Consider the following 55731-nt stretch of genomic DNA (forward strand, 5'->3'; position numbering starts at 1 on the left):
TTCTCCTACGCCAACCAGCTTGGCGCGCGGCAGGGGGCGGGCGCCGTCTACCTGAACGCTCACCATCCCGACATCATGCGCTTCCTCGATACCAAGCGCGAAAATGCCGACGAGAAGATCCGCATCAAGACGCTGTCGCTCGGCGTGGTCATTCCGGACATTACCTTCGAGCTCGCGAAGAACAACGAGGATATGTACCTCTTTTCACCCTATGACGTGGAGCGCGTCTATGGCGTGCCGTTTACCGAGATTTCGGTGACGGAGAAGTATCGCGAGATGGTCGCCGACAGCCGCATCCGCAAGAAGAAGATCAAGGCGCGCGAATTTTTCCAGGTGATCGCCGAGATCCAGTTCGAGAGCGGCTATCCCTACATCATGTTCGAAGACACGGTGAACCGCGCCAATCCGGTTGCCGGCCGCATCACTATGAGCAATCTCTGCTCGGAAATTCTGCAGGTCAGCGAAGCCAGTGAGTATAACGACGACCTCTCCTACAAGCGTATGGGCAAGGACATCTCCTGCAATCTCGGTTCTCTGAATATTGCTGCCGCAATGGACAGCCCGGATTTGGGCAAGACGATCGAGATGTCAATCCGGGCGCTGACCGCCGTCTCCGACATGAGCCATATCTCCTCCGTACCCTCGATTGAAAAGGGTAATGACGAAAGCCATGCGATCGGTCTCGGCCAGATGAACCTGCACGGCTATCTCGCCCGCGAGCGCATTTTCTACGGTTCGGAAGAAGGCGTCGACTTCACCAACATCTATTTCTACACGGTGACCTACCACGCCATTCGCGCCTCGAACCTGCTCGCTGTCGAGCGCGGCCAGAGCTTCAAGGGCTTTGAGAATTCGAAATATGCTTCCGGCGAATATTTCGATAAATATACGAACCGGGAATGGAAGCCGGCGACCAAGCGCGTCGCAGAAATCTTCGAAACTGCCAGCATCGCCGTCCCAACGCAGGAAGATTGGCTCGCATTGAAGAAAGCCGTCATGGAAGGCGGGCTCTATAACCAGAACCTGCAGGCCGTGCCGCCGACCGGCTCGATCTCCTACATCAACCACTCGACCTCCTCGATCCACCCGATCGTCTCCAAGATCGAGATTCGCAAGGAAGGCAAGATCGGCCGCGTCTATTATCCAGCCGCCTTCATGACGAACGACAATCTCGACTATTACCAGGACGCCTACGAGATCGGGCCGGAAAAGATCATCGATACCTATGCCGCGGCCACTCAGCATGTCGACCAGGGCCTGTCGCTGACGCTGTTCTTCCGCGACACCGCAACTACGCGCGATATCAACAAGGCGCAGATCTATGCCTGGAAGAAGGGCATCAAGACTATCTACTACATCCGGCTTCGCCAGATGGCGCTCGAAGGCACGCAGGTTCAGGGCTGCGTTTCCTGCACGCTCTGAACCTTTGAGGGACGATGAAAATGAACATGCAATTCAAGCCGTCAAGCCGGGTTCGCGCCATCAACTGGAACCGCATCGAGGACGACAAGGATCTTGAGGTCTGGAACCGCCTGACCGGCAATTTCTGGCTGCCGGAAAAGGTGCCCTTGTCGAACGATATTCAATCCTGGGCGACGCTGAAACCTGAGGAGCAGCAGCTCACCATCCGCGTCTTCACCGGCCTGACGCTGCTCGACACGATCCAGAATGGTGTCGGCGCCGTCAAGCTGATGGCTGATGCCGCCACGCCGCATGAAGAAGCGGTGCTGTCGAACATCTCCTTCATGGAAGCCGTGCACGCACGCTCCTATTCGTCGATCTTTTCGACGCTTTGCCTGACGCCTGACGTCGATGACGCCTATCGCTGGTCGGAGGAGAACGAGTTCCTGCAGAAGAAATCGACGCTGATCATGGAGCAGTATGCCTCCGGCGATCCCTTGAAGAAGAAGGTTGCAAGCGTCTTCCTTGAAAGCTTCCTGTTTTATTCCGGCTTCTATCTGCCGATGTTCTGGTCGAGCCGCGCCAAGCTTACCAATACGGCCGACATGATCCGTCTCATCATCCGTGATGAAGCCGTGCATGGCTATTACATCGGTTACAAGTTCCAGCGCGGGCTCGAGCGGCTTTCGGAAGAGCGCAGGCAAGAGATCAAGGATTTCGCCTTCGATCTTCTGCTGGAGCTTTATGACAACGAAGCCAAGTACACCGAGGCGCTCTATGATGGCGTCGGCCTGACTGAGGACGTCAAGAAGTTCCTGCATTACAACGCTAACAAGGCGCTGATGAATCTTGGTTATGAGGCGCTCTTTCCGGTCGAAGCCTGCAAGGTCAATCCGGCCATCCTCTCGGCACTATCTCCGAATGCGGATGAGAACCACGACTTTTTCTCAGGCTCCGGCTCGTCCTATGTCATCGGCAAGGCCGTCGCCACCGAGGATGAAGACTGGAATTTCTAAGATTGCATCTTCCGCCGCCTGGATAATTTATCCATCGTTTCCGATCGCAGCTATTAGGCTGCGATTGCTGTTCTAAGATGTCGGTGGCAGCGATCGGCATCGCGCTTTGCAGATCTGTCAAAATCCCATGATACGCCTCGTTGAAGACGTGCGATTCTGGGCGATTTGCGCGTATTTCCGCGAGATAAGGGCCTATCATGGACTATGCCGACTATATCGCCGACCCCTCGCGCGATTGTGCGATCGTCGTTCATCGTGGGATCTGGCGCGCCGCGCCGGAAAACAGCCTGCTTGCGATCGAGCGGGCGATTTCAGCCGGCTACGATGTGGTCGAGATCGATGTGCGATGCAGCAGCGATGGCGAGTTCTTTCTTCTGCATGACGATACGCTCGAGCGAACGGCTGGCCTCGCCCGAGAGGCGGAGGGGTTGACGCTGCAGCAATTGTCGAACCTGAACCTGCGCGATCGTGATGGCGGCGAGACGAACCGGATGACCGATGAAAAGCTGCCGAGCCTGAAGGACGTCTTCGATCTCACGCGCGGTCGCATTTTCCTGCATCTCGATGTCAAGCGCAGAGACATGATCCCCGGCGTGATCGCCTGCGCCCGGGCGATGGGCGTCGATCGGCAGGTCGACTTCTGGAGCGATCTGAAAACCTCGGACGATCTCGCCTGGATCCAGAGCAGCGTGTCGCCGGAGATGGTACTCCTCATGGCGAAAACACGCCTCGGTTCTGTGGATGCCGAGAGCCAGCTTGATCTTCTCCGTCAGCTCAAGCCGCTGCTCTGTGAAATCTACTTCGACAGTCTTGACCAGCTCGCGGCGCGCAAGGCGCTTTTTGTGGATGCGGGTATGCGCCTGTGGGTCAATACCCTCGATTCCGTTTCCTGCGCGGGCTTCACGGATACTGCCGCCCTGCAGGATCCTGCTGCGATTTGGGGCAGACTTGTCGATGCCGGCGTCTCTGCCATCCAGACGGATGAGGCTGAGGCGCTGAGGATCTATCTCGATTCGCGTTGACCAGCCCTTCGATGCGATCAGCAAGCGCGGTCGCCTTCGTTTGAAAACGCAAACGGCCGGCTCTAACAAATAGAGCCGGCCGTTGAACTGTGGGATCCTAACGATCCGGATTACTTGTTGAGCGCATCCTTCAGCGCCTTGGCCGGCGTGAAGGCGAGCTTCTTCGATGCTGCAACCTTGATGGTTGCGCCCGTTCCCGGATTGCGTGCTTCGCGCGCCGGCGTATCCTTGACTTTGAACTTGCCAAAGCCCGGGATCGAGGTTTCGGCGCCGGATGTTGCGGCTCCGGTAATGGCTGCAAAGACGGCTTCGACAATCGCCTTGCTCTGGACTTTGGTAAGCTTGTGGTCTGCAGCAATCTTGTCTGCAATTTCATTGGTGGTGGTCATGAGGCTTCCCCCGCATTGATGACGGTGGAATCATTTCCATTGCCGATGTCCATTGTCACCTGGAGTCCGGGCCGGAAAGGCTTAGAATGCCCGTATTTCCACAGGTTCCGACGCATCGAGGCCATTTCGAACGCTTTCCGCAAGCGATTTTCCAGGCAAGGCCTCGGTTAGGCCGGCCGAGAGGAGAGCGGTCAGCGCTATCCGCAGACGCCTGCGAATCTGCGGAAGGACCGGAATCAGAGATCCGGCACCCCTTCACCATACGGATGCGAGCGGTAACGGAGTCATTGAAACTGGCCTTTTGCCCGGCAGGTCTATAGAGGCTTGGCTGTGATCAATAGATGGAACGGACAATGGAACACGAGATCAAGATAGACAACCGCGGTGATTTCGGGCTTTGGGCCATCGAGGTCGCAAAGCAGATCATCAGTGATGAGGGCTTTGAATTGGCAAGAGCCGCACGGGACGGCACGGAGGATGATGTCCGCGCGGCCGGTAACGCACTTGGCCAGGCCATCACCAATGCGATGATGGAAGTCTATGACGGTTTGATCGAAGGAGCGGATGAAGATTAGGATCGTCTTCGAAGGGTGTGGCCAGTCATCCGCATGCTCGCGCGGCTGGCTTGCTCTGGATTGAAATCTGAAACTTGCACCAACTTAAAATCGCAGCCTTACAATCACGAACAGGCATCCCCATATAGGGGCGGGTTAGTCTTTCTGCCCTATGACAGGAGAGCCAATGTTCAGTGCAGTACCGCGTTTCGCCAAGATCGCAGCCATCGTCGTCCTTGCCGCCGCGTCGTCTTTAGCGACCTTTGACGCTGCCGATGCACGCCGAGCTGGATCCAGCGGCTTCGGAAGCCGCGGAACGCGCACCTTTGATACCCCGGCCATAACACGGACGGCGCCTACGCAGGCTGCCCCGATCGACCGGTCGATGACGCAGCGGCCGCAGCAACAAACGACGACGCAGCCGCCGCTCGGCGCGCCGCAGCGTCCAGGTCTTTTCGGCGGCTTCGGTGGGTCGATGATCGCGGGCCTGATTGCCGGCGGTCTTCTGGGCATGATGCTCGGTCACGGTTTCGGCGGCGGCATCGGCTTCCTCGGCATGCTACTGCAGATCGGTCTGATCGTGCTGCTGATCAGTTTTGCCATGCGTTTCTTCGCAAACCGCCAGCGGACACAATATGCAGCACCGGGATCGGGCACGTCCTACAATATGAATCCGATGAACAACGCAGGTGTTTCCCCGCGCCCTTCCTTCTCCATCCCGTCTATCGGCGGTGGAGCGGCGGCCGCGCCGAAGGCGCGCCAAGCCAATGACGAGATCGGGTTGCAGCAGGCCGATCTCGATCGCTTCGAGCACCTTCTGACAGAAATCCAGTCGGCCTATGGTAAGGAAGACTATGCCACGCTGCGCCGGCTGACCACGCCGGAGGCGATGTCCTACCTCGCCGAAGAACTTGGGGAAAACGCGACCAGCGGCGTGCGCAACAGCGTTTCCGACGTCCGGCTGCTGCAAGGCGATATCGCCGAAGCGTGGCGCGAGGACAATGCCGAATATGCGACGCTTGCCATGCGCTATTCGAGCATCGACGCGATGGTCGATCGCGCGACCGGGAAACTCGTCGACGGCGACGATCGTAACCCTTCGGAAACGACGGAACTCTGGACCTTCGTGCGCAAGCCGGGTTCGGACTGGACGCTTTCAGCGATCCAGGGAACGGAGCTGCACTGATCTGCGCAGTTTCCGCAGAGCCCCGCCTCGCGAGGGATCGCGGGCGGCTGGCCATGTCCATAAACTGATTGTTCTCATCCTTTAAACTTGAAGACGTCAAGCGGCTGTCGAAGACGACGCTGCATCCGCCTTGACTCGCCAAATCTGTCCTCTAATGTGCCGATGTGGAAACGTTACCACATCGGGAGGAAATAGATGAAATCCGCGCGGTTCAACCGCCTGTTCGGCGTGTCTGGAAATTGTTTCGACGTCGCCATAGACCATGGCATGTTCAATGAACGGACCTTTCTCGCCGGCATCGAGGATATGCGAACGGCGATCAAGGTCATTGCCGATGCCGCGCCCGATGCCATCCAGCTTCCGCCGGGCACTGCACCCATTCTGCAGGCTATTCCCGGCAAAAGTCGTCCGGCTTTGGTGCTGCGGACCGATATCGCCAATATCTACGGCAATCCGCTGCCATCGGCGCTGTTTTCCGAAATGATCGACCGAGGCGTGGAGCAGGCCGTCGCACTCGACGCCGCCTGTGTGGTCGTCAATCTTTTGATGCTGCCGGACCAGCCGGAAGTTTATCGCGCCTGCGTGCGCAACGTGAACAGCCTGAAGCGCGAATGTGAGATTTACGGTATGCCCCTAATGGTCGAGCCGCTGGTCATGCAGGATAATTCCAAGGGTGCCTACATGGTCGATGGGGCGATCGACAAGATCCTGCCGCTGGTACGTCAGGCTGCCGAACTTGGCGCCGACATCATCAAGGCCGATCCCTGTGACGACGTGCGGGAATATCACCGCGTCATCGAGATTGCTCAGGGCTTGCCCGTACTGGTGCGTGGCGGCGGCCGCGTCTCGGATCAGGAAATCCTTTCACGTACGAAACAGCTGATGGAGCAGGGCGCCCGCGGTATCGTCTATGGCCGCAACGTCATCCAGCACGATAATCCGGCCGGCATGACGCGCGCCCTGATGGCGATCGTCCATGAGGAGGCTTCCGTCGAAGACGCCTCGCGGCATCTCGCCTGACGCATCCCGGGAGGAGGAAACATGAAGAAGGTATTCCGCTTCGGCGTCATCGGCTGCGGCCTGATGGGGCGTGAATTCGCAAGCGCCGCCGCACGCTGGCTGCATCTTGCCGACACGAGGGCACGGCCGGAAATCGTTGCCGTCTGCGACACCAATGAGGCGCTGCTCGACTGGTTCAAGGACAATGCGCCGTCGGTTCGGCAATTCACCAGCGACTATAAGGAGCTGCTCGCCAATCCGGATGTTGACGCGGTCTATTGCGCCGTGCCGCATGTGCTGCATAAACAGTTTTACGTCGATATCCTGAAGGCCGGAAAGCATCTGCTGGGCGAAAAACCGTTCGGCATGGATGCGGCACAGAACCGCGAGATCATGGCGGTGCTTGCCGAGAACCCGAAGCTTCTGGTTCGCTGCTCGTCGGAAATGCCTTTCTTCCCTGGAGCGCAGAAGGTCATCGCGCTCGCCGAAAGCGGTGAGATGGGTGATATCCTCGAAGTCGAGGCCGGTTTCCTGCATTCTTCCGACATCGACAGGCAAAAGCCAATCAACTGGAAGCGCATGGCCGATATCAATGGCGAATACGGCTGCATGGGCGATCTCGGCATGCATGTGCTGCATGTACCGCTGCGGCTCGGCTGGCGTCCGCAGACCCTGCACGCGCAACTGGTCAAGAAGATCATCGAGCGCCCGGACGGCAAGGGCGGCATGGTGCCGTGTACGACCTGGGACAATGCGACGATCAGCAGCCGTGTGCAGACAAAAGATCAGGATTTTCCGATGGTGCTGAAGACCTGGCGCATCGCGCCGGGCGAAGCCAATACCTGGTATATTCGCATCCTCGGCATGAAAAAGAGCGCCTTCTTCACCACCAAAGCGCCGCGGCAGTGGCAATGGATGGATTATACCGGCGGTGCCCAGGTCTGGAGTACCGAGGACCTCGGATACGGCTCATTGTTCCCGGCTATCACCGGCAAGATCTTCGAATTCGGCTTCGCCGATGCCATCCAGCAAATGTGGGCTGCCTTCGTCGATGAATTGGCCGGCGGAAACGCCAACGGCTTCACCTGTGCCACGCCGGAAGAGGCGCAGGCGCATCACGCAGTGCTGACGGCGGCACTGAAATCCGGCCGTGAAAATATCGTCGTGCCGGTCGATTACGAAGGAGCGACCGTCCGATGAAGCGCTCGGAAATCAATGAAGCGCTGCGGCGCGCAAGCAAAATCGTAGACCATTGGCGCTGGTCGCTGCCAGAGTGGGGTTATTGGACCGCGGCGGACTTCGCTGCAAATCCGGAGGCGGCGCGCTATCTGCGTAGTCATCAGCTGGGGTGGGATGTCACTGATTTCGGCTCGAGCCGTTTTGCCGAATGCGGCCTCGTGCTCTTCTGCCTGCGCAACGGCATCGTCGGTGTCGAAGGCGAACGCACCTATGCCGAAAAGCTGCTTTTCGTTGAGGAAGGGCAGGTCACGCCGACCCATCGTCACCAGGCGAAGATGGAAGACATCATTAACAGGGCCGGCGGCGATCTCGTCATTGAATTCGCTGCGACCGATGCCGAGGGCAATGTGCTGCAGGATGATGTGACCGTCCCGGTCGACGGCTTGCCGAAAAAACTTGCGGCATGGGAGCCGTTGGTTCTTTCTCCTGGCCGGAGCGTGACGATCCCCACCGGGCTCTATCATCGCTTCTACGGCCGCAAAGGCGGCGGTCCGGTCTTTGTCGGCGAAGTCAGCCAGGTCAATGACGACAATAGCGACAATTACTTTCTGGAACCGATCGGGCGCTTCGCCGCGATCGAGGAGGACGAGCCGCCGCTCAGGCCTCTATGGAATGAGGCAGGTGGCTGATGCGGACCGGGGAGGAGGTTCGCGACGGCGAAAAGAAGGACCACGGAGGTATCGTCTGCGCGGGAAACTTCATCGTCGACCGTGTCCATACGCTGTCCTACTGGCCCGAGCAGGGTAATCTTGCTTATATTCAGCATCAGGATGTGGGCGTTGGCGGCGGGGCCGCCAATGTCGTCACCGATCTCGCCTCCCTCGGCTTTCCCGGGAAGCTTGCCGCCGCAGGCTGTATCGGGGCGGATATCGATGGCGGGATCGTCAAGGCGCGGCTTCAGAGCGCCGGTATCGATGCAAGCGGTCTGCGGGAGCTTCCCGACCGCGCAACAGCCCATACGCATGTCATGAACGTGCCGGGGCAGAACCGCACTTTCTTCTATCACGGCGGTGCCAATGATGCGGTGACGGACGCGCTCCTCTCGCCCGCGACCTTTGCCAACGCCGGTTACCGGCTGTTCTATCTCGGCTATCTAATGCTCCTGCCTGGTCTCGACATGCTCGATGCGGATGGCCGATCCGGAGCATCGCGCCTGCTAGAGGCCGCGCGCAATGCCGGCCTGATCACTTGCGTCGATTTCGTCTCCAGTGAGGATCCGGAATTCGCGGCAAAGGTTGGCGCTGCGCTGCCCTATTGCGATTATCTTGTCATCAACGAAATCGAAGCAGGGCGGGCAACCGGCGTGACCGTGCGGGACACGAAAGGGGAGTTGAACGAGACTGCACTTCGGACAGTCGGCGAACGGTTGCTGGAGGCAGGTGTCGCCAAGGGCACAATCATTCACGCTCCGGAAATCTGTTTCTGGTTTGCACCGGGTATGAAGCCAATTGTCTCACGCTCCCGGCCAGTCGATCCGGCTGAAATCGTCAGTACCGTCGGCGCCGGCGATGCTTTCTGCGCCGCTGTACTTTACGGTCTGTATGAGGACTGGCCCGTCGAGCGCATCTGCGCCGTTGCACATGCTGCCGCTGCGCGTTGCCTGAGGGGGGCAACCGCGACGGATGGCATTCCTGACATGGCGGCACTTCTGGAGGATATAAAGGAGATGCAGCTCGCCGGTGTCTAGCGCACCGCGGTGGAGCGGCAACGCGCATCATTGAGTGCTATAGTGCCGATGGGAGCGGCGCGATAGCGAGCGAATCAAATTTTACGCTTGGAGGAGGCGAATGAGGGCAGTCCGTTTGGAAGCAATCGGCGATATGGCCATGCATATGGTCGAGAAACCGAGCGCCGGTCCGGGAGAGATTGTCGTGCGGGTGCTGGCCGCCGGCATCTGCGGGTCAGACCGGCACATGTACAAGGGCGAATATCCGACGGCGATCCCCGTGACCTTGGGCCACGAGTTCTGCGGCCTCGTCGAGGAGGTGGGCGAGGGCGTTACCTCATTCGTGGGCGGTGAACTCGTAACCATAGACCCGAATATCGCTTGTGGCACATGCCCCGCCTGTCGGCGCGGGCGGCCAAATCTCTGCGCCAACCTCACGGCTATCGGCGTGACGCGCGATGGTGGCTTTGCCGAATATGTCGTAGTTCCCTGCGAACAGGCGTTCATACTGCCGGCGGATCTCGATCCCGTTCATGGCGCCTTCTGCGAGCCGCTGGCCTGCTGCATCCATGCCATCGACAAGGCACAAATCCGTCCGGGCGACAGCGTCGCCATATTGGGCGGTGGTGTCATTGGCTTGCTCATGGTCCAACTGGCGCGCCTCGCAGGCGCTGACCAGATCATCCTGATCACGAGGCAGCTGTCACGGCGGGAAGCAGCTTTGCGCCTGGGTGCAACACAGGCCCTCGATCCGACGGCGACCGACGCTGTTGCTGCCGTGCGGGATGCGACCGGCGGGGGCGTCGATGTCGTCATAGAATGCGCCGGCGTTCCCGAAACGCTGCAGACCGGCGTCCGGATGATGCGGCGCGGCGGTGCCTTCGTGCTGTTCGGCGTGACGCCTGCGGGCCTCCAAGTGCCCGTTCTGCCGTTCGATCTGCTCGTCAATGAAGTCGAGATCAGGCCAGCCTATCTCAATCCATTCACCCACGCTCGCGCCGCTGCCATGGTGGCAAGCGGGATTCTTGAGCTGGATTCGCTTGTTACGAAGACGATTGGCCTTGAGGATGTTGCAAGCGTGGTCGGCAGCGCTCCGTTGGCTGGCGAAATCAAGGTCATCGTCCGGCCCTGAGCGCTGCTTGCATTCATGTGCGAACGAGGCCGGTGGAGTCGCGCCGGATCAAGGTGACAGGCACTTTGATGAGGCTGTCCATACGCGGCTCGCCATCGACCTGGTCTTCATCGATCAGGGCCTCCAATCGCCGGACCGCCTGCTCGCCGACGCCGCGGATCGGTTGGGCGATGGTCGTCAGCCGCGGAAAGACATAGGCCGCCTCCGGCAAATCGTCGAAACCGATCACCGAATAGTCGCGAGGCACGGAAAAGCCGTGATCTTGAACGGCGTGGATTGCGGCAATCGCCGAAATATCCGTCGTGCCGATGATAGCAGTCAGTTCGGGCCGAGATGCCAGCAACTCCCTTGCGAGTGGATAGGTCGCCGCGAAGCTGTGCTCCTCGGCCATGGCTATTGCGGCGGGAGCCATGCCGTTTCCAGCCATTTCAGCCGTGATACCGAGAAGGCGAAGCTGGACAGGCTGGCTATGGGCGGGAGCGCCGACAATGCCGATTGCGCGATGACCGAGTTCGATCAGGTGACGGGCCATCAATCGCCCGCCCTCCTCGTGATCGGCCATGACGGCCTCGCCGGCTATTCCGGGAAGCTCGCGGTCGATGGCGACGATCGGGATATGGGCCTCACGCAACGCCTCGAAATGCTCCGTGCTGCCGAAGGCGCTTGCAACGATGACGCCGTCGACGCGCTGAGACAGCAGCATGGAAATATAGCGCGCCTCGTGATCCATGTTTTCGGCGGTGCTGCAGATCAACGTCTGATAGCCGCGCCGGAACAATTCCTGCTCGATGGCGTGGGCAAGGATGCCAAAGAAGGGTACGTCGATGGAAGGCAGCATAAGGCCGATCATGCGGCTCGGCGCGCCGCGAAGCATCCTCGCGCCCTTGCTTGGCGTGTAATTGAGCGTGCGAATGGCTGCTTCCACGCGCTCTCGGAGTTCCGGAGAGGCATAGCCACTGTTGTTCAGCACGCGCGAGACCGACGAGACGGACGTTCCCGCAAGTTTGGCGATATGTCTGATGCTGGTCGTCACTTGCGCGCATTTCTTTGGCTTGCGGTCGAATGGTCGGGAGCAAGACTGTCGGAGTGCAGGCCAACTCGCCCTCGGACTTAATCACCGCCAGAATGCCGCATCAAGCGCCATCCATGCGGTCTTAATATCTGGCTATGCCAAATCTTTCTATATTAGATTTTTTGCATATGGAATGATGCAATCATGGAAGGTGATTGAGATCGATGAAGCATCTTAAATGTCCTGTGCGGATCGTTCAGGAAATTCAATAAAATAGCGGCCCCACGCCCGCGGAATATGCCTCCTTCTTCGAGCGAGTTCGGCAATGCAGGCAGGCATCCGCTTCGCGTATGAACATAGTTTTAGACCGTCATCATCCGCCCCGGCATTTATAAGATTTTTATATCTTCCGCTTTTCCGCCGTCTCGAACCTTAATGCGGTTCGGTCGCATATTACGTCTGGAAGATGCTCCCTAAGTGATCTTCCAGGTCGGCAGGAAAAAGAGGCGCTCTGAGCAAGGGCGCTCTCCATCATTTCTGCATTCAACAATAACAATCAAGGAATCGCGATCAATGATGGACATTATTCTTGTCGGGATCGGCGTTTTATTCTTCCTCCTCTGTGTCGCTTATACCAAGGCCTGCGACAGCCTCTAGTCGGAGAGACGGCAATGCTTCTCGATTACATTCTCGGTGGCGGCGTGACGATCTTTCTCACCGTCTACCTGGTCTATGCTCTCATTCGCCCCGAGCGCTTCTGACAGCGCTGGATAGGGAAAGTTACCTCCATGACCTTCAACGGATGGCTTCAGATCCTCATTTATATCGGGATCCTTCTCCTGCTCGTCAAACCGCTCGGCGGTTACATGACGCGTGTCTTTACCGGCGAGCGCACCTTCCTCTCTTTCGTCCTCCGTCCTGTGGAACGGGGGCTTTATCGTTTGGCCGGCACGGATGAACGCGAAGAGCAGCACTGGACGACCTATTCTGTCTCCATGCTGCTGTTCAGCCTCGCGGGTTTCCTCGTTCTTTACGCCCTGCAGCGACTGCAAGGCAGCCTGCCGTATAATCCGGCCGGCATGACCGCAGTCGGCCCGGAACTGTCCTTCAACACGGCAACGAGCTTCGTCACCAATACCAATTGGCAGAATTACGGCGGCGAGAGCACGATGTCTTACCTCGTGCAGATGGCCGGCCTGACGGTGCAGAACTTCGTGTCTGCGGCAACCGGCATTGCCATTGCCATTGCGCTAATCCGTGCTTTCGCACGTGCCTCGGGCAAGGCGATCGGCAACTTCTGGGTCGATATGGTCCGTGCGACGCTCTACGTCCTCTTGCCGATCTGCATCGTGCTGACGATTGCTTTCGTCTATCTCGGTGTGCCGCAGACGCTCGGCCCCTATGTCAATGCCACGACGCTCGAAGGCGCGCAGCAGACGATCGCCGTCGGTCCCGTTGCCTCGCAGCTTGCCATCAAGATGCTCGGCACGAATGGCGGCGGCTTCTTCAATGCCAACTCGGCGCATCCGTTCGAAAACCCCGACGCCATCTCCAACCTCCTGCAGATGCTGGCGATCTTCGCCATCGGCGCGGCGCTGACCAATGTCTTCGGTCGTATGGTCGGCAGCCAGCGTCAGGGCTGGGCGATCCTGGCTGCGATGGGCACGCTGTTCATCGCCGGCGTGATCGTCACCTATTGGGCTGAAGCGGCAGGCAATCCGCTTATTCATGCACTCGGCATCCAGGGTGGCAATATGGAAGGCAAGGAGGTCCGCTTCGGGATTGCTGCCTCCTCGCTCTTCGCGGTCATTACCACCGCCGCATCCTGCGGCGCGGTTAATGGCATGCTCGACAGCTTCACGGCGATCGGCGGCCTGATCCCGCTCATCAACCTGCAGCTTGGCGAAGTCATCGTCGGCGGCGTCGGCGCCGGCTTCTACGGCATCCTGATGTTCGTCGTCATCGCCATCTTCGTTGCGGGCCTGATGGTCGGGCGCACGCCGGAATATCTCGGCAAGAAGATCGAGGCCAAGGAAGTGAAGATGGCAATGCTTGCCGTGCTTTGCCTGCCCTTCGGCATGCTGATCTTCACGTCGATCTCCGTTGTATTGCCCTCTGCCGTTGCCTCGATCGCCAATGCCGGTCCGCACGGCTTCTCGGAAATCCTTTATGCCTATAGCTCGGCAGCGGCAAACAACGGCTCGGCCTTCGGCGGCCTGACGGGCAATACCTCCTGGTATAATATCACGCTCGGTATCGTCATGCTGATCGGCCGTTTCCTGGTCATCGTTCCGGCCCTTGCGATTGCCGGTTCCCTGATCAGCAAGAAGACGGTTCCTGCCTCGGCCGGCACCTTCCCAACGGATGGTCCGCTCTTCGTGGGCCTGCTTGTTGGTACGATCCTGATCGTCGGCGGTTTGACCTTCTTCCCAGCGCTGGCGCTCGGACCGATCGTCGAACATTTGTCGATGATTGCAGGCCAGACCTTCTAAGGAATGACGGCCATGAGCCAACCGCTTCTAGGCAAGCTTAGAAAAGTCATCGATCCACGCCCCTTCGACAGGGGGCGTGGCCCGGCCGGAATGACCTGCGCGTCCGACGCCATTTTGCTGGCGATGGTTGCCCTGTTTCTCGGCCTTGTCGTCTTCGGATTTCTAATCGGCTGATCGGCGGCGTTCCGATCTGACGTTTTCCTCTTCACGCTGGAGCCTCTTATGAGCCAGTTAAAATCAGCGAGTATTCTGGATTCTCGCATCCTCGTTCCGGCGATCGGCGCTTCGTTCAAGAAACTGAACCCGCGTACCCTCGCCAAGAACCCCGTCATGTTCGTGGTCGCCGTCGTTTCGATGCTGACGACCGTCCTCTTCCTGCGCGACCTCGTTACCGGCGGTGGCAATCTCGCCTTCTCGCTGCAGATCAATATCTGGCTCTGGTTCACGGTGCTGTTCGCCAATTTCGCCGAAGCTGTTGCCGAAGGCCGCGGCAAGGCGCAGGCGGATTCGCTGCGCAAGTCGCGCACCGAAACTCAGGCGAAGCTGCTCGTCGGCAACAGCCGCACTGATTACAAGATGGTGCCCGGCACCAGCCTCAAGGTTGGCGATGTCGTTCTGGTCGAAGCGGGCGATATCATCCCTTCGGACGGTGAGGTCATCGAAGGCGTCGCCTCCGTCAACGAAGCCGCGATCACCGGCGAATCCGCGCCGGTCATCCGTGAATCGGGCGGCGACCGCTCGGCTGTGACTGGCGGTACGCAGGTTCTGTCGGATGAGATACGCGTGCGCATCACCGCTGCTGCGGGCTCGACCTTCATCGACCGGATGATCGCGCTGGTCGAAGGTGCCGAACGACAGAAGACGCCCAACGAAATCGCGCTCAACATCCTGCTGGCCGGCATGACGCTGATCTTCGTGCTCGCGACCGTCACCATCCCGAGCTTCGCCGCCTATGCTGGCGGCTCGATCCAGACGGTCGTGCTCGTTGCGCTCTTCGTGACGCTGATCCCGACCACCATCGGCGCATTGCTTTCGGCGATCGGCATTGCCGGCATGGACCGCCTGGTGCGTTTCAACGTGCTTGCCATGTCCGGTCGCGCCGTCGAAGCCGCCGGCGACGTCGATACGCTGCTTCTCGACAAGACTGGCACGATCACCCTCGGCAACCGTCAGGCGACCGCCTTCCGCCCCGTCCGTGGTATCAGCGAGCAAGACCTCGCCGATGCCGCACAGCTTGCCTCCCTTGCCGACGAGACGCCGGAGGGACGCTCGATCGTGGTGCTTGCCAAGGAAAAATATGCGATCCGTGGCCGCGACATGACGAGCCTGAAGGCGACCTTCGTTCCCTTTACCGCCCAGACCCGTATGAGCGGCGTTGATCTCGATGGCTCCTCGATCCGCAAGGGTGCCGTCGATGCCGTCGTCGCCTATGTCGAAGGTGCTGCTAACGGCAGTCACGAAGGTACTGCCGTTATGTCCCGCACGACCAGTGAAACGCTGCGTGAGCTGCAGGTGATCGCCGACGAGATCGCCAAAGCTGGTGGTACGCCGCTTGCCGTTGCTCGTGACGGCCGTCTGCTCGGCGTCATCCATCTCAAGGATATCGTCAAGGGCGGCATCCGTGAGCGTTTTGCGGAGCTGCGCCGCATGGGCATCCGCACCGTGATGATCACGGGCGACAATCCGCTGACGGCTGCCGCCATTGCCGCCGAAGCCGGCGTCGACGACTTCCTCGCACAGGCGACGCCTGAGATGAAGCTGGCGCTGATGCGTCAGGAGCAGGCACAGGGCAAGCTGGTCGCCATGTGCGGCGACGGCACGAACGATGCGCCGGCACTCGCCCAGGCCGATGTCGGCGTTGCCATGAACACCGGTACGGTGGCCGCTCGCGAAGCCGGCAACATGGTCGACCTCGACAGCGACCCGACGAAGCTGATCGAGATCGTCGAGATCGGCAAGCAGCTGCTGATGACGCGCGGTGCGCTGACGACCTTCTCCATCGCCAACGATATCGCCAAGTATTTCGCCATCATCCCGGCCATGTTCATCGCCTTCTACCCGCAGCTGAAAATGCTGAACGTCATGGGACTGGCAACGCCGCAAAGCGCCATTCTCTCGGCCATCATCTTCAACGCGCTCATCATCGTCGCACTGATCCCGCTGTCGCTGAAGGGTGTCCGCTATCGCCCGATCGGCGCCGGTGCGCTGCTCAGCCGCAACCTGCTGATCTACGGCCTCGGCGGCATCATCGTTCCCTTCATCGGCATCAAGGCCATCGATATGGCGATCACCGCCATCGGCCTCGCCTAAGGAGTTTCTCTCGTGTTGAAACAAATCAGACCAGCGATCGTCATGATCGTCGCCACGACCGTCCTGACCGGCCTTGCCTATCCGCTTGCCATGACCGGTGTCGCCCAGGCGCTCTTCCCCCACCAGGCCAATGGCAGCCTGGTGGAGAAGGATGGCAAGGTGATCGGCTCCAGTCTTATCGGCCAGAATTTCACGGCGGATAAGTATTTCCACGGGCGTCCGTCAGCCACGACCGGCGCCGACCCAAACGATCCGACCAAATCGGTTTCCGTACCCTATAATGCCGCCAATTCCGGTGGTTCCAATCTTGGCCCGACCAATTCGAGCCTGATCACGCGTATCAAGGGGGATGCCGCGACATTGCAGGCGCAGAACCCGAATACGCCGGTTCCGATCGATCTGGCCACCACTTCGGGCAGCGGTCTCGACCCGGACATCTCGCCCGAAGCCGCCTATTTCCAGGTGCCGCGCGTCGCCAAGGCCCGCGGCATGGATGAGGCCAAGGTCAAGTCGCTCGTCGAGGCAGCCATAGAGCCGCGAGAGCTCGGCGTTCTCGGGGAACCTGTGGTCAATGTGCTGGCATTGAACCGGGCGCTCGATGCTTCTATGACTCAATAAGTTGAAGGGGTTGAGACGGTTCGTGTCGTCTCAACCTTATCAGGAAAGACAACCAGCGAATGGCAGACGACAGCCGCGATATGTTGAGCAGGCCTTCTCCCGATGCGCTTCTCGAAAAGGCGCGGGCCGAGACGCGCGGTCGGTTGAAGATATTCCTGGGGGCGGCACCCGGCGTCGGCAAGACCTATGAGATGCTGATGTCGGGCAGGGCGAAGATCGCTGATGGCGTTGATGTCGTGGTCGGTGTCGTCGAGACCCATGGCCGCCGTGAGACACAGGCCCTGCTCGAAGGGTTCGAGATCGTTCCGCGCATCAATGTCGACTATAAGGGCAGGGCGCTCGAGGAGATGGATCTCGATGCCATCCTGAAACGCCGCCCCGACCTGGTGCTGGTCGACGAACTCGCCCATACCAATGCGCATGGCAGCCGGCATCCCAAGCGCTACCTCGATGTCAAGGAGTTGCTTGAACGCGGCATCGACGTCTACACGACGTTGAATATCCAGCATGTCGAAAGCCTGAATGACGTCGTTTCGCAGATTACCCGCATCCGTGTGCGTGAGACGGTGCCGGATTCGATCATCGACATGGCCGATGATGTCGAGATCATCGATCTGACTCCTGATGATCTCATCAAGCGGCTGCATGACGGCAAAGTCTACGTGTCGAAAACGGCCGAGCGCGCGCTGACCAACTATTTCACGCCAGGCAACCTGACGGCCTTGCGGGAGCTCGCGCTGCGTCGCACCGCCCAGCGCGTCGACGACCAGCTGCTAACCCATATGCAGGCGCATGCGATCCAGGGACCTTGGGCTGCCGGCGAGCGCGTGCTCGTTTCCATCGATCACCACCCGCGCTCGGCCGCGCTTGTGCGCTATGCCGCGCGCATGGCCGCGCGCTTGCGGGCGCCCTGGGCAGCCGTCTATGTCGAGACCAACCGCTCGATCAGTTTGAGCGAGGCGCAGCGCGACACGATCGCCGCAACGCTGCGGCTCGCTGAGCAGCTTGGTGGTGAAGCAATCACACTTCCGGGGCGGGAGGTGGCGGAGGAGCTGCTGCGCCATTCTGCCAGCAACAACGTGACGCACATCGTCATCGGTTCACCGAAAATCGGTTCCTGGCGTGATTGGTCTCGCCGCTCAGTTTCTTATGATCTCATTCGCAAGGCCGGGGACATCAGCGTCCATGTCATTTCCGGCAGCGAAGCGGATGGCGAGGCTGCAAGGCGTGGCGTCAAAGTGGCGCCCTCATCGCCGCCTTTCCAACTCCGCGGCTATGTTCTGGCAACGCTCTATGTTGCCATCGCGCTGGGCTTCTGCGTCATCCTCGATCAGGTGCTGGATGTCCGCAATCTGGCGCTCGTCTTCCTGATGGCGGTGCTGGTAAGCGCCGTGACCCAGGGTCTGCGTCCGGCACTTTATTCCTGCTTTCTCGGTGCTCTTGCCTTCAACTTCTTCTTCCTGCCGCCGCGCTATACGCTGACGATCAGCGATCCCGAAAGCGTGCTTGCCTTTTTCTTCTTCCTTGGTGTCGCGGTCATTGCGAGTAACCTGACGGCGACGGTGCAGCGCCAGGCGGCGGCGGCGCGGCAACGGGCGCGAACGACGGAAGATCTCTATCTCTTCTCCAAGAAGCTCGCCGGCACAGGCACGCTGGACGACGTTCTATGGGCAACCGCTTTCCAGCTGGCGTCGATGCTGAAACTGCGGGTAGTGCTGCTTCTTCCCGAACATGGCACGATCGCCGTCAAGGCCGGCTATCCGCCTGACGACACGCTCGACGACGCCGATATCGCGGCGGCGCGGTGGGCCTGGGAGCATAATCATGCCGCCGGCCGTGGTGCAGATACGCTACCGGGCGCCAAGCGCCTTTACGTTCCGCTCCGTACAGGTCGAACCGCCGTCGGCGTCATCGGCCTCGATAGCGACCGCCGCGACGGCCCGCTTCTGACGCCGGAGCAACAGCGGCTGCTCGATGCTCTCGCCGATCAGGCAGCTCTTGCCATCGAGCGCGTGCAGCTGGTAGCCGATGTCGACCGCGCAAAGCTGGCGGTGGAGGCCGACCGGCTGCGGTCGGCTCTGTTGACCTCGATTTCGCATGATTTGAAGACGCCGCTCGCTGCCATCCTTGGGGCGGCGGGCACCCTACGCGACTATCTGGAAACCTTGCCACACGAAGATCGCGTCGATCTTCTGTCGACCGTCATCGACGAATCCGAACGCCTCAACCGCTTCATCGCCAATCTGCTTGACATGACCAAGATCGAGTCCGGCGCGATGGAGCCGAATTATGCCCTGCATTATGGCGGCGATATCGTCGGCAGTGCGCTGCGGCGGGCGGAAAAAATCCTGGCACATCACCGCGTCGACGTGCAGATGCCGGTCGATCTGCCGATGGTGAAAGTCGATCCGGTCCTGTTCGAGCAGGTGCTGTTCAATCTGCTCGACAACGCCGCCAAATATGCGCCGGAAGGATCGGCCATTCGCCTGGAGGCCTGGGCCGATATAGACAATATCGTCTTCCGCGTGATGGACGAGGGACCGGGCATTCCGCCCGCCGACCTCGAACGCGTCTTCGATACCTTCTATCGGGTACGCAAGGGCGATCAGGTGCGCGCCGGAACCGGGCTTGGCTTGTCCATCTGCCGCGGTTTCATCGAGGCGATGGGCGGCACGATCGCCGCCGGCAACAGAACGGATCGGCAGGGGGCAGTTTTCACCATCCGCCTGCCGAAACCAACAGATGTCCCGAAGCTGGATGAACTGAAATGAACACCACTGCCGTCAAGATTCTCGTTGTCGATGACGAGCCGCCGATCCGCAAATTGCTGCGCGTGGGCCTCGGTGCCCAGGGCTACGTCGTCAATGAGGCACAGAGCGCCGCGTCAGCCCAGGCGTCGATCGATGAAGACCAGCCCGATCTGATCGTGCTTGATCTCGGTCTGCCGGATAAATCAGGCCAGGATCTGTTGCTCGGTTGGCGCGAGGATGGGGTGCAGATCCCGGTGGTCATCCTGTCAAGCCGGACCGATGAAGCCGGCATCGTCAAGGCGCTCGAAAGTGGCGCCGACGATTATGTCACCAAGCCTTTCGGCGTTAACGAGCTTGCTGCCCGCATCCGTGTGGCGCTGCGCCATCGCCTGCAGCAGCAGGGCGAGAAGGCGATTTTCCAGACCGGCGGTCTTTCCATCGATCTCGTCAAGCGTATCGTCAAGGTCGATGGCAAGGAGATCAAGCTGTCGCCGAAGGAATACGACATCCTGCGCGTGCTCGCCCAGCATGCCGGCAAGGTGCTGACGCACCAATTCCTGCTGAAGCAGATCTGGGGGCCGGCGGCCGATGTGCAGTATCTGCGCGTTTATGTGCGCCAGCTTCGGCAGAAGATCGAAGAGATTCCCGATCAGCCGCACTATATCACCACCGAGACAGGTGTCGGCTACCGGCTGCGCGAGCCGGATTGAGGCGGCGGAAATTTCGAGCCCATCATCGAGGCGATTTGGCCTCGGACTTGTGGCGATGAATGCCATTTCAGAATTTATTGCCGGACCTTGAGTGCGACCATGGACCTTTCCACGATCATTCTTCCCGAACACGTCTTTGTCGGCGTCTCCGCTCCGACGAAATGGCGGGCATTGCAGATGCTGTCGTCGAAGGCAGCCCATTGCTTTGGCCTGGACGAGGCAGTGGTCCTGCGGGCGCTGGAGACGCGCGAAAAATTGGGCACGACGGGGATCGGCAATGGCGTCGCGGTTCCGCATGCCGCCATCGCTGGCATGACGAGGCCTCGGGGACTGATGGTGCATTTTGCACATCCAGTCGATTTCGAAGCCATCGACGACATACCGACGGAATGGGCCTTCGTGCTGTTGTTCGGAGAGGGCGGCCGGGGCGACTATCTGAACGTGCTTGCCGCGATCGCGAGGCGTTTGCGTACGGAAGGCGTTCTGACAGCGATGCGGCAGACGAAGAGCGCCGACGAACTCTATTCCGTCTTTATGTCCGACACCATCCGCTGACGACGCACTCGTTGCACGTCTGGCGTCATTCGGGAATGTGATTTCACTTTTCCGGATTCTATGGGATGCTGTTCTCCGCAGTTACCGAAAACGGAAACTGCCTTCGTTACTTTATACGACCAAGTTGATAGGGTTTAAGGACAAACGAAGGGGGTGCATCCATGCAGACGATTAAGCTTTCTCGGCTTCTCGCCACCGCAATTCTGATCGGCAGTTTCTCGATCGCGGCCGTCGCGCCGACCTGGGCGGCGGACAAGACGCTTCTCAATGTTTCCTATGATCCGACTCGTGAACTCTATAAGGACTTCAACACGGCCTTTGCTGCCAAGTGGAAGAAGGATACGGGCGAAACCATCAATATCAAGGCTTCGCATGGCGGTTCCGGCGCGCAGGCTCGCTCGGTTATTGACGGCCTCGATGCCGACGTCGTGACGCTCGCCCTCGAAGGCGATATCGACGCGATCGCCAAGGCGACGCACAAGATCCCGGCCGACTGGAAGACCAAGTTCCCGAACGATTCGGTTCCCTACACCTCGACCATTGTTTTTCTGGTGCGCAAGGGCAATCCCAAAGGCATCAAGGACTGGCCGGATTTGGTCAAGGACGGCGTCGAAGTCATTACGCCGAACCCGAAGACATCAGGCGGTGCGCGTTGGAACATTCTCGCTGCCTGGGCCTGGGCGAAGCAGGCCAATGGCGGCGACGATGCCAAGGCGCAGGACTATGTCGCGCAGCTCCTGAAGCATGTCCCGGTCCTCGACACCGGCGCGCGCGGCGCGACGACGACTTTCGTCCAGCGCGGTCTTGGTGACGTTCTGCTTGCCTGGGAAAACGAGGCCTATCTCTCGCTCGACGAACTCGGCCCCGATAAATTCGAAATCGTCACGCCGTCCGTTTCGATCCGCGCCGATCCGCCGGTTGCCGTTGTCGATGGCAATGTCGATACCAAAGGTACGCGCAAGGTCGCGGAGGCCTACCTGAACTACCTGTACTCGGATGAAGGTCAGAAGATCGCTGCGAAGCACTATTACCGGCCGATTAAGCCGGAAGCGGCCGATCCGAAGGATGTCGCTCGTTTCCCGTCCCTGAAGCTCGCCACTATTGACGACTTTGGCGGATGGTCTCAAGCTCAGCCGAAATTCTTCGCTGACGGGGGCGTCTTCGATCAGATCTACAAGCCGGGACAATAAGACTGAATGCATTCTATAACCCGCAAACGGTGGCGGTTACGGCAGCCGAGCGTCATTCCGGGATTCGGATTGGCGCTCGGCGTTACCTTGGCTTGGCTCATCTTCATAGTACTCATTCCGCTGTCGGGGCTTCTCTGGAAAAGCAGTGCCCTCGGCTGGCAGAATTTCTGGGCCCTCGCGCTTGACGTGCGCACGCTCTATGCGCTGCGCATGAGCTTCGGCGGCGCCTTCATCGCCGCGCTCGTCAATGCCGTGCTCGGGCTTATTCTTGCCTGGGTGCTGGTGCGCTATCGCTTTCCGGGCAAACGCATCCTGGATGCCATGGTCGATCTGCCGTTCGCCCTGCCGACGGCCGTCGCCGGCATTGCCTTGACGACGCTATACGCGCCGAATGGCTGGATCGGTCAGTTCCTGACGCCGCTCGGCATCAAGATCGCGTTCACTCCGGTCGGCATCGTCATCGCATTGATTTTCGTCGGCCTGCCTTTCGTGGTGCGCACGGCACAGCCGGTCATGGAGGAGATCGACCGCGAAGTCGAAGAGGCTGCGGCGACCCTTGGTGCCTCGCGTTTTCAGACCATAACCCGCGTGCTGCTGCCGGGCCTCGCCCCTGCCGCTCTGACGGGCTTTGCGCTGGCATTCGCACGTGCGGCCGGCGAATACGGATCGGTCATCTTCATCGCCGGCAACAAGCCCTATGTTTCGGAAATCGCGCCGCTGCTCATCGTCATTCGCCTGGAGGAATATAATTATTCCGCAGCGACGGCGATCGCGACGGTGATGCTGTTCATTTCCTTCACCATGCTTTTGATCATCAATCTCATCCAGTCGTGGAGCAGAAGGAGATATGGCTATGGCGCATGATCTTTCTGCATCAGTCGAAACCGGTCATTCGGTCATCACCGAAAGCCGGCTTGCGCGCATCGTCTTCATACTGATCTCGCTCGCGTTCCTGACGCTGATGGTGCTTCTGCCTCTCGCCGCCGTTTTCGTCGAAGCTTTCCGCAAGGGGATCGAGACCTTCTTCGAAGCCTTGGTTGACGAGGAAACCTTCGCGGCGATCCGGCTGACATTGATCGTTGCCGGCATCAGCGTGCCGCTGAACCTCGTCTGCGGCATTGCAGCCGCCTGGGCGATCGCCAAATTCGAATTCAAGGGCAAGGCCTTGCTGACGACGCTGATCGATCTGCCCTTCTCGGTGTCGCCGGTCATATCGGGCCTGGTCTTCGTGCTGTTGTTCAATTCGAACAGCACACTCGGCCCCTGGCTGCAAAGCCATGGCATCCAGATCCTGTTTGCGGTTCCTGGGCTAGTACTGGCGACGATGTTCGTCACCTTTCCCTTCGTCGCGCGTGAATTGATCCCGCTAATGCAGGAACAGGGCAGCGCAGACGAAGAGGCGGCGCTCTCGCTCGGGGCTAATGGGTGGCAGACCTTCTGGCATGTCACGCTGCCGAACATCAAATGGGGCCTGCTTTACGGCGTGCTGCTCTGCAACGCCCGCGCCATGGGTGAGTTCGGAGCCGTTTCGGTCGTTTCGGGTCATATCCGCGGCGAAACCAACACCATGCCCCTGCAGGTCGAAATTCTTTATAACGAATATAATTTTTCGGGGGCATTCGCGGTTGCCACGCTCCTGGCCCTGCTCGCTCTTGTCACATTGATACTGAAGACGCTGCTGGAAATGCGCTATAGCGAAGAGATCGCAGCCAGCCGGCGTCACTGAAGGAATTCTTGATGGAAGTTCGCGTTCAAAACCTGCGTAAGGAATTCGGTCGCTTTCCCGCATTGCATGACGTGTCGCTGGATATCCGCTCGAGCGAATTGATTGCGCTTCTTGGTCCATCGGGCTCCGGCAAGACGACGCTGCTGCGCCTGATTGCCGGTCTCGAAACCCCGACGGAGGGACAGATCTTCTTCGGCGAAGAGGATGCGTCGCGAAAGACGGTGCAGCAGCGCAATATCGGCTTCGTGTTTCAGCACTACGCGCTGTTTCGGCATATGACGGTGCTGGACAATATCTCTTTCGGCCTGAAAGTCCGCTCGGCATCGCGTCGTCCGCCACGCGATGAAATTCGCCGGCGTGCCCTGGAGCTGTTGGAACTGGTGCAGTTGAACGGCCTGGAGAAGCGCTATCCGGCCCAGCTTTCCGGCGGCCAGCGCCAGCGCGTGGCACTGGCGCGCGCCATGGCGGTCGAGCCGAACGTGCTGCTTCTGGACGAGCCCTTCGGCGCTCTCGATGCTCAGGTCCGCAAGGACCTGCGCAAATGGCTGCGGGAAATCCACGACCGGACCGGCCATACCACCGTCTTTGTGACCCATGACCAGGAAGAGGCGCTGGAGCTCGCCGACCGCGTGGTCGTACTCAACAAGGGCGCGATCGAACAGGTCGGAACGCCGGACGAGATCTACGACTCGCCGAATTCTCCCTTCGTCTATGGCTTCATCGGCCAATCCAATCGTCTCAAGGTGCGCATCACCAGCGGCGAGATCTGGTTCGATGACAAACCGCTGGGACTCAGCACGCCGCATGAGCCCGATGGCGAAGCCTATCTCTATTTTCGACCCCACGATATCGAAATCCGTGACGGCGATGGCGGCGCGATCGCGGGTCTGCTCGTTGCCAGCAGGCGCGTGGCAGGCACTCGCCATCTTGAAATCAACATCGGTGCCGAGCACGATCCCATCGAGATCGAACTGCCGCCGAACAAGGCGGATGCCTTGGATCGCAACCGCATCGCCTTCAGACCGACACGCTGGAAGCTCTTTCGCAACGGTGTCTGACGATCAGTCCTCGGGGTGAGCGGCAGAAGCAAAGCCGCCGCCCTGATAGACGATTGCGGGATCATTCGGATCCTCAGCGGGTGTTTTCGACAGAATTTCGGCGCGCCAAGGAGCCGCACTATCGCGCGGCTTCCAGCCAAGAAAGGCAGCGTTGCTGTTGTCCCACCATTGTTCGTCATTGTCCGAGACGCCGTAGACGATCGTATGGCCGAGGCGCGGGGCGTTGAAGGCGCAATCGCAAAGCGAGACGAAATCCCCGATGCTGAACCACGTGGCGAGCATGCGCGTGCTGCGCGGCTCGGGAAAGCACGAGCCGATGCGTACCGAAAGCGTTTCCTGGCCGAACTTGTCGAAGTAGAGGCTCGCAACGGCCTCACCGAACACCTTTGAGACGCCATAGAGCGAATCCGGCCGGGTCGGCACCTTGTTGTCGATCCGCTCATCCCGCCGGTAGAAGCCGATCGTGTGATTGGAGCTCGCAAAGACGATACGCGGCTTGCCGGCGGCGCGCGCGGCCTCATAGAGATTGTAGAGGCCGAGGATATTGCCCTGCAGGATCAGATCGAAGGGTTTTTCCACCGATATCCCCCCGAGATGGATGATACCATCAACACCTTTCACTATCGCATCGACGCCGCTGCGGTCGGCGAGGTCGCAGGCGACGAAACGCTCGTTCGGGCGCAGGTCGCTTATCGGCGCGAGGTCTGACAAAAGGACGTTCTCGGCGATCTGCGACAGAAGCGGCCGGATTGCCTGGCCAACACCGCCGGCGGCGCCGGTCAGCAACAGAGTTTTCAGCATGATTGTCTCCCGGATCGGTCATTTCGGCGGAGAGCCTATAAGATGGTCCTCCGCCCGTCATCACATATATCGGTGGGATCAACATGAAGTATGTCGATAACGTCTAGGCAGTCTGTGAATGCGTCCGAGCGTCGATGTCGAGCACTTCCAGGCTGACCACGGCCTTGATGGGCAGGTGATCGGAAGCCACGCGTGCCAGCGGCGAGTCATGCACTTCGACTGCGGAGATCATGCCGCGGCGGTTTGCCATGATGCGGTCGAGCGCCAGAAGCGGCAGTGTCGAGGGAAAGCTCGGTACGGCAGGCGGTAGCGGTCCGAACGCGTTCTGGATGGTATTGAGAGATGAGCGGTCGCCAAGGCGCCATTCGTTGAGATCGCCCAGCAGGATGGTCGGCGTCTCGCTGCCGTCGTTCATGAGGTCGACGATCAGACGCGTCTGCTGCGCGCGCGAGCGATGCAGCAGGCCGAGATGCGCCGCGATGATCCTGAGGCTTCCGCCACGAGCCAATTCCAGTTCAGCGATCAAGGCGCCGCGCGGTTCAAGCCCTGGCAGATTGATCTGGTCAACGTCGCGAACCGTGCCCTGTTTGAAAAGAACCACATTGCCGTGCCAGCCATGCGCCTTGGTGACGCCGGAAATCGGCACCGGGATGAGGCCTGTCTCGCGTTCGAGCCGGCGCAGATCGAGAATGCCCGTGCGTTCTCCAAAACGCGTATCGGCTTCCTGCAGACCGATGATATCGGCATCGATTTCATGGATGACGCGGCTCGTTCTTTCCGGATCGAAGCGGCGGTCGGCGCCGACGCATTTGTGGACATTGTAGGAAGCGATCAACGTGCCGTCCGGGCGGTCCGGCTTGCTGCCGGCCGGTGTGGGGCGCGATTTCTTTCGGTTCTTCAGGCTTTCCAGAATGCTCGCACGGAGACTTTCTTTCTTTTTTCGCATCTATCCGTCGACCGTTCCTTGATCAGATCATGTCGGGCACGTGGGACAGAGTATAAGAAGCGATTGTTGGCGTTGTCATGTAAAAAGGCTGCGACAAAGGCAGATAGTCTTTCGTTGCAGTCGTCAGAGATAGGGGGAGCCAAGCCACAGCACCTTTTCGATAAGCCGTACGACAAACGGCCGCGCCCTGAGCTTTTCGAGGTCTACCGGATGTGCAGTTTCCAGGATCGCGCCGATATGATCGTCGATCGTGCTCGCAAAGCCGCGATCGAGTACCTCGAGATCCACTTCGAAATTGAGCCGCAGGGAGCGCGGATCGAGATTGGATGAGCCGACATAGGCCCAGATACCGTCGATGGACAAAAGCTTGGAATGGTTGAAGGCGCCTTCGGCGCGCCAGATGCGGCAATAGTTCTTCAGCATCTGGTCGAATTGCGCCGTCATGGCCCGGTCGACGAGTACCAGATTGTTGGCTGTCGGCACGACGATATCGACTTCGACGCCACGCCGGGCCGCCGTCACCAGCGCACTGATCAACTCGCGATCCGGCAGGAAATAGGGCGACATGATTCGGATGGATTTGTGCGCCACCGACAGCGCGCCGATGAGCATCTTGTGATTGGTCTCGACGCTGCGATCCGGGCCGGAGGCAACCACCCGCATGAAAACGGGCGCTCCAGGCTCGTTGGAGGGCGCGGCAATTCGCCATTCCTCGCCATTCAGGACTTCGCCTGTGGTGAAGCGCCAATCCTCGGCTGCCGTATTGAAGAGATCGGCGACTGCAGGTCCCGTCACGCAGAAATGCATGTCGCGAGCGCTGTGCTCGTGCGCGAATTCGCGCGTGAAACCCTGACGGATATTCATGCCGCCGGTAAAGGCAATTCGCCCGTCTATGCTGAGGATCTTTCGGTGGGTACGCAGGTTGGCGTAGGGCAACCGGAGACCGATGATGACGTTGCCATTGAAGACGTCGACCTGCACGCCGCCTTCGCGCAGATAGCCCATGATGCTCGGCACGGAGTAGCGGGCGCCGACAGCATCGATGAGTACACGCGTGCTGACACCGCGTTTGGTCGCAGCAATCAGGGAATCGGCGATGCGGAGGCCGATCGGGTCGCGATCGAAGATGTAGGTTTCCATCAGGATGCTGCGCTCGGCGCCGTCGATTGCAGCCTTCATCGCGGCATAGGCAACGTCGCCGTTCGTCAGCATCTCGATGGTGTTGCCGGTGCTCATCATATAGCGAACGACGCGGTCGCCGAGCGTCTTCATAGAACCGAAACGATCGCCGAACCGCCGGCGCACCTCGCCGCCATCGGCGTCGAAGCTGGAGAGCTCGCCATTCGCATCCTTGCGAAAGAGCGCGTCGCGCTGCGAGCTGAGGGAGGCCCGGCGGATGCGATTGATGCCGGCGACAGCATAGAGGACGGCACCGATGATGGGCGACAGGATGATGACGCCGACCCAGCCGATCGCGGCGCGGACATCTTCTTTGGTCATGGCTGCATGGATTGCAGCGGCCGCCCCCATCACAATGGACAGGACGGCGAGAATTTGGCCCCAATGGGCAGCCACGAGGTCGATCATGATGCAAGTATATCCTTGCCCGCAAAAGCTGCAATGAGTGGGCCGGCGATCGTCAAGATGTCATCAATAGCGGTGCGAAACTTCATCTTATTAGATAATTTTAATTGAACCCTGTTCTGACCAGCATCATACTTAGGTTGCTTCGGCTGCTTCGCTACCGTCCCCCACGGTAACTTCTGTTTCTCGTTCGAAGCGCCACTGCGGTTCGACAGTCGAGATCGAAGAACGCTAGCCATAGCGTCTTGGCTGCTCGGGGGAGGCATCAAAGCCCGCGTTTCAAGAACGGGCATCGTTCATCAAAACCTTGTTCAATGATGCGAACGGAGAACAGCAGATGTTGGAATCTCGGGACGAATGGATCAAGAAGCGCGCATACGCCATATGGGAAGAGGAAGGCCATCCTTCCGGTCGCGACGTCGAGCACTGGGCGCAGGCGAGCAGTGAGCGCATCGCGCTTGAGAAAACGGCAGCAGACGGCGGCGCGATCGACATCAAGCCCAAGGCGAAGCGCAAGACGGCGGTCGCCGCGGCGGCTGTTGCCGAGGAAAAATTGGCTAAGCCAGCAAAGAAGATATCGAAGAAGGGTGTAGCCGCGAAGGTGTAGGACGCGTCAGCTTTAGGAGTGTGGCGGAGATGAGGGCGGCTCGATGGCAACATCGGGCCGTCTCTCTTTTCGAGATGGTAGCTGGCGGAATATTCGCAATAATTTCGGTGATTTGGCTCTCATCCGCGAAATAGTTGTCACACATTGATGCTACAGATTGTGAAGGGAGCTCAGCAATGTGTGGCAGCTATATCGATGATGTGGAAATGACGGTTGCGGCGATTGTCGCAGCGCAGTGGCCTTTGTGGCTTGCCGCTAGATTGGAGCTGGTGGGATGACATCACTCCTCGTGCTCGCTGCGCTGTATCTTCTGACGGCCTTGGTCCTCATTCTGATCATCGATCGCTCGGTCGGCGTCTTTTTCCCTGCCTCTGCCAAGCAGCGTGTCGCTGTGCGGCATGGTCGGCGCTTCTGGATACTCCCGAGCAATCTGCTATCCGGCAATCGCAATTCTTCAGGCCAAATCTCGGAACCTTTTCCCTGACGACGGGTTGCTCTTCCTTCCCAGCAAGGAGAAAGATCATGCCCCGAGGAGATAAATCCGCCTATACCGACAAGCAGAAGCGCAAGGCCGAACATATCGAGGAAGGCTACGAAGACCGCGGCGTTTCGCACGCAGAGGCGGAGCGGCGTGCCTGGGCGACCGTAAACAAGGAAAGCGGCGGCGGTAAGAAGTCAGGCTCCGGTCGCGGCCATTCCGAAAACCACGAATCGTCCGAAAAGGGCGGGAGGATCGGCGGACGCGCCGCTGCAAGCCGACCCGCTGCGGAGCGCTCCGCCTCTGCAAAAAAGGCGGCTGCGACGCGTAAACGCCACGAGCACAACACACATTCCTAGGCCATCGGTGAGAACTGGATGCGATCGTCGAGATCCATTCGGCCGTCGCTATGAAGTTCATAAGGTTTCCGGTGCATATGCCTGCGCCTGTAATCGTCGATTGCCTCTTACCTTTCGCGATGTCGACGCTAAATTGCAGTCTTGCGGCGATCATTGCAGCGGATTGCTCTCAATATCGGGGAGATGAAACCGAATGGCCTATGAACTCTACTATTGGGATGGCATTCAGGGGCGCGGCGAATTCGTTCGGCTGGCGCTGGAGGAAGCCGGTGCAGACTATGTCGATGTTTGTCGTGCTCCTGCAGGCAGGGGGCAGGGTATGCCCGCCATGTTCGCCATCATGGAGGGTAAATCTGAACTCGGTCTCCCATTTGCCCCACCGTTTCTGAAGGACGGTGATCTCATTATTCCGCATGTGGCGAATATCCTGATGTATCTCGGGCCGAAGCTGGGTCTGGCGCCGAGGGACGAGGGAAGGCGCCATGTGTTGAACGGGCTGCAGTTGACGATCACCGATCTCGTCGCCGAGGTACACGACACGCACCACCCGATCGCGACGTCGAAATATTACGAGGATCAGAAGCAAGAGGCCAAGGCGCGGGCTGCAGAATTCATCGAAAACCGCATTCCCAAGTTCCTCGGTTATTTCGAGAAAGTGCTTCAGCAAAACCCCGAAGGATCGAGCCATATCTTCGGCGGAGAATTGACCTATGTCGATCTTTCGCTGTTTCAGGTCTATGAGGGTCTGCGCTATGCCTTCCCCCGCGCGACGGCACATCTGGATCGCCGATATCCGCATCTGACCGCGCTGCACAGAGCTGTCATGAAACGGCCCAACATTGCTCGCTATCTTCAGTCCGATCGCCGCATTCCCTTCAATGAGAGCGGCATTTTCCGACACTATCCGGAACTTGACAGAGATATGGCGTGAGCGATGCTCATCTATCAATTCATTCCCGCATGCTGGATCGCCTGGCTACTGATCTGGCTTTTCGCTTCATTCAGCGTCAAGAGGAGCGTGCGGCAGGAGGATCCGTTGTCGCGGCTTGGCAATACCGTGCCGATCTGGATCGGCGCTTTCCTTCTTGTCGTCAATCCATCCTGGCTGGGTCCCTTGCGGTTACGCCTCATCCCACAGGATCTCACATCCTATGCGATTGGCGCGGTTCTGACCTTCATCGGTCTCGTTTTCGCTGTCTGGGCTCGCTATCATATTGGGCGCAACTGGAGCGGGGTAATCACTCTCAAGGAGGATCACGCGCTCATCCGCTCCGGTCCTTATGCGCTTGTGCGGCACCCGATCTATTCCGGTCTGATGCTGGCCATTATCGGCTCGGCAATTGCGCGCGGTGACATCGCGGCCGTCCTTGCGATCATCGCGGTGCTCTATGCCGTATTGCGTCGCGTGCAAATCGAGGAGAGCTGGATGAACGAGACGTTCGGCTCGGCCTATGCCGATTATAAGGCCAGCACGCCCGCGCTGGTCCCGTTTCTGGTGTAACGTCAGACCTCGAGAGGCGATGCCGCCTTGAAGAAATCGGCCCAGGGATCCGTGCTCGATTGGTCGAGGCGCGATGCCGCATTCTTGACGGTAAAGGAAGCAGGCCCGATCTTGCCGTCGAATTCTTCCCAGCTGACCGGCATCGAAACGGCAGCGCCCTTTCTGGCGCGTGTCGAATAGGGTGCCACGGCTGTGTTGCCGCGGCCGTTGCGCAGATAATCGATGAAGATATGGCCCGCCCGCTTCGCCTTGCTGGCGACCGACAAATACGTCTCCGGGCTATCGGCACTCATGGCGTGGGCGATTGCCTCGGCGGCATCCTTGACGTGCGGCCAGGTCGCCTGCGGCTTGACGGATGCAACCACATGCAATCCCTTGCCGCCTGACGTTTTGACGAAGGATGTTAGTCCCAGGGTGGCGAACTGCTCCCTGATCTCCTTCGCTGCAGTCACGACCTCACTCCATGCGACATCCTCCCCGGGGTCGAGATCCATGATGATCATGTCGGGCTTTTCCCAATGATCCGTCGTCGTGCCCCAAGGGTGAATTTCCAGCGCCGCGGATTGGACAAGAGCTGCCAGGCCATCGAAATCCCCAATCTTCAGAAGCTTCGCAGCGTCCTTATCTTCTGGATCGGCAATTTCCTGGATATGCGGATTGATGCCCTTCCAGGCATGTTTCTGGAAGAAGCGTGGTCCATCGATGCCATCCGGACACCGCAGGAGGGCGAGGGGACGGTTGACGACGAAAGGCGCCATTCTACGCCAGGCCAATGCGTAGTAATCAAGAAGGTCTTGCTTGCTGACCTCGTCGCCGGGCCAATAGATCCGTTCCGGATGGGTCAATTCCACCAACGTTTCAATGCCGTCATGAATGGGCGTCTTTGCCATCTGCATGCGCTCCATCTTCCTCGACGCGAAGGCGCCGTGCCGGACAAGACTAGCATTGCCCGCCACACAAAGCGACCGCGGGCCACTTCTCACGGCATGAGCTGGCCGCCATTGACCTCGATGATCTGGCCGGTAATGTAGCCAGAAAGAGTGGGAGAGGCGAGAAAGAGGTAGGCGCCAACGCAATCTTCCGGCGTGCCCACGAATCCCATGGGGATCGTCTTGCGCTGCAGCTCCATCTGCTCGTCATTGGTATAGCGCTCGTGGAAAGGCGTTGCGATGACGCCGGGTGCGACGGCGTTGACGCGGATCTTGTCGTTGACGAATTCCTTGGCATGGCCATGGGTAATGGTCGAGACGAACCCTTTGGAGGCCGCATAGAGGATCGCGCCGTTGCCGCCGCCATTGCGTGCGGCAATGGAGGTCGTGTTGATGACGAAACCGCCCTGTTTTTTCAGGTGAGGATGAGCGGCGCGGGTCGCCGCAAGCACGGAGCGTGCATTGAGGTTCATCACCCGCTCATAATGCTCATCCGTCATTTCGGCGGTCGGAAGACGCCCGAGCATGCCGCCGGCATTATTGATCAGGCCATCGAGGCCTCCGAAAGCTTCGGCTGCGTCCTTGACCACACGTTCGGTCTCGCCATCTCGGGAGACATCGCCCTGGATGAGATGCACAGTTCCGCCGCCAGCCTTGATTTCATCGGCCAGTTTTTCCGCCGGTTCGCGGCTTGCATTGAAGTGGAGGCCGATCTTCATGCCCTGGGCGGCAAGGGCGCGCGCGACGGCAGCGCCAATACCGGTCGAGGCGCCCGTTATCAGCACTCTTTTGCCGGCAAGATCGGGAATGCGGATGGACGCAAGCGATTGCGCGAGTTCTGTCATGACGACTCCTCCTGAACGTCAACCAATCATACGACGAAATATGTCTTTGTCTTATCAGGCTCCGGGGCAGAAAGGCAATCATGCCAGGCGCGACAAAAGGACGAGATGAGATTTCGTGGAGGAAGCGTCCGTAATCTGCGGAAAATAAAAGAGTTTTTCTTGCATTTGAAGTTAAGGTTTCGATCGAAGTCGCAGATGCATTGCTCCACACCCATCTCGCAAACGGACAAAACGATCTGGCGTGGCGCCGCTGCGACAGATAAGGAAGCTACCAGGAGAGTCGAACGCGTGCGCCTGTTCCGATGAAACGATGGCGACCGCGGCTTTCAGCAACAGGGAAAGACTGAGGATATCATGAGCAAGAACAAGCTGATCCGTTTCGACGTCGCCGACAATCAGGCTGGCGGCCAGCGCCGCCCCTTCGCCAAGGCCGTCAGGGCAGGCGATTTCGTCTACGTCTCGGGCCAGGTTCCGACCATCAACGGTGAAATCGTTGCGGGCAATATCGTCACTCAGGCCGAGCAGGTCATCGCCAATATCAAGGATGTCCTTGCCCTTGCCGATTGCACGCTCGAGCATGTGGTGAAAGTGAATGTGTGGCTGGATGACGCTCGCGATTTCTCGAGCTTCAACGCCGTCTTCGAAAAGCATTTTATCGATCATCCGCCAGCCCGCTCGACCGTTCAGTCGCCCATGATGGTGGATGTCAAAGTCGAAATGGATGTGGTCGCCTACAAGCCGCTCGACTGAGCAAACGCTGATTTCGCTTCGATTGCGGTGCGGCCAGAACTGCATCGCAATCAATCCCGCGTCCATGTGCAATGGCGCGTCCAGATGATCAATCTCCCGAATATTTGCTCTTAAATGCACAAGCCGGCAGGGTGCCTGTTTCGGTATTGTGGATAAGCGCACGCTTTTTCGCGCTTGCGGCTCCGTATGATCGCAACTGCAAACGTGCCACTGCGCCGTAGCTTCCGATATCTCCTCGCAATTTCCGGTAGCGGCGGTGTGGGTGCCGACATCCGCGGCAACCCTTCAGACCTCAAAATCAATGCCTGTTGATTTCCAATCAGCGATTGACGAGTTTCAAAACTCACGATTAAATCAATTTGATTGACTACTCTAAAACAGCAAGAGGGGCTGGAAATGAGAATGAGGAAAAAGTCATTGCGCAATCTATTTCAGCGGACATCACTGGCAGCGGCGGCGCTCAGCGCTTCGCTGGCACTTAGTGCGGGTATCGCCTCCGCGGCTGAATCCGTACTGACGATGCATATCGAGGAGCAGACCAGCTGGGTCAGCAACTTCAATCCGTTCGATCTGGCCGGTCGTCGCCAGAGCACGATGGATTTCATCTACGAGCCGTTGGTCATCTTCAACGCCAATGATGGCGGCAAGCCCGTCTGGCGCCTGGCGACAAGCTACAAGTTCTCCGACGATCTCAAGTCGATCACCTACGATCTGCGCCCCGGCGTGAAGTGGTCGGATGGTCAGCCGCTGACCTCCGCAGACGTCAAGTACACGATCGACCTGATGCTGAAGAACCCGGCCGTCGATACCGTCGGTGTCGGTCAGACGGTCGCCTCCGTCGAAGCGCCGTCGCCAACGCAGGTGACGATCAAGCTCAAGGCTGTGAATTCCGAATTCCCTGAATCGCTCGCCGATCTCGCCGTCGTACCCGAGCATATCTGGAAAGACGTTGCCGATCCGGTCGCTTTTAAGAACGAGAAGCCCGTCGGTTCCGGCCCGATGACCGAGGTCCGCCGCTTTACGCCGCAAGTCTACGAGCAGTGCCGCAATCCGAACTACTGGGATGCCGCGTCGCTGCATGTCGACTGCCTGCGTCTGCCGCAGATTTCGGGTAATGACCAGATGCTGGCGCTGCTGCCGGAAGGCACCGTGGACTGGATCGGCTCGTTCCTGCCGCAGATCGACAAGACCTTCGTCGCGCTCGACCCGCAGCATAATGGTTACTGGCAGCCGCCGGCTGAAACCGTTGCCTTCGAGATGAACTTCAAATCCACGAATGCCGGCAATCTCGAAGCTTTCAAGGACCTCAACTTCCGTCATGCCTTCAGCCTGGCGATGGACCGCAAGTCGATGGTCGATATTGCCGGCTTCGGTTATCCGGTCGTCAACCTGCATGCCAGCGGCCTGCCGCCGCGCTTCGAGAGCTGGCGCAATAAGGCTGCCGAGGGCGATAAGGACGCCTTCATGGGCTTCGACACCGAAAAGGCAAACAAGATCCTCGACGATGCCGGCTACAAGAAGGGTGCCGATGGTTTCCGCACCACGCCGAGCGGCAAGCCGATCACCTTCGCGGTCATCGTACCGAACGGCTGGACTGACTGGATCGACGCAGTGCAGATCGCCGTCGAAGGGCTGCGCGCCGCAGGCATCAACGCCTCGGTTGCCACGCCCGAATACGAGCAGTGGCGCAAGCAGCTTCTCGACGGCAGCTTCGATGTCGTCATGAACTCGCGTGCCGACAGTGCAACGCCGTTCCAGGGCTATTATCAGAGCCTGTCGACGGCCTATGCCGGTAAGCTTACCGTCGCCGCGGCGCGCTATTCCAACCCGAAGCTTGATGCGCTCTTCGATCAATATCTGAAGTCTTCTTCTGATGAGGATCACAAGAAGATCTTCAACGACATTCAGGTTCTAATCGCCGATGACTTCCCGGTCGTTCCCGTCTTCAACGGTCCGACCTGGTACCAATATTCCAGCAAGCGTTTCACCGGTTGGGTCACGGACAAGGATCCGGTGATGAACCCGGAAAACCACGACAACAACCGCATGCGTCTCATGCATCTGCTGCGTCTGAAGCCGGTCCAATAAGACCACAGCGAAGGAAGCAGAGATGCGTGTTTCAAGCCGGCGCCTCGGCGTCTATGCGGTGGCCTTGGCCTTCGCGATCGTCGTGAATTTCATTCTTCCCCGGCTTATGCCGGGGAGCCCCGTCGATGCCATGGTCGCGCAACTCGGGCCGCGGGCTACACCCGCGGCGGTGGAGGCGATCAAGGCGCGTTTCGGCGAGATCGATCAGCCGATCATGATGCAGTTCCTCGACTATCTCAAAGGCCTTGCCACCTTCGATCTTGGCGTTTCGGTCAAATATTACCCTCAGACGGTGGTCCAGGTGCTGAGCCGGGCGACGCTGTGGACCATCTTCCTGGTGGTTACGGCGATCATATTTTCGCTGTGCGTCGGCGTCGTGCTCGGCGCCATCGCGGCCTGGAGACGCGGCGGGCGGTTCGATACGATCGTATCGCCTTTCGCAGTCATCCTGTTCTCGATACCGCCCGTCATTGTCGCGCTCACGACCCTGTTCATCTTCGCGGTGTCACTGCGCTGGTTCCCGGTGGGATATGCCTACGATCCCAATCTCGATCCGGGCTTTAATTTCACCTTCGTGGGCAGCGTGTTCATGCACGCGATCCTGCCGGTTCTGACGCTATCGCCTTTCCTGATCGGCGAGTTTCAGACGACGATGCGCTCATCCATGATCGTCGTGCTCGGCGAGGATTACGTGACGATGGGGCGGGCCAAGGGGCTGAGCAATCTCGCCGTCATGTTCGGCTATGGCGCGCGCAATGCGCTTCTGCCTGTGCTCACCAACCTCGCGCTGATGCTCGGCGCCGTTTTCGGCGGCTCGATCGTCACCGAGATCGTCTTCAACTATCCAGGCCTCGGCCTGACGCTGTTTACCGCCAGCGTGGCGCGCGACTATCCTGTGATCCAGGGGCAATTGCTGCTGATGACACTCGCAACCCTCGGCGCCAATTTCCTCGTCGACATCATCTACGGTCTCGTCGATCCGCGATTAAGGGAGGCAGGCCGATGAGCTTCTCGTTCCGATCCATCTTCAGCCAGAAGAAGGCGCTTGTCGGCTTCATCATCGTCGCGGCGCTATGCCTGATGGCAATCTTAGCGCCGGTCATTGCTCCAGGCGAACCCGGCGCTCGCGTCGGTCGGTCGCATCAGCCGCCATCTGTCGAACATGTCTTCGGCACGACAAAGATGGGCCGCGACGTCTACAAACAATTTGTCTGGGGCGCCAGAAGCTCGCTTTCCGTCGGCTTTGCCACGGGTATCGCGATTACCGTGCTCGGCACCGCCATCGGCCTCATCGCCGGCTATACCGGCGGCAAGACGGACGCGGCGCTCGACCTTGCTACCAATGCCGTGCTAGTCATCCCGAACATGCCGCTCCTGATCCTGCTTGCCTCCTTCGCGGGCACGGTCGGGCCGATGACAATCATGACCATCATTGCGCTGACATCCTGGCCATGGGGCGCACGCATGACGCGTTCGCAAACGATGGCGCTGCGCAACCGTGATTTCGTTACTGCAGCCAAAATGATCGGCGAACCGGCCTGGCGCATCATCTTTGTCGAAATCCTGCCGAACCTGACGCCGCTCATCGGCATCAACCTGGTCGGCAGCATCATCTACGCGATCGTCGCCCAGACCACGCTCGAATATCTCGGCTTCGGCGATCCGCTAAAGGTCACGTGGGGTACCATGCTTTATAACGCCCAGAATGCCTCGGCCATCATGGTCGGCGCCTGGTGGGATATCGGCGTGCCGGCCATCGGTATCGCACTGACGGGGCTTGGTCTCGCGCTGATCAATTTCACCTTCGACGAAATCGCCAATCCGCAATTGCGTTCCGGCCCGGCCTTGACCCGCTGGTTCCGCCTGACGCGTGCCCGCAACCGCATGATGAGGGCCGAGCAATGAGCGAAAACCTGCTTGAGATCGAACATCTCAATATCGACTATCTGCTCGATAAGGGCGATTTCCGGGCGGTGAAGGATGTATCCTTCAATATCGGCCGCGGCGAGATTTTCGGCCTAGCCGGCGAATCCGGCTGCGGCAAGAGCACGATCGCCTATGCGATCACGCGGCTATCGAAGGCGCCGGCCTGGGTCAGTGGCGGAAGCATCCGGCTCGACGGGCAGGACCTGCTGAAGATGCCGGAAGGCGAGTTGCAGAAGATCCGCTGGAAGCGCATCGGCATGGTGTTCCAGAGCGCCATGAATTCGCTCAATCCGCTAATGCGGGTAGAGGCGCAGTTCCACGACGTCCTGCATCGCCATACCGGCTGCTCACGCCAGGAATCGCGTGCGCGGGCCGAGGAGATGTTCAAGCTGGTCGGCATTCCCGCGCATCGCGTCGGCGATTATCCGCACCAGTTTTCCGGCGGCATGCGTCAGCGCATCGTCATCGCCATCTGCCTGGCGCTGCGTCCTGAACTCATCATCATGGATGAACCGACGACGGCGCTCGATGTCGTCGTGCAGCGTGAGATTCTGGAGCAGGTTCTCGACCTGCAGCAGACCTATGGTTTCTCGGTGCTCTTCATTACCCATGACCTGCATCTGATGGCTCAGCTTTGCCATCGCATCGGCGTGATGCTGAAAGGCGAATTGGTTGAGGTCGGCGATGTCGCCCAGGTCAGTCAGTCGCCCATCCATGAGTACACGCGCAAGCTCTGGAATGCCATCCCGCAGCTTCCGGCCAGCGCCCACCCCTCCGGAGTTTTCGCATGAAGCCGCAGATACAGGCCGTAACTGCAGAACCCGTCATCCGGCTCGATGATATCCAGCGCCATTTCGGCCCGGTACACGCATTGAAGAGCGTCTCTTTCTCGCTGTTTGCGGGACGGGCGCTGGCATTGGTCGGCGAATCCGGCTGCGGCAAGACCACCTGCGCCCGCATCATCGCCCGGCTCGACAAGCCGACGGCCGGCAGGCTGCAGTTTCGTGGGCAGGATCGCACGGCGCGAGGGTCGGGCAGGGAAGAGCGGATGTACCGTAAGGACGTCCAGATGGTCTTCCAGGATCCGTTCTCATCGCTCAACCCGGCCTTTACCATCAATCATCACATCGCAAGGCCGCTGCAATTGCACGGTCAGGACAAGCCGAAGGCCGAGCGGGACGAGGATATAGCGAAGCTACTCGAAAGCGTCGGGCTCGATCCTTCGGTGACGCGTCAGAAATTCCCGCACGAACTCTCCGGCGGCCAGCGTCAGCGCGTCAATATCGCCCGTGCGCTAGCGGTCTCTCCGAGCGTGCTGGTGGCGGATGAGCCGACCTCGATGCTTGATGTCTCGATCCGCAAGGACATTCTCGATCTGCTGGCGCGGGTAAAGCGGGAAAACGATCTCGCCATGCTCTACATCACCCATGATATCGCAACGGCGGCTCATGTTGCGGAAGAGATCGTCGTGATGTTTGCTGGCCAGATGGTCGAGTGGGGCGAGACCAATGCCGTGCTCGCCGATCCGAAGCATCCCTATACGCAGCTTCTGCTTTCGGCTGTGCCGGACGGCGGCCGCAGGTTCGTGACCGGTGGCAGTGCCCGCTTCTTGGAGCAGGCGGAGAGGATCCGCGCGCTCAGCCGTCCGATCTCGACGGTGGTCGAGGAGGTCGGCCCCAATCATTTCATGCGTGCGCTGGTCGCATCGAATTAGGAGGAATTCCCCTTGGACTACCTAGTCAATCTATCGACCCTGCCGGTCGACACGCAATCGCCCGAGCGCATGGCGAAGGCTGATGTCACCATCCGCCGCGCGCTGCCGCCGGAACTGCGACTGATCACCGGCTGGGTGGCTCAACATTTCAGCGAGGGCTGGGCAAGCGAGACGACGGTCGCGATGACCCGCCAGCCGCCGACCTGCTTCATCGCTACCCGTAATCGCGAGCTTGTCGGCTTTGCCTGCCACGAAGCGACGGCGCGCGGCTTCTTCGGCCCGACCGGCGTCGACGAGAGCGTGCGCGGTCTTGGCATCGGTCGCGCGCTTCTCTTTGCCTGCCTCAATGACGCAAAAGCCATGGGTTATGCCTACACCGTCATCGGCGATGTCGGGCCTTCGGAATTCTACGAGAAGACGGTCGGCGCGATCCAAATCCCCAATTCCGCACCCGGTATCTATGCCGGCATGCTCAAGCTTTGAACGATCCTTCAGGAAGAAAGAATGCTCATGTCCACACCGCGATCCCCGGCTCTGCTGCTTGAAACCACCTGGAACCCGCCAACCGACGAAAAGGAATTTTCTTATGTGCTGCGGCTGAAGAACCTGTCATCGGAGCCGCTTTCCGGCTTTACGCTCTGTGTCAGCGGCCCCGGTCGTGTCGATCCAGCCGGCATTGTCGAAGGTGCGACGGTTACCAGGCGGCTGTCCAATTTTACCGAATTCCAGCCGCCCGAGGGCTTCGTGCTGGCCGGTGGCGGGACGTGGACGATCACCGTTCGCGCGCTGAGCTGGCAGTTCCGACATTGGAACGATGGTGCCAACAGCGCCTATCTCGCATTTGCCGATGGCACTACGGTTTCACTTGGCACGGAGCCGACGCGTACGTCGTCAAGCAATGCGCCGTTGAAGCGCGGCGCGGAGGTCTACCCGGTGCCGGCCAATCCGCCGGTGCCGCTGGCGATCATTCCCTGGCCGAATCGCGTCGCTGTCTCCTCCCGTCGCCCGCTTCCCGCAGGCTTTGCCTTGAAGGCCATGGCGCCGGAGGCGCAGGCTGCCGCCGAAAGCTTTACGGCTCTCGTCGAGCACCTCTTTTCCGCCGAAGGACTGATCCGCTCCGAAGCGGAGGGTGCCGTACCCGTGGAATTGCGAGAGGTCGAGGGTTTAGGCGCCGAGGCCTATAAAACCGTCTTTTCGCCCGAAACCATAACCGTCGAAGCGAGCGCGCAGACCGGCTTCGTCTATGGTCTCGTCACCATCGGCCAGATCTGGCGCGGCGCGCGCCTGCACCCACAGGCTTTCCATTTCCCTGCGGCCGGCGAGATCGTCGACGAACCCGCGATGAGCTGGCGCGGCCTGCACCTCGATGTCGCACGGCAATTCTACGGTTCGGCTGAAATCAAGAAGCTGATGGCAGTGCTTGCCTGGAATAAGCTGAACCGCTTCCATTGGCATTTGTCGGATGATGAAGCGTGGCGCGTCGAGATCGATGCCTATCCGGCTCTGACCGAGGTCGGCGCGTGGCGCGGCCATGGCCTGCCGGTGCCGCCGCTTCTCGGCTCCAGCCCGGCCCGCACCGGTGGTTACTACACCAAGGCCGTTGTGCGCGACATCGTCTCCTACGCTAAGGGTCTTGGCATCGAGGTTCTGCCGGAGGTCGATATACCCGGCCATTGCTATGCCATGCTTCAGGCAATTCCGGAGCTGCGCGATCCAAACGAAGCCGGCAGCTATTATTCTGTTCAGGGTTTCCCGGATAATTGCATCAACCCGGCGCGTGAAAAGACCTATGAAGTGATCGAGACGATCCTCTCTGAGCTGATCGAGCTTTTCCCGTTCAAGACGATCCATATCGGTGCCGACGAGGTTCCCCTCGGCGCCTGGTCCGGCTCGCCGGAGGCGCTGGCACGCTTGCGTGAGATCGCCGGTGATGACGTTGCGCAAGCGCATGCCAAGCGATTGAACGTCATCACCAATACGCATGGAGCCGACGATATTCATGGCTCGGGCGCGGCCTTCCTGCAGGCGGAATTCCTGGAACGCATCCAGGCATTTCTCGCCTCAAAGGGTTGCGTGACCGGTGGATGGGAAGAGGCGGCCCATGGCGACAGGATCGACAAGGACAAGAGCTATCTCTGCAGCTGGCGTAGCGTCGAGGTGGCGGCGGAGCTTGCCGGTCGCGGATACGAGATCGTCGTTTGCCCGGGGCAGGTCTATTATCTCGACATGGCGATGCGCCCGGATTGGGACGAGCCGGGCGCAAGCTGGGCAGGCCATTCGGATCCGGAGAAACTCTACACCTTCGATCCCATCGGTGGTTGGACGGACGCCCAGAAGGAAAAGCTTCGTGGCATTCAGGCCTGCATCTGGTCGGAATCGATGACCGATCGGGCCATCTTCGACCGGCTGGTCTTTCCGCGCCTCTCGGCACTTGCCGAGACGGGTTGGACGAAGCCGTCGGCTAAATCCTGGGAACGTTTCAAGGCATTGGCCGGCACCATGCCGCTGCTATACGGCCTGCATCAATTGTGACAGCCTGATGCGTGGCCTTCAGGCGCGACCCGCATTGGTCGCGCCTGAGTTAAATCAATAATGCAAGGCTGGCGCTATGCTGGCCCTTCAAGGCTGAGTAACGGCACGATGCGTCAACGGCTTCTGCAGGACATCGAACTGCGGGTTCGTTTCGGAAAAGATAGGCAGAGCGGCCGCACCTAAAATGGCGGTATCCTTGCCGCTGGCGCCGATCATCAACCGCGGAATGCTGCGCTCTTCGGTTGGGTTGACTGGGGTGTGGAGAGGTTCGACGCTTTCGGCCAGCCCCGTCATCAAGGATGTTGGCGCACTGCCGCCAAGCACGATCGTCTGCGGATCGAAGGCCAGCTCGAGAAAGTCGATCGTCTGGCGCAGCGGCTGTACCGCCTGTTCCAGCCATGCCTTCAGGCCATGGCCGTTTGCCGCGATCAATGCATCCAGATCGTCGGGGTCCAGCTCCTGTGCATTCTCGATGCCCAGACATTCGTAAGCGACGGATGGCGAGACATAGCGATCGAGGCAGCCGCGCTTGCCGCAAGTGCAAAGCCTGCCATGCGGCTCAACGATGATGTGGCCGATTTCGCCGGCATTGGCGCGGCTACCCTTGTAGAGATGGCCGTCGAGGAACATTCCGGCGCCAATGCCGCCATCACCGGCAAGAAAGAGATAGACGAAGCTGCCAAGGCCGCGGGCAACGCCATAGAGCCGCTCGCCGATCGCCGCTGCGGTAGCGTCGTTTTCGACAAGTACGGGCAGGCCGATCAGGCGTTCCAGCTCACTGGCAACGGGAAAATCCTGCCAACCCGGCAGGTTGAGCGGACTGAGCGAGGTTACGCCGCCATCGGCATAGCGTCCGGGCAAGGCGATACCGACGCCGAGCAGCCGGTCGCGGTCAAAGGAGAAGGCTTCCTGCAGATCCCTGACGATCTCTGCAAGGACCGGCATTGCCTCGGTCGGCCCCGGTCTGTCGACATGGCGCTCGACGCGGGCGCAGACCGTGCCGGACAGATCGGTGAGCACGCCGGCCGCACGCTGGCGCCCGAGTTCCAAACCGATGGAGTAGGCGCCAGCCGGATTGATCATATAGGGCGTAATCGGTTGACCGCGGGCGATCTTCTGCGCCTCCATCGCGATCAGGAGATGCGAACGCGCGAGTTCCTCCACGATATTCGAAACGGTCTGTGTGGTCAGCGCCGTCATGCGAGCAATGGCGGCCCGCGACATCGGGCCATTGGTGCGAATGGCTTCGATCACGACGCGCCGGTTGTGAGATTTGGCCTGTTCGAGATTCGTGCCTGAAATAGTCTTCATGAGAGGATAGTGGAGCACTCAGTTCGTGTTGCTGCTTGTCGCGCTTCGCCAATGCGTGAGGTGAGGGTGGCCGCATGACATTGCTTGCCCCTATGTGGGCAGTTTCTATTCTTTTGTCGATCGATTCAAGACGGGGTCGGCCAGGTCCGTGCCGTTTGAGGGATAATACAGAAGGCTTTTTCTTTTGCATGGATGATTGGCGCATATCTTTACTCCGGCAGGCATTCCGTTAGACTCCACTAACCCAGTCTTTTGCCGGGATAGCCCGGAGGAATTCGATGATCAGACTGCTCGCAATAGCCATTGTCTCGACCAGCATCGCCGGCGGTGCGATGGCAGCGGATGCGACATGCAAGGCCCAGGCCGCCGACAAGAAGCTCGCAGGCGCCGCTTTGACGAGCTTTACCAAGAAATGCGAGAAGGATGCCGCAAGCGCCTGCGATACTCAGGCCGCAGCGAAGAAGCTTGCCGGTGCCACCAAGACGAGTTTCGTCAAGAAGTGCACCTCCGACGCAGTTGGCAGTTGATCACCGGATTTCAGTCTTTCTCAAATCACCCGGCCGCCGTTGGCGGCTGGATCACAAAAATTCCTGGTTATCGATGACGGCCTGGTGCACGGTGACGTTGCCATATTGCGAGATATTCCTCGCCTGGCAGTCAACCGGGCTTAGGCCATATCACTGTTTGCGATAGGTATCCTGCAAGGTTACCCCGGCGGCGAAATCGCACACGCCCGCCTGCGACACACGCCAGGTCTTTGCGTTAAGGCGATCGAGATCGATCTTGCAGGCGTCTCTGGAGAGTTCAGCGTGTCCCTTCGTCAGCGGTACGACGCTATCGAGACCGTCGGCGTTGACGTCGCCGGCATCTGCTCCGCCCGGGCCGACGAAGGTCGAGGAGAGCGAAACTGCGAGGAGACCACCGACCGGTCCGAAGATGACAAGATGACCCTCGTTGCCGTCGGCGCTGCTCGACTGGAAATCCGTCGAAGCGCTTTGTCCGCCCTTGGTCCTCAAGAGAGACGCAATCTGGTCGTCATAGGCCTGCCGGGCGCATGCTGCATCGCCGCAGGATTGCACTTTGGTGATCCAGCGGCGCTGCCGTTCCCGGATCTTGTCCGAATCATCGCGTTTCAGAGCGGCGGCATAGAGATCCCTCACCATCGCATCGCGGGCAAGCAGCGATTTGTCCTGACAGATCACATGATCGCTTGGCGAGCCCGGCTTTAAGCAATCGATCCCCGCAGCTTCGACAGGAATGGCAGAAAGGCCGATGATGATCATCGCCGAAAGGGATCTTCGTATCTTCATGAGTACCTCCATCACCCGATACGTCAGCTAATTATGGCCGCTCGCTGCTTCGTAAAGATCATGCCGGCGTGCAGCTGAACTGGGCTGAATATCGCGCCGGCATTTGAAGATCGTCGGCATCCTCCTAATTTGCATTGAGCAGATGGACGTCGATGGGGAGGTCACGTGGTAGGCGAAACGCAATTATCCGGCAGGGTCACATTCCTGATTGTCGGTTCCCTGTTTCTTGCCATTACCATAGCGATGGGAGCTTTGGCACTTCACCTTTATCGGACTTATGCAAACGCGACCGCCATGGCAGCATGCACGGTTTTCTCCTGGGGCTTCGGCAGCATGCTGATATCGATGGCGCTCGTGCTTCTGACCTCAAGAAAGAAGGTTCGGGGTAGGCTCGCCACCAGACGCGGCAAGGTGACGGTCAGGCTCGTTAATCGATCACCGGGCTCCAATGGTCACGTGACCGGCGATGGCGTCGAAGCCGAAGGCGAGGCGGGGGTGCCCATCACAAGCATAATCCCCTCGCTCTTCCTGATCGCCTCCTCGATCGGCTTGGCGCTTCTCGGCCTCTTCCTTTTCGGCCGCCATCGGCTGGACCTTATTGGATCGGGAATGTTCATCGCATTTGTAATCTATATTGCAAATTGGAGCAGGCTGGCTTGGCCGCGCGAATAGCTCCTCCGTGCCGGCAGGCATAGGGAATTGCGCCGGCTATTCCGATTTCCTAGATTGGCCTCAGCAGACCGACCGAATGTCAGGCGGCATCCTTGTGAGCGCTTTCGGTTGAGGGATTTGCCTTGAGCGGGTCGAGATCGACTCGATATGCAAACAATCTGCGGCCGGCTCTGACACTTAACGGAATAAGCAAGGGCAGAAGCAAATCGCGCAGAAACAGGCTGAGCCTACTGTTTTTCCGCTTCCTGGAAGCATTTTGCCGGGTGAGCTTCACCACGCGGGCAATGCGAGGGCGCCGCAGGGCCTCATAGCGGGCAAAGGCGGCACCGTAATCGAGCGTATCCGCCAGGCAAGATGACAAGACCACCGCATCTTCTATAGCCATCGAGGCGCCTTGGCCGGCATGCGGGCCAATGGCATGCGCGGCGTCGCCGAGCAAGACGACACGCCCGCTCGACCAGACCGGAAGCTGCGGCATGTCGAAGATGGGATAGCTGCGTTCGATCTGACCGACCGCCTGGAGGATCGATCTGTTCGGTTCGGGATCGTCGACATGCATCTGGCGAACATGAGCGGCCAGTGCCGTCGGTTCCAGTGTGCGTACAGCGTCGGGTGTGTCGGCGGGGAAGGACTCGAACCAGTAGACGGGGTGGGATGCCGTCTTGATGTAGCCGAAGAAGGCCTTCTCTCCGAAGGTCATGCGCATCACGCCATCCATATCTGGTATGTCGGCATCGACGAGGCCGCCTGTGCCGATCAGGCCGGTAAATTGCGGCAGGGGATAATCCGGAAATATTTGCGTACGGACGAAGGATCGCAGTCCGTCGGCGGCGACGAGCAGGTCGACGGCAAGGCCTGCGCCTTCGGAGAAGTTGAGCGTTACGGCATGCGGGAGGTTGTCGACCTTGGTCGCGCGCCAGCCAAATTGCACGCTGATGCCTTCGGCTTGGCACTTTTCGATCAGGATGCCTGTGAGAACGCCGCGCTTAATAGTGACGGCGGGCGTGCCGAATGTCGCCAAATGGTCGCTCTGGTCGATGAGTGCGAGCCTTTTACCGCGCGCGTTGCAGAGTTCGATGGCGCGGGTCTCCAATCCCTGGCGCAATACTTCTTCGTAGCAGTCCACCGTGCGCAGCCCGTTCATGCCGTTGGAAGCGAGCGTCAGAAACTCCCCTTCGGACAAGGCGGCTTCCTTTGAGCGGGCTTCGAACAACACCGGACGAAAGCCGAGCTTTGCCAGCCGGAGCGCGAGCACAAGCCCGCCGATACCGGCGCCGCATATGCCGACCGTGACCTCGGGGTTTGTTGCTCGATTCATGGTTGCAGCAGGATCGTCAATGGGGCACATTGGTTCTTCCTTCTAATAGTTTGATAAATGAATTATTCGATGATCGAACAAAAGTCAAATGAAGATGAGCATCACCTCGTGGAAGCCATCAGCCTTGCCTGCATGCGCTGGCAAGAGGCGACGGAGAGCTTCGATGAAACCTTCGGCAAGCTGCATGGGCTCAATAGCGCCGAGCGCCGCTGTCTCAGCGTGATCATGCGCACGCCGCAGCCGGCAAACGCCGTCGCCAAAGCTATCGGCCTTGCGCCTCCTTCCGTTACTGCTTTGATTGACCGCCTTTCGGCACGCGGTCTTCTTCACCGCGTTCCCGATCCCAACGACCGGCGTCGCGTGCTGGTAGCACCATCCGAGAAGGCGATCAGGCTAGGACGCGAAGCCTATGGCCCGATCGCGCAGGCCGGCTCGCAGATGCTCAAACAGTTTTCAAAGGCGGAAAAGCAGGTGATCTTGCGCTTCGTCACGCAAGCTATCGAGATGCAGGAGCGGGAACTGGAGCGGCTGTTGCAGCACGACAAGAGCTGATTTCGGCCGCCGTGAGGTCGGTTGGAAGAGTGCGTTCGGTCGGCTCTTGAACTCGATAGGGTGACATCTCATTTGAATAGTCACCACTTCAATCTGTCGAACTGACAGCCTCCTGCCTCCCAACAGTTGCTGCCGGTCCTCGTAGCGACGCGTCCGCGTCGGAGGAGTTTTCATGGGCTTCATTGATCGTGACATCCAGCCGTCATCCGATGCCGGGCTGCTGGATGCCTATTCGCAATCGGTATCGAGTGCCGTCGATCTCGTCGGGCCGGCCGTCAGCCGGATCGAGCGTTTGGGCGGCCGCGCCGGACATGGCTCCGGCTTTGCCATTTCACCGGACGGCTTGGTCGTCACCAACAATCATGTCGTCGACGACGCCAAAGCCGTGCGCATCAAGACTCCGGAAGGCGCGACTGTCGAGGGCAGGGTGCTGGGGCGCGATCCGGATACCGACCTCGCTCTCATCCGCGCCAATGACTGGCCGGGCTATTGGGCGCGACTTGGCGATTCCAAATCGCTCAAGCGCGGTCATATCGCGATCGCTATCGGCAATCCCCTTGGTTTCGAATGGACTGTCACGGCCGGCATCGTCTCGGCGCTTGGCCGCTCCATGCGCGCGGCGAGCGGTCGGCTGATGGAAGATATCATCCAGACGGATGCCGCGCTCAATCCCGGCAATTCCGGCGGTCCGCTGGTTTCGTCGGCGGGTGAGGTTATCGGCGTCAATACCGCCGTCATTCAGGGTGCGCAGAGCATCGCATTCTCGGTCGCCTCGAACACGGCCAAGCATGTGGTGTCAGAGATCCTGCGTTTCGGCCATGTCCGGCGCGCCTATATCGGCATTGCGGCTGACACGGTCGAGCTGCATCGGCGCATCGCGCTGGAGGCTGGCGTCACGCATTCGACCGCTGTGCGGCTGCGTCGTATCGAGAAGGATAGCCCGGCCGAAAAGGGCGGACTGCAGGAGGGTGACTACCTGCTTGCCATCGATGGCCAGGCTGTATCCGGCATAGACGATGTCGTCCGGTTGCTCGATGGCGACAAGATCGGCATGGAGATCGAGGTCCTGATCTTCAGCGTTGCCGGCCTGATCGAGCGAAGGCAGGTCAAGCCTTCCGCACGACCCGCAATCTAACGAATAGCGCAAACCATAAAAACGGCAGCATTGCACTCGGTGCTGCCGTTCTCTTTTATCCTCTGCCGACAAGCGGCATCTTCGTTGCCATGACGGTCATGGAAAGAACATTGGCATCGAGCGGCAGCGTGGCCATGTAGACGACGGCGCGGGCGACATGCTCTGCCGAAATCGTCGGTTCTGCTGCGGTCTCGCCATTTGCCTGCAGCACGCCGGCGCTCATCCTCGCCGTCATGTCGGTGGCGGCATTGCCGATATCGATCTGCCCGCAGGAGATATCGAAGGGACGGCCGTCGAGCGCCGTCGATTTTGTAAGGCCTGTAATGGCGTGTTTCGTGGCCGTATAAGGTGCGGAATGCGGCCGCGGGGTCGTTGCCGAGATCGAACCGTTGTTGATGATGCGGCCGCCGTGTGGCACCTGGGCTTTCATCAGACGGAAAGCCTGTTGCGTGCAGAGGAACGCGCCGGTCAGGTTGGCTCCGACAATAGCATTCCATTGCTCGAAACTCAGTTCCTCCATCGGCACGGCCGGCAGACCCATCCCGGCATTGTTGACCAGAAGGTCGAGGCGGCCATAGCGGTCGGCGATCACATCAAAGAGGCTGCGGACCGATGTGGGGTCGCTGACATCGGCAGCAACGGCAAGAAACTCCGTCCCGGTCTCCTCCGAAAGCTCATGAGCAGCTTTTTTGAGAACATCAACCCGGCGCCCCGAGATGATGACCTTGAAGCCTGCCGAACCGAGTGCCTTAGCGATGGCTCGGCCGATGCCGGTACCGCCGCCGGTCACCAGCGCGATTGCGCTTTGTGCGTTCGATGACGCCTCCGTCATGCGACCCTCCCGTCCAGTTCGTCTTCAACATGCGCCCGCAGGATCTCGTCGAAGCTCTGTTCTGCCTTGAAGCCGAGATCACTCGCCCGCCTGGCGTCGAACTGCGTCGCCCAGCCGGAAACGATGCGCTCGATCACCGGATCAGGCTCGCGGCGGATCAGCGCAACCGCCTTGTCGCCGCCGACACGGCGCAGCGCATCGATCTCATCGGAAACGAGCGCCGAAAGCCCCGGCATGGTGAGATTGCGCCGCGGCCCGATCTTTGCCGTATCGAGCGTTGCCGCATGAACGAAGAAACCGACCGCCGCTCGCGGGCTTGCAAACCAGTGGCGCACCGTATCGCTGACGGGCAGGACAGCCTCTTTGCCGACCAGCGGCTCACGCAGGATGTTGGAAAAAAACCCGGAGGCCGCCTTGTTCGGAGCGCCGGGCCGAACGCAGATGGTTGGCAGTCGGATGCCGATGCCATCGAAAATGCCACGGCGTGAATAATCGGCAAGCAGGAGTTCGGCAATCGCCTTCTGCGTGCCATAGCTCGTCAGCGGCGCGGTCAGGAATTCATCGCCGATAACTTCGGGGAAGGGGGTGCCAAACACGGCAATGGAGGAGGCGAAGATGACGCGCGGTACATAGGCGGATTTCAGTCCCTGCTGGCGGATGGCTTCGAAGAGTGCCCGCGTGCCATCGAGATTAACGGAGTACCCCTTGTCGAAATCGGCCTCGGCTTCGCCGGAGACGATGGCGGCCAGATGGAAGATCATATCCGGACGGTCTTCGATGAGCTTTTCCGCAACACCTGCTGTCGCAAGATCGATCGTCAGGGCTTTTGATACGGATTGAAGCGCTTCCGGCACTGGCGGCTGGAAGGCATCGACCAGTGTCAGGCGATCGATGGCTTGCCCGAGAATTTTCGGCTCGGCGGCGATGCGGTTGACGAGCTTGCGGCCGACCATGCCTGCGGCACCCAGGATCAAAACATGCATATCGGATTTTCCTCCCAATAGAGCAATTCCAGGAAAAGTGCGTAGCGGTTTTCCGTCCGGAATTGCGAGAAACAAACAGACGGAGCGGCTCACGGATTCAAGGAAAAGCCGAACTGCTCCAAGCTGACATCAGTATTCGGGACACTTCCCGAGTGAATCTCTTTGAAGGCCGTTAGTCGTTCTCGAAGCCGGTCTCTCATTTGAATGCCTGCAGCCAGGCAAGTCCTGCATCCGTCGTGGTTGCCGGCCGATATTCCGCGCCGATCAGTTTGTCATAGCCAAGCTTTTCCAGGACCTGCAGAATGTGACGATAATCGATCTCCCCATGGTCCGGTTCGCGCCGATCCGGCACGGCAGCGATCTGAATATGGCCGATTGCCGTCATATGATCCTGCAGCCTGCGGGTCAGATCGCCCTGCATGATCTGGATGTGATAGCAGTCGAACATCAGTTTGAGGTTCTCGGCACCGGCCGCGGCTATGATGTCGCGTGCCTGATCCGCCGTTTGAAGGAAGTAGCCTGGCGCATCGCGATAGTTAAGTGGCTCGATCAGGATGGTCGCCCCCATCTTGCTGACGCGTTCGCAGGCATAGCGCAGATTGGCAATGAAGGTGGCTTTTGCCTCGTCGCCGGCTGCCTTGCCGGCCATCACATGCACGTTTCGCGCACCGATGGCGGCCGCATAGTCGATCGCCTGATCGATGAGCAGGCGGGCTTCGTCCTCGCGGCCCGGAATGGCGGCAAGTCCATTATCGCCGGCTGCGACATTGCCGCGGGCGGTGTTGAGGCCGAGCATGGGAAGGCCGGTTTCCTCCAATGCCTGACGCACGGCTTCAGCGGGCGTGTCATAGGGATAGTGGCATTCCACGGCATCGAAGCCGGCGGCCTTGGCGGCGCGGATGGCGTCGGGAAGGGAAAGCTCCTGCCACAGGAATCCCAGATTGGCCGAAAAGCGCGTCATGTTCAGTCCCATTCCACATCATAGGTGCGGACGAGATCGGCGATCTGCGCATCCGTCAACAGCGAAGGATTGGCTCCTCGCGTCAGTATGGCAAGCTTTGCCGTCTCTTCCAGTTCTTCCATCGCATAGACAGCGGCTTCCAGATCCTTCGCCGAAACGACAGGACCATGTGCCGCCAGCATCACGGCGCTGCGCTTGCCGGCCAGGCCGCGGATGGCATCGCCCATGGCCGGATCGCCAGGCATGAAATAGGGCAGGAGTTTCACTTTGCCGAGCTTCATGATCGAATAGGCTGTCAGCGGCGGCAGCATGTTGTCGGCGTCGACGCCAGGCAGGATCGAGAGTGCCACCGAATGGCTGGAGTGAAGATGGACGACGGCGCCCGTCTTTTTCGGCCGAGTCTCATAGAAGGCGGCATGTAGCGGCATTTCCTTCGTCGGCTTGTCGCCGCCGATCAGGCGCCCGCCGCTGTCAAAGAGGGAGAGGCGGGCGGGGTCGAGGCGACCGAAGGAGCTGCCCGTCGGCGTCACCAGCAGCCGTCCGTCGCTGAGGCGCGCCGAGATATTGCCGGAGGAGCCAGCGGTCAGGCCGCGATCGTAAAGCGATTTGGCCATCATGCAGATCTGTTCGCGCAGCGCGGCTTCTTCGCTCATGCCGCTCCCAATCTGTCGAAAGCGTCCGTAAAGAAGGTTTCCTCGCCGAAATTGCCAGATTTTAGAGCCAGGGCGACTGTTTCATTCCCAAGGGTCGTGAAAGTCCAAGGCACGCCGGGTGCAATTTCTGGTCCGATAGTCAGATGCGCCGCGCCGAGCGCCTGCGTGATCGCGCCGGATGTCTCGCCGCCTGCAACGACGAAGCGGCGCGTGCCGCAATCGAAAGCGATGCGGGCTATTTTCGAAAGAGCATCCTCGACGACCTGCCCCGCTTTGTCCTTGCCCAGCTGCTCCTGAGCTTGCCGCACCTCGTCGGGTTCGGCGGTGGCATAGATGAGCTTCGGTGCATCGGGAGATTGCTGATGCAACCACTCCAGTGCAGCACTTGCGCCGTTTTGCGCAAGCGCGATCGGATCGAGCCGCAGGCTGGCAACTTTGTCGGCATAGTCGGCAACCTGTCGGCGCGTCATGGCGGAGCAGCTGCCGGATAGGACGATCGAGCCGCCGGTGACCTTTGGCAGTGCCTGTCGATGTTCGGAGAGGCGGACGAGGCCCTGTTCCATGTAAAATCGCGGAAGCTGACCGGCGATCGCGCTGCCGCCCGTCAGCAGCGGCATGTCGAAGGATGCCGCCGCGATCGTTCGAAGATCATTGTCGGATATGGCATCGACAATCACATGCCGAATGCCCTCACTGCCCAACTCCTCCAGCCGTGCTTTCAACGCTACGGCGCCCTTTGAAACTATGTTGCGATTGGCAAGGCCAACCCGGCCGGACACTTGCGGTGTCAGAAGCCGCACGAGGTTGGAATCGCGCATCGGCGTCAGCGGATGATCTTTCATCGGACTCTCCGACAGAAGCTGTTCGCCGACGAAGAGATGACCCATGAAGACGCTGCGTCCGTTCTCCGGAAAGGCGGGGCAATAGATCGTCTGGGTCGCGCCGGTCTCGGTGATCAGCATATCCGCGACTGGACCTATATTGCCTTCGGCCGTGCTGTCGAATGTCGAGCAATATTTCCAGAAGAAGCGGCTAGCACAGGCGTCCTTCAGCCATGCCAGCGCCTGACGTGCCTGATCAACGGCGGTATCGACGGGCGATGTCCGGCATTTGAGGGCGATGACCTCGAAGGCGGCCGTCTCGTTCGGGTCGCGTTTGTCTTGCGGAATGCCGATCCGCAACGAAACGGGCAATCCGCTGCGCGCCAGCAGCGCGGCCAGATCGGTCGCCCCGGTAAAGTCATCCGCGATGCAGCCAAGCAGGAGCGTCATGGCCTAGTCCCTTACGCCCGGCAGGCTGGCACCGCTCCTGGCGGCCAGGATCTTCGCAACGGCTGCGTCATCCTCCAGGCCCAGGCCCGCCTCCGATGCTTCTACAAAGAGGTTGAGCGCCGTTGCTGCAAGTGGAGTAACAGCACCGGCTTTGTCAGCTTCCGAGGTGACGATCCCGAGATCCTTGACAAAAATGTTGACCGCCGAGCGCGGCGTATAATCGCCCGATACGATGTGTTCGCCGCGATTCTCGAACATCCAGGACGAGCCGGCAGATACGCAGATCACGTCATAGAGCGTTTTCAGATCGATGCCGGCCTTGGCGGCGAGCGTCATGGCCTCGGCTGTCGCGGCGATGTGCACCCCGGCCAGCAGCTGGTTGATCATCTTGACCTGCGAGCCGGCGCCCGGGCGATCTCCCAGCCGGAACACCTTGGCCGAGATGGCGTCGAGCACCGCGGAGGTTCGTTCGAAAGCTTCGGGAGTGCCAGATGCCATGACGGTAATCTCACCCGAAAGCGCACGGACATGGCCGCCGGAGACGGGAGCGTCGATAACGAGCATGCCTGCTTCCTCCAGTCGTTCCGCAATGGCGATCGTAGCGCTCGGGGCCATGGTCGTACAGAGCAGGAACACGGTTGAGGGCCGTGCGGTCTTCAGCGCACCGTCTCGGCCGAAAAGCACGTCTTCGACCTGCTTGCTGTTGACGACGTAGACAAGGATCACGTCTACATCGTCGGCCGCTGATGCCGGCGTCGTGCAGGGCGAGCCGCCGTTCTCGGCAAAGCGGGCAAGAACCTCGCTGCGAACATCGCAGCCACTGACGGCAAAACCTGCCTTGAGAAGGGACAGGGCGGCGCCCCAACCCATGGACCCCAGGCCGATGACGGCGGCCTTCTTCGTGTTCTGCACCGTGCTACCTCTGCAATTTTCGGCTATGTTACCGGTACCGGTATCGATAACAAGCCTCAATTTCCCGGTATTTGTCAATAGGAGGATGTTTGCCTTTTTCGGGAAACATTCTATGAAGAGGGGCGGCATCGTGCCAGCCGCCATGGTTCATCGAGGGTTGCTTGGGGATGCGCAAACCCACTCTGGAAGAAGTCGCGATCGAAGCGGGCGTCAGCAAGATGACGGCATCGCGTGCGCTTCGCGGCGTCGCCGACGTTTCCAGCGAGACGCGTGACAGGGTGATCGAAGCAGCGACGCGGATGAACTACGTCGGCAACAGGCTGGCGCTCTCCTTGTCTTCGCAGCGCACCAATCTGGTCGCCGTCGTCGTTCCCAGCATGTCGAACATCGTCTTTCCGGAGGTCCTCGCCGGTATTTCCGCCGGGCTCGACGGTTCCGGCATGCAGGCCGTGTTCGGCATATCTGACTATGATATAGCCAAGGAGCGCGAGATCATCCGCGACATGCTTTCCTGGCAGCCCTGCGCCATCATCGTCACCGGGCTCGATCAGCCGGAGGAGACCGTGGAGCTGCTCCGCCACTCCAATATTCCGGTTATCCAGCTCATGGATCTCGATGGCACGCCGATCGATTTCAATGTCGGACTGTCTCATAGTGCGGCGGGGGAGGATATGGCCGAGGCGCTGATTGCGGCGGGACGAAGACGGTTCGGTTATGTCGGCAGTGCTCTGGTAAAGGATCTGCGCGCGGCCAAGCGCAAGGCCGGCTTCGAACGCGTCCTGCATGCCCATGGTCTGGGGTTTGCCGAGCAGCGGATAGAAGATGCCTTTTCCTCGATCGCGCTTGGAAAGCGGCTCACGACATCGCTGCTTGCAGCGGTGCCGGATCTCGATTGCATCTATTATTCCAACGACGACATGGCGAGCGGCGGCTTGTTTGCCTGCATGGAGCTGGGTGTCGCGGTTCCTGAGAAGATCCTGATTGCCGGCTTCAACGGGCTGGATCTGGTCGCTTCGCTACCCGCGCCGATCGCAACCTCCCGCTCGCCCCGACGCGCTATTGGTGAGGTTGCGGCGCAATTGGTGCGCCATGCGGTCGTGACCGGCGGGGATGCAATGCGGAAAACCGTAGCGTTCAAGCCGACAATCGTGGGAATCGATGGTTATGGAGCGGCTGACGGCGCTTCCTGATATCTCTTCATAATTCCTCCCTTCCGACGCATGCCTAGATTGATGTCGGCGACAGGTCCGTTTGAACCAGATGAGCCGTGATGCCTGCATGTGGGTTCCAGCCCTTTTAAGCCTAAGCTTTGCAACAAGATTTCCCCGAAAATCCACAGTTCGGAAATATTTGGAAACCGGCAGGCCAAGACGATCGGATAGACGCATGGGGAGTTATCTTATTGCGGAGTCCGACTGCCGATGTTCCTGACCAATCCGTGGCAACGGGAAGAGCTGAGCCATATCGTTGTCACCACCTTTCATGAAAAGGGTTATCGTGACTACGGCAAGAAATGTATCGAGACCTTCCTTGCCTGCTGGCCGAAGGAAGTCTCTTTGGTCGTCTATGCCGAGAATGTCGGAATCGAGGAGAAGGACCGCCGTCTTCTGGTTTTCGATCATTGCGAGACATTGCCCCGGCTGCGCGGCTTTCGCGATGCCTATGGTAGCGAACCGCAGGCAAATGGATATATCTCGTCACGCAATGGGCTGGTGCGGGATTTCCGGTGGGACGCC

57 protein-coding genes (1 of these 57 only partly in view) are annotated in these 55731 nt (G+C 59.7%); 41 read left to right on the forward strand and 16 right to left on the reverse strand.

The window, feature by feature from the left end; translation table 11 throughout:
• From nrdE to FBZ99_RS24855, 3 genes are all read left to right on the forward strand, one after another.
• Positions 1–1422 (forward strand): class 1b ribonucleoside-diphosphate reductase subunit alpha (gene nrdE, locus FBZ99_RS24845; protein ID WP_145635531.1); only part of this gene is annotated, 1422 nt, incomplete at its 5' end.
• A gap of 20 nt (positions 1423–1442) precedes the next feature.
• Positions 1443–2417, forward strand: coding sequence for a class 1b ribonucleoside-diphosphate reductase subunit beta (gene nrdF, locus FBZ99_RS24850; protein WP_113351072.1), 975 nt, complete (start codon positions 1443–1445; stop codon positions 2415–2417).
• Between the two features lie 197 nt (positions 2418–2614).
• A complete protein-coding gene (locus FBZ99_RS24855) occupies positions 2615–3439 on the forward strand; it encodes a glycerophosphodiester phosphodiesterase family protein (protein ID WP_113350932.1) in 825 nt (274 codons plus the stop codon).
• A gap of 110 nt (positions 3440–3549) precedes the next feature.
• Here the strand turns inward: FBZ99_RS24855 and FBZ99_RS24860 are convergent, their stop codons facing one another.
• Positions 3550–3828, reverse strand: coding sequence for an HU family DNA-binding protein (locus FBZ99_RS24860; protein ID WP_069609985.1), 279 nt, complete (start codon positions 3826–3828; stop codon positions 3550–3552).
• Between the two features lie 353 nt (positions 3829–4181).
• Between FBZ99_RS24860 and FBZ99_RS24865 the strand changes: the two genes are divergently transcribed.
• The 7 genes from FBZ99_RS24865 to FBZ99_RS24895 all read left to right on the forward strand — a co-directional run bounded on the left by FBZ99_RS24865 (position 4182) and on the right by FBZ99_RS24895 (position 10604).
• The gene (locus FBZ99_RS24865; RefSeq protein ID WP_095437446.1) at positions 4182–4403 is read left to right on the forward strand and encodes a hypothetical protein; all 222 of its coding nucleotides are present in this window, start codon (positions 4182–4184) and stop codon (positions 4401–4403) included.
• 166 nt (positions 4404–4569) lie between these two features.
• Entirely contained in the window at positions 4570–5568 is a 999-nt protein-coding gene (locus tag FBZ99_RS24870) for a Tim44 domain-containing protein (RefSeq protein WP_145635533.1), read from the forward strand.
• A 195-nt stretch (positions 5569–5763) separates the two neighbouring features.
• The gene (locus FBZ99_RS24875; RefSeq protein ID WP_113350934.1) at positions 5764–6588 is read left to right on the forward strand and encodes a class I fructose-bisphosphate aldolase; all 825 of its coding nucleotides are present in this window, start codon (positions 5764–5766) and stop codon (positions 6586–6588) included.
• A gap of 21 nt (positions 6589–6609) precedes the next feature.
• The gene (locus FBZ99_RS24880; protein ID WP_145635535.1) at positions 6610–7767 is read left to right on the forward strand and encodes a Gfo/Idh/MocA family protein; all 1158 of its coding nucleotides are present in this window, start codon (positions 6610–6612) and stop codon (positions 7765–7767) included.
• Positions 7764–8435, forward strand: a complete 672-nt coding sequence (locus tag FBZ99_RS24885; protein WP_113350936.1) for a D-lyxose/D-mannose family sugar isomerase — start codon at positions 7764–7766, stop codon at positions 8433–8435. The genes FBZ99_RS24880 and FBZ99_RS24885 overlap by 4 nt, the downstream gene beginning before the upstream one ends.
• Entirely contained in the window at positions 8435–9493 is a 1059-nt protein-coding gene (locus tag FBZ99_RS24890; RefSeq protein WP_113350937.1) for a carbohydrate kinase family protein, read from the forward strand. The genes FBZ99_RS24885 and FBZ99_RS24890 overlap by 1 nt, the downstream gene beginning before the upstream one ends.
• 100 nt (positions 9494–9593) lie before the next feature.
• Positions 9594–10604, forward strand: coding sequence for a zinc-dependent alcohol dehydrogenase family protein (locus tag FBZ99_RS24895; protein ID WP_113350938.1), 1011 nt, complete (start codon positions 9594–9596; stop codon positions 10602–10604).
• 13 nt (positions 10605–10617) lie between these two features.
• Here FBZ99_RS24895 and FBZ99_RS24900 read toward each other — a convergent pair whose 3' ends face one another.
• Positions 10618–11637 carry a LacI family DNA-binding transcriptional regulator gene (locus FBZ99_RS24900; RefSeq protein WP_113329244.1) on the reverse strand — a complete coding sequence of 340 codons (1020 nt, stop codon included), beginning with the start codon at positions 11635–11637 and terminating at the stop codon, positions 10618–10620.
• 650 nt (positions 11638–12287) lie between these two features.
• Between FBZ99_RS24900 and kdpF the strand changes: the two genes are divergently transcribed.
• The 12 genes from kdpF (at position 12288) to FBZ99_RS24960 (ending at position 25025) form a co-directional block, all read left to right on the forward strand.
• Positions 12288–12377: a K(+)-transporting ATPase subunit F gene (gene kdpF, locus FBZ99_RS24910; protein WP_041678183.1), complete on the forward strand. Its 90-nt coding sequence runs from the start codon at positions 12288–12290 to the stop codon at positions 12375–12377.
• Positions 12378–12404: 27 nt separating this feature from the next.
• The gene (kdpA, locus tag FBZ99_RS24915; protein WP_113350939.1) at positions 12405–14108 is read left to right on the forward strand and encodes a potassium-transporting ATPase subunit KdpA; all 1704 of its coding nucleotides are present in this window, start codon (positions 12405–12407) and stop codon (positions 14106–14108) included.
• Between the two features lie 12 nt (positions 14109–14120).
• Positions 14121–14282 (forward strand): hypothetical protein, encoded by a 162-nt coding sequence (locus tag FBZ99_RS33265; protein ID WP_162746286.1) that lies wholly within the window; start codon positions 14121–14123, stop codon positions 14280–14282.
• Between the two features lie 48 nt (positions 14283–14330).
• The gene (gene kdpB, locus FBZ99_RS24920) at positions 14331–16418 is read left to right on the forward strand and encodes a potassium-transporting ATPase subunit KdpB (protein ID WP_113350940.1); all 2088 of its coding nucleotides are present in this window, start codon (positions 14331–14333) and stop codon (positions 16416–16418) included.
• Positions 16419–16430: 12 nt separating this feature from the next.
• A complete protein-coding gene (locus FBZ99_RS24925; protein ID WP_113350941.1) occupies positions 16431–17036 on the forward strand; it encodes a K(+)-transporting ATPase subunit C in 606 nt (201 codons plus the stop codon).
• Between the two features lie 59 nt (positions 17037–17095).
• Complete coding sequence (locus FBZ99_RS24930; protein WP_113329239.1) at positions 17096–19807, forward strand: sensor histidine kinase; 2712 nt, start codon at positions 17096–17098, stop codon at positions 19805–19807.
• Positions 19804–20496: a response regulator gene (locus FBZ99_RS24935; RefSeq protein ID WP_069609971.1), complete on the forward strand. Its 693-nt coding sequence runs from the start codon at positions 19804–19806 to the stop codon at positions 20494–20496. The genes FBZ99_RS24930 and FBZ99_RS24935 overlap by 4 nt, the downstream gene beginning before the upstream one ends.
• A 99-nt stretch (positions 20497–20595) precedes the next feature.
• Positions 20596–21051 (forward strand): PTS sugar transporter subunit IIA, encoded by a 456-nt coding sequence (locus FBZ99_RS24940; protein ID WP_113350942.1) that lies wholly within the window; start codon positions 20596–20598, stop codon positions 21049–21051.
• 161 nt (positions 21052–21212) lie between these two features.
• The gene (locus FBZ99_RS24945) at positions 21213–22241 is read left to right on the forward strand and encodes a sulfate ABC transporter substrate-binding protein (RefSeq protein ID WP_113350943.1); all 1029 of its coding nucleotides are present in this window, start codon (positions 21213–21215) and stop codon (positions 22239–22241) included.
• Between the two features lie 6 nt (positions 22242–22247).
• On the forward strand, positions 22248–23105 hold the full coding sequence (gene cysT, locus FBZ99_RS24950) for a sulfate ABC transporter permease subunit CysT (protein WP_069609968.1): 858 nt from the start codon (positions 22248–22250) through the stop codon (positions 23103–23105).
• Positions 23095–23967, forward strand: a complete 873-nt coding sequence (gene cysW / locus FBZ99_RS24955; RefSeq protein ID WP_113350944.1) for a sulfate ABC transporter permease subunit CysW — start codon at positions 23095–23097, stop codon at positions 23965–23967. Before cysT ends, cysW begins: the two co-directional genes overlap by 11 nt.
• A gap of 11 nt (positions 23968–23978) precedes the next feature.
• Complete coding sequence (locus FBZ99_RS24960; RefSeq protein ID WP_112721908.1) at positions 23979–25025, forward strand: sulfate/molybdate ABC transporter ATP-binding protein; 1047 nt, start codon at positions 23979–23981, stop codon at positions 25023–25025.
• A gap of 3 nt (positions 25026–25028) precedes the next feature.
• On the opposite strand, the gene FBZ99_RS24965 is transcribed toward FBZ99_RS24960, so the two are convergent.
• From FBZ99_RS24965 to FBZ99_RS24975, 3 genes are all read right to left on the reverse strand, one after another.
• Complete coding sequence (locus FBZ99_RS24965) at positions 25029–25826, reverse strand: NAD-dependent epimerase/dehydratase family protein (protein ID WP_113350945.1); 798 nt, start codon at positions 25824–25826, stop codon at positions 25029–25031.
• A 103-nt stretch (positions 25827–25929) separates the two neighbouring features.
• On the reverse strand, positions 25930–26772 hold the full coding sequence (locus tag FBZ99_RS24970; RefSeq protein ID WP_145635541.1) for an endonuclease/exonuclease/phosphatase family protein: 843 nt from the start codon (positions 26770–26772) through the stop codon (positions 25930–25932).
• A 123-nt stretch (positions 26773–26895) separates the two neighbouring features.
• Positions 26896–28359, reverse strand: coding sequence for a phospholipase D-like domain-containing protein (locus FBZ99_RS24975; RefSeq protein WP_113350947.1), 1464 nt, complete (start codon positions 28357–28359; stop codon positions 26896–26898).
• Positions 28360–28693: 334 nt separating this feature from the next.
• On the opposite strand from FBZ99_RS24975, the gene FBZ99_RS24980 reads away from it, so the two are divergent.
• The 5 genes from FBZ99_RS24980 to FBZ99_RS25000 all read left to right on the forward strand — a co-directional run bounded on the left by FBZ99_RS24980 (position 28694) and on the right by FBZ99_RS25000 (position 31301).
• Positions 28694–28963, forward strand: a complete 270-nt coding sequence (locus tag FBZ99_RS24980; RefSeq protein WP_112721911.1) for a DUF2934 domain-containing protein — start codon at positions 28694–28696, stop codon at positions 28961–28963.
• A gap of 274 nt (positions 28964–29237) precedes the next feature.
• Positions 29238–29447 carry a hypothetical protein gene (locus tag FBZ99_RS24985; protein WP_113329232.1) on the forward strand — a complete coding sequence of 70 codons (210 nt, stop codon included), beginning with the start codon at positions 29238–29240 and terminating at the stop codon, positions 29445–29447.
• A gap of 38 nt (positions 29448–29485) precedes the next feature.
• Positions 29486–29800 (forward strand): plasmid stabilization protein, encoded by a 315-nt coding sequence (locus FBZ99_RS24990; RefSeq protein ID WP_113350951.1) that lies wholly within the window; start codon positions 29486–29488, stop codon positions 29798–29800.
• 193 nt (positions 29801–29993) lie between these two features.
• Complete coding sequence (locus tag FBZ99_RS24995) at positions 29994–30731, forward strand: glutathione S-transferase (RefSeq protein WP_145635543.1); 738 nt, start codon at positions 29994–29996, stop codon at positions 30729–30731.
• A gap of 3 nt (positions 30732–30734) precedes the next feature.
• Entirely contained in the window at positions 30735–31301 is a 567-nt protein-coding gene (locus FBZ99_RS25000; RefSeq protein WP_145635545.1) for a methyltransferase family protein, read from the forward strand.
• A 2-nt stretch (positions 31302–31303) separates the two neighbouring features.
• On the opposite strand, the gene ligD is transcribed toward FBZ99_RS25000, so the two are convergent.
• Both ligD and FBZ99_RS25010 read right to left on the reverse strand, forming a co-directional pair.
• Positions 31304–32197 carry a non-homologous end-joining DNA ligase gene (gene ligD / locus FBZ99_RS25005; RefSeq protein WP_442966511.1) on the reverse strand — a complete coding sequence of 298 codons (894 nt, stop codon included), beginning with the start codon at positions 32195–32197 and terminating at the stop codon, positions 31304–31306.
• Between the two features lie 83 nt (positions 32198–32280).
• Positions 32281–33075, reverse strand: a complete 795-nt coding sequence (locus FBZ99_RS25010; protein WP_145635549.1) for an SDR family NAD(P)-dependent oxidoreductase — start codon at positions 33073–33075, stop codon at positions 32281–32283.
• A gap of 354 nt (positions 33076–33429) precedes the next feature.
• Between FBZ99_RS25010 and FBZ99_RS25015 the strand changes: the two genes are divergently transcribed.
• From FBZ99_RS25015 to FBZ99_RS25050, 8 genes are all read left to right on the forward strand, one after another.
• Positions 33430–33825, forward strand: coding sequence for a RidA family protein (locus tag FBZ99_RS25015; RefSeq protein ID WP_145635551.1), 396 nt, complete (start codon positions 33430–33432; stop codon positions 33823–33825).
• A gap of 396 nt (positions 33826–34221) precedes the next feature.
• Positions 34222–35913, forward strand: coding sequence for an ABC transporter substrate-binding protein (locus FBZ99_RS25020; protein ID WP_145635554.1), 1692 nt, complete (start codon positions 34222–34224; stop codon positions 35911–35913).
• Positions 35914–35935: 22 nt separating this feature from the next.
• On the forward strand, positions 35936–36919 hold the full coding sequence (locus tag FBZ99_RS25025; RefSeq protein WP_145319827.1) for an ABC transporter permease: 984 nt from the start codon (positions 35936–35938) through the stop codon (positions 36917–36919).
• Entirely contained in the window at positions 36916–37818 is a 903-nt protein-coding gene (locus tag FBZ99_RS25030) for an ABC transporter permease (protein ID WP_145635556.1), read from the forward strand. The genes FBZ99_RS25025 and FBZ99_RS25030 overlap by 4 nt, the downstream gene beginning before the upstream one ends.
• Complete coding sequence (locus FBZ99_RS25035; protein WP_145635558.1) at positions 37815–38630, forward strand: ABC transporter ATP-binding protein; 816 nt, start codon at positions 37815–37817, stop codon at positions 38628–38630. Before FBZ99_RS25030 ends, FBZ99_RS25035 begins: the two co-directional genes overlap by 4 nt.
• The gene (locus tag FBZ99_RS25040; protein ID WP_145635561.1) at positions 38627–39553 is read left to right on the forward strand and encodes an ABC transporter ATP-binding protein; all 927 of its coding nucleotides are present in this window, start codon (positions 38627–38629) and stop codon (positions 39551–39553) included. The genes FBZ99_RS25035 and FBZ99_RS25040 overlap by 4 nt, the downstream gene beginning before the upstream one ends.
• Before the next feature lie 12 nt (positions 39554–39565).
• Positions 39566–40036, forward strand: coding sequence for a GNAT family N-acetyltransferase (locus tag FBZ99_RS25045; RefSeq protein ID WP_145319835.1), 471 nt, complete (start codon positions 39566–39568; stop codon positions 40034–40036).
• A gap of 21 nt (positions 40037–40057) precedes the next feature.
• Positions 40058–42085 carry a beta-N-acetylhexosaminidase gene (locus tag FBZ99_RS25050; protein ID WP_186450351.1) on the forward strand — a complete coding sequence of 676 codons (2028 nt, stop codon included), beginning with the start codon at positions 40058–40060 and terminating at the stop codon, positions 42083–42085.
• Between the two features lie 87 nt (positions 42086–42172).
• Here the strand turns inward: FBZ99_RS25050 and FBZ99_RS25055 are convergent, their stop codons facing one another.
• Positions 42173–43396, reverse strand: a complete 1224-nt coding sequence (locus FBZ99_RS25055) for an ROK family transcriptional regulator (protein ID WP_113350961.1) — start codon at positions 43394–43396, stop codon at positions 42173–42175.
• 278 nt (positions 43397–43674) lie between these two features.
• Here FBZ99_RS25055 and FBZ99_RS25060 point away from each other — a divergent pair, with 278 nt between their 5' ends.
• Positions 43675–43923, forward strand: a complete 249-nt coding sequence (locus FBZ99_RS25060; RefSeq protein WP_113350962.1) for a hypothetical protein — start codon at positions 43675–43677, stop codon at positions 43921–43923.
• 150 nt (positions 43924–44073) lie between these two features.
• Here FBZ99_RS25060 and FBZ99_RS25065 read toward each other — a convergent pair whose 3' ends face one another.
• Positions 44074–44706 (reverse strand): lysozyme inhibitor LprI family protein, encoded by a 633-nt coding sequence (locus FBZ99_RS25065; protein ID WP_145635563.1) that lies wholly within the window; start codon positions 44704–44706, stop codon positions 44074–44076.
• Positions 44707–44871: 165 nt separating this feature from the next.
• Here FBZ99_RS25065 and FBZ99_RS25070 point away from each other — a divergent pair, with 165 nt between their 5' ends.
• The gene (locus FBZ99_RS25070) at positions 44872–45378 is read left to right on the forward strand and encodes a hypothetical protein (RefSeq protein ID WP_113350964.1); all 507 of its coding nucleotides are present in this window, start codon (positions 44872–44874) and stop codon (positions 45376–45378) included.
• 79 nt (positions 45379–45457) lie between these two features.
• Here the strand turns inward: FBZ99_RS25070 and FBZ99_RS25075 are convergent, their stop codons facing one another.
• The gene (locus FBZ99_RS25075) at positions 45458–46726 is read right to left on the reverse strand and encodes an FAD-dependent monooxygenase (RefSeq protein WP_113350965.1); all 1269 of its coding nucleotides are present in this window, start codon (positions 46724–46726) and stop codon (positions 45458–45460) included.
• Positions 46727–46765: 39 nt separating this feature from the next.
• On the opposite strand from FBZ99_RS25075, the gene FBZ99_RS25080 reads away from it, so the two are divergent.
• Both FBZ99_RS25080 and FBZ99_RS25085 read left to right on the forward strand, forming a co-directional pair.
• Complete coding sequence (locus FBZ99_RS25080) at positions 46766–47248, forward strand: MarR family winged helix-turn-helix transcriptional regulator (protein ID WP_233789797.1); 483 nt, start codon at positions 46766–46768, stop codon at positions 47246–47248.
• A 172-nt stretch (positions 47249–47420) separates the two neighbouring features.
• The gene (locus FBZ99_RS25085; protein ID WP_113350967.1) at positions 47421–48383 is read left to right on the forward strand and encodes a S1C family serine protease; all 963 of its coding nucleotides are present in this window, start codon (positions 47421–47423) and stop codon (positions 48381–48383) included.
• Positions 48384–48438: 55 nt separating this feature from the next.
• Here the strand turns inward: FBZ99_RS25085 and FBZ99_RS25090 are convergent, their stop codons facing one another.
• From FBZ99_RS25090 to ltnD, 6 genes are all read right to left on the reverse strand, one after another.
• A complete protein-coding gene (locus FBZ99_RS25090; RefSeq protein ID WP_113350968.1) occupies positions 48439–49215 on the reverse strand; it encodes an SDR family oxidoreductase in 777 nt (258 codons plus the stop codon).
• Complete coding sequence (gene denD, locus FBZ99_RS25095) at positions 49212–50198, reverse strand: D-erythronate dehydrogenase (protein WP_113329212.1); 987 nt, start codon at positions 50196–50198, stop codon at positions 49212–49214. The genes FBZ99_RS25090 and denD overlap by 4 nt, the downstream gene beginning before the upstream one ends.
• Positions 50199–50394: 196 nt before the next feature.
• Positions 50395–51159, reverse strand: a complete 765-nt coding sequence (locus FBZ99_RS25100; protein WP_186450352.1) for a hydroxypyruvate isomerase family protein — start codon at positions 51157–51159, stop codon at positions 50395–50397.
• Between the two features lie 2 nt (positions 51160–51161).
• Complete coding sequence (otnC, locus tag FBZ99_RS25105; protein ID WP_113350970.1) at positions 51162–51812, reverse strand: 3-oxo-tetronate 4-phosphate decarboxylase; 651 nt, start codon at positions 51810–51812, stop codon at positions 51162–51164.
• A complete protein-coding gene (gene otnK, locus FBZ99_RS25110) occupies positions 51809–53083 on the reverse strand; it encodes a 3-oxo-tetronate kinase (protein WP_113389533.1) in 1275 nt (424 codons plus the stop codon). Before otnK ends, otnC begins: the two co-directional genes overlap by 4 nt.
• A 3-nt stretch (positions 53084–53086) precedes the next feature.
• A complete protein-coding gene (ltnD, locus tag FBZ99_RS25115) occupies positions 53087–53995 on the reverse strand; it encodes an L-threonate dehydrogenase (RefSeq protein WP_113389563.1) in 909 nt (302 codons plus the stop codon).
• Between the two features lie 167 nt (positions 53996–54162).
• On the opposite strand from ltnD, the gene FBZ99_RS25120 reads away from it, so the two are divergent.
• Positions 54163–55185, forward strand: coding sequence for a LacI family DNA-binding transcriptional regulator (locus FBZ99_RS25120; protein ID WP_113350972.1), 1023 nt, complete (start codon positions 54163–54165; stop codon positions 55183–55185).
• Between the two features lie 231 nt (positions 55186–55416).
• Positions 55417–55731: the 5' end (the start) of a hypothetical protein gene (locus FBZ99_RS25125; RefSeq protein WP_113350973.1), read on the forward strand. It continues 510 nt past the right edge of the window; only the first 315 of its 825 coding nucleotides appear in the window; it begins with the start codon at positions 55417–55419; its stop codon lies off the right edge, out of view.

It is taken from the genome of Rhizobium sp. ERR 1071 (assembly GCF_007828675.1).
GTDB lineage: Bacteria > Pseudomonadota > Alphaproteobacteria > Rhizobiales > Rhizobiaceae > Rhizobium > Rhizobium dioscoreae.

Excerpts from the sequence above, each read along its gene's own strand:
- nrdF (WP_113351072.1), top strand. The coding sequence starts at position 1,443 with ATGAACATGCAATTCAAGCCGTCAAGCCGGGTTCGCGCCATCAACTGG.
- FBZ99_RS24855 (WP_113350932.1), top strand. The coding sequence starts at position 2,615 with ATGGACTATGCCGACTATATCGCCGACCCCTCGCGCGATTGTGCGATC.
- FBZ99_RS24860 (WP_069609985.1), bottom strand. The coding sequence starts at position 3,828 with ATGACCACCACCAATGAAATTGCAGACAAGATTGCTGCAGACCACAAG.
- FBZ99_RS24865 (WP_095437446.1), top strand. The coding sequence starts at position 4,182 with ATGGAACACGAGATCAAGATAGACAACCGCGGTGATTTCGGGCTTTGG.
- FBZ99_RS24870 (WP_145635533.1), top strand. The coding sequence starts at position 4,570 with ATGTTCAGTGCAGTACCGCGTTTCGCCAAGATCGCAGCCATCGTCGTC.
- FBZ99_RS24875 (WP_113350934.1), top strand. The coding sequence starts at position 5,764 with ATGAAATCCGCGCGGTTCAACCGCCTGTTCGGCGTGTCTGGAAATTGT.
- FBZ99_RS24880 (WP_145635535.1), top strand. The coding sequence starts at position 6,610 with ATGAAGAAGGTATTCCGCTTCGGCGTCATCGGCTGCGGCCTGATGGGG.
- FBZ99_RS24885 (WP_113350936.1), top strand. The coding sequence starts at position 7,764 with ATGAAGCGCTCGGAAATCAATGAAGCGCTGCGGCGCGCAAGCAAAATC.
- FBZ99_RS24890 (WP_113350937.1), top strand. The coding sequence starts at position 8,435 with ATGCGGACCGGGGAGGAGGTTCGCGACGGCGAAAAGAAGGACCACGGA.
- FBZ99_RS24895 (WP_113350938.1), top strand. The coding sequence starts at position 9,594 with ATGAGGGCAGTCCGTTTGGAAGCAATCGGCGATATGGCCATGCATATG.
- kdpF (WP_041678183.1), top strand. The coding sequence starts at position 12,288 with ATGCTTCTCGATTACATTCTCGGTGGCGGCGTGACGATCTTTCTCACC.
- kdpA (WP_113350939.1), top strand. The coding sequence starts at position 12,405 with ATGACCTTCAACGGATGGCTTCAGATCCTCATTTATATCGGGATCCTT.
- FBZ99_RS33265 (WP_162746286.1), top strand. The coding sequence starts at position 14,121 with ATGAGCCAACCGCTTCTAGGCAAGCTTAGAAAAGTCATCGATCCACGC.
- kdpB (WP_113350940.1), top strand. The coding sequence starts at position 14,331 with ATGAGCCAGTTAAAATCAGCGAGTATTCTGGATTCTCGCATCCTCGTT.
- FBZ99_RS24930 (WP_113329239.1), top strand. The coding sequence starts at position 17,096 with ATGGCAGACGACAGCCGCGATATGTTGAGCAGGCCTTCTCCCGATGCG.
- FBZ99_RS24935 (WP_069609971.1), top strand. The coding sequence starts at position 19,804 with ATGAACACCACTGCCGTCAAGATTCTCGTTGTCGATGACGAGCCGCCG.
- FBZ99_RS24940 (WP_113350942.1), top strand. The coding sequence starts at position 20,596 with ATGGACCTTTCCACGATCATTCTTCCCGAACACGTCTTTGTCGGCGTC.
- FBZ99_RS24945 (WP_113350943.1), top strand. The coding sequence starts at position 21,213 with ATGCAGACGATTAAGCTTTCTCGGCTTCTCGCCACCGCAATTCTGATC.
- cysT (WP_069609968.1), top strand. The coding sequence starts at position 22,248 with ATGCATTCTATAACCCGCAAACGGTGGCGGTTACGGCAGCCGAGCGTC.
- cysW (WP_113350944.1), top strand. The coding sequence starts at position 23,095 with ATGGCGCATGATCTTTCTGCATCAGTCGAAACCGGTCATTCGGTCATC.
- FBZ99_RS24960 (WP_112721908.1), top strand. The coding sequence starts at position 23,979 with ATGGAAGTTCGCGTTCAAAACCTGCGTAAGGAATTCGGTCGCTTTCCC.
- FBZ99_RS24965 (WP_113350945.1), bottom strand. The coding sequence starts at position 25,826 with ATGCTGAAAACTCTGTTGCTGACCGGCGCCGCCGGCGGTGTTGGCCAG.
- FBZ99_RS24970 (WP_145635541.1), bottom strand. The coding sequence starts at position 26,772 with ATGCGAAAAAAGAAAGAAAGTCTCCGTGCGAGCATTCTGGAAAGCCTG.
- FBZ99_RS24975 (WP_113350947.1), bottom strand. The coding sequence starts at position 28,359 with ATGATCGACCTCGTGGCTGCCCATTGGGGCCAAATTCTCGCCGTCCTG.
- FBZ99_RS24980 (WP_112721911.1), top strand. The coding sequence starts at position 28,694 with ATGTTGGAATCTCGGGACGAATGGATCAAGAAGCGCGCATACGCCATA.
- FBZ99_RS24985 (WP_113329232.1), top strand. The coding sequence starts at position 29,238 with ATGACATCACTCCTCGTGCTCGCTGCGCTGTATCTTCTGACGGCCTTG.
- FBZ99_RS24990 (WP_113350951.1), top strand. The coding sequence starts at position 29,486 with ATGCCCCGAGGAGATAAATCCGCCTATACCGACAAGCAGAAGCGCAAG.
- FBZ99_RS24995 (WP_145635543.1), top strand. The coding sequence starts at position 29,994 with ATGGCCTATGAACTCTACTATTGGGATGGCATTCAGGGGCGCGGCGAA.
- FBZ99_RS25000 (WP_145635545.1), top strand. The coding sequence starts at position 30,735 with ATGCTCATCTATCAATTCATTCCCGCATGCTGGATCGCCTGGCTACTG.
- ligD (WP_442966511.1), bottom strand. The coding sequence starts at position 32,197 with ATGCAGATGGCAAAGACGCCCATTCATGACGGCATTGAAACGTTGGTG.
- FBZ99_RS25010 (WP_145635549.1), bottom strand. The coding sequence starts at position 33,075 with ATGACAGAACTCGCGCAATCGCTTGCGTCCATCCGCATTCCCGATCTT.
- FBZ99_RS25015 (WP_145635551.1), top strand. The coding sequence starts at position 33,430 with ATGAGCAAGAACAAGCTGATCCGTTTCGACGTCGCCGACAATCAGGCT.
- FBZ99_RS25020 (WP_145635554.1), top strand. The coding sequence starts at position 34,222 with ATGAGAATGAGGAAAAAGTCATTGCGCAATCTATTTCAGCGGACATCA.
- FBZ99_RS25025 (WP_145319827.1), top strand. The coding sequence starts at position 35,936 with ATGCGTGTTTCAAGCCGGCGCCTCGGCGTCTATGCGGTGGCCTTGGCC.
- FBZ99_RS25030 (WP_145635556.1), top strand. The coding sequence starts at position 36,916 with ATGAGCTTCTCGTTCCGATCCATCTTCAGCCAGAAGAAGGCGCTTGTC.
- FBZ99_RS25035 (WP_145635558.1), top strand. The coding sequence starts at position 37,815 with ATGAGCGAAAACCTGCTTGAGATCGAACATCTCAATATCGACTATCTG.
- FBZ99_RS25040 (WP_145635561.1), top strand. The coding sequence starts at position 38,627 with ATGAAGCCGCAGATACAGGCCGTAACTGCAGAACCCGTCATCCGGCTC.
- FBZ99_RS25050 (WP_186450351.1), top strand. The coding sequence starts at position 40,058 with ATGCTCATGTCCACACCGCGATCCCCGGCTCTGCTGCTTGAAACCACC.
- FBZ99_RS25055 (WP_113350961.1), bottom strand. The coding sequence starts at position 43,396 with ATGAAGACTATTTCAGGCACGAATCTCGAACAGGCCAAATCTCACAAC.
- FBZ99_RS25060 (WP_113350962.1), top strand. The coding sequence starts at position 43,675 with ATGATCAGACTGCTCGCAATAGCCATTGTCTCGACCAGCATCGCCGGC.
- FBZ99_RS25065 (WP_145635563.1), bottom strand. The coding sequence starts at position 44,706 with ATGAAGATACGAAGATCCCTTTCGGCGATGATCATCATCGGCCTTTCT.
- FBZ99_RS25075 (WP_113350965.1), bottom strand. The coding sequence starts at position 46,726 with ATGTGCCCCATTGACGATCCTGCTGCAACCATGAATCGAGCAACAAAC.
- FBZ99_RS25080 (WP_233789797.1), top strand. The coding sequence starts at position 46,766 with ATGATCGAACAAAAGTCAAATGAAGATGAGCATCACCTCGTGGAAGCC.
- FBZ99_RS25085 (WP_113350967.1), top strand. The coding sequence starts at position 47,421 with ATGGGCTTCATTGATCGTGACATCCAGCCGTCATCCGATGCCGGGCTG.
- FBZ99_RS25090 (WP_113350968.1), bottom strand. The coding sequence starts at position 49,215 with ATGACGGAGGCGTCATCGAACGCACAAAGCGCAATCGCGCTGGTGACC.
- denD (WP_113329212.1), bottom strand. The coding sequence starts at position 50,198 with ATGCATGTTTTGATCCTGGGTGCCGCAGGCATGGTCGGCCGCAAGCTC.
- FBZ99_RS25100 (WP_186450352.1), bottom strand. The coding sequence starts at position 51,159 with ATGACGCGCTTTTCGGCCAATCTGGGATTCCTGTGGCAGGAGCTTTCC.
- otnC (WP_113350970.1), bottom strand. The coding sequence starts at position 51,812 with ATGAGCGAAGAAGCCGCGCTGCGCGAACAGATCTGCATGATGGCCAAA.
- otnK (WP_113389533.1), bottom strand. The coding sequence starts at position 53,083 with ATGACGCTCCTGCTTGGCTGCATCGCGGATGACTTTACCGGGGCGACC.
- FBZ99_RS25120 (WP_113350972.1), top strand. The coding sequence starts at position 54,163 with ATGCGCAAACCCACTCTGGAAGAAGTCGCGATCGAAGCGGGCGTCAGC.